Below are 57,671 nucleotides of genomic sequence, written 5' to 3' on the forward strand. Positions count from 1 at the left end.
CCACGCTCGACGCCGGTTTGTTCGACAGTGACGTCCCGGTCTTCGGCATCTGCTACGGCTTCCAGGCGATGGCCCAGGCGCTCGGCGGCACGGTGGCCCACACCGGCTCCCGGGAGTATGGCCGGACCGTGCTCTCGGTCGAGGGCGGCACGCTTCTCCGCGAGCTCCCCGCCGACCTGCCGGTCTGGATGAGCCACGGCGACAGCGTCGCGGTCGCCCCGTCCGGGTTCGCGGTCACCGCCTCCACCCCCGGCGCTCCGGTCGCGGCCTTCGAGGATCTTGCGTCGAAGCGGGCCGGTGTGCAGTTCCACCCCGAGGTGGCGCACACCGAGCAAGGCCAGGAGATGCTGAAGCGCTTCCTGTACGACATCGCCGGCATCGAGCCCACCTGGACGCCCGGCAACATCATCGAGGACCAGGTCGCTGCCATCCGTGCCCAGGTCGGCGACAAGCAGGTGCTCTGCGCGCTCTCCGGCGGTGTCGACTCGGCGGTCGCCGCGGCCCTGGTCCAGAAGGCGATCGGTGACCAGCTCACCTGCGTTTTCGTCGACCACGGTCTGCTGCGGTCGGGCGAGGCTGAGCAGGTCGAGAAGGACTACGTCGCCGTGACCGGCGTCCGGCTCGTCGTGAAGAGCGTCGAGGAGCAGTTCCTGGGTCACCTGGCCGGAGTGACCGACCCGGAGCAGAAACGCAAGATCATCGGCCGGGAGTTCATCCGCACCTTCGAGGCGGCCGCCCGTGAGCTCGACGCCGAGCGCCACATCGAGTTCCTCGTGCAGGGCACGCTCTACCCCGACGTGGTGGAGTCCGGCGGTGGCACCGGCACGGCCAACATCAAGTCGCACCACAACGTCGGCGGTCTTCCCGACGATCTCCAGTTCTCGCTGATCGAGCCGCTGCGGACCCTGTTCAAGGACGAGGTCCGGGCGATCGGCAAGGAGCTCGGCCTGCCCGACGAGATCGTGCAGCGGCACCCGTTCCCCGGCCCGGGTCTTGCGATCCGGATCATCGGCGCGGTGGACCGGGAGCGGCTGGACATTCTTCGCCAGGCCGACCTGATCGCCCGCGAGGAGCTCACCGCGGCCGGCCTCGACCGCAGCGTCTGGCAGTTCCCGGTGGTGCTGCTGGCCGACGTGCGCAGCGTGGGTGTGCAGGGTGACGGCCGGACCTACGGGCACCCGGTGGTGCTGCGGCCGGTGTCGTCCGAGGACGCCATGACCGCTGACTGGTCGCGTCTGCCGTATGACCTGATCGCCAAGATCTCGAACCGGATCACCAACGAGGTCCGGGAGATCAACCGGGTCGTGCTGGACGTCACGAGCAAGCCCCCGGGCACCATCGAGTGGGAGTGACGGTCAGTAGTGGATCAATCGCCCAGTGCGGCGTAACCTGCCCTGAGCTGCGATTACTCACCGCTATCCCACTGTCAGGAATTTGACAGTAGTTCTTGAGAGGTAACAAATCGCGGGCAGAATTGCGGCCCGTGACCCCCGCACTTGAACCGCTCCGCCGGATCGCCGCCTACGCCGTCGCCCGCGACGGCGAAGGCCGCGTGCTCCTGGTCCGGGCATCGTCCAAATCCGGCACCCCCGGAGTCTGGTCGCTGCCCGGCGGCGCCGTCGACCACGGCGAAGACCCCAACCACACCGTCGTCCGCGAGACCGCGGCGGAGACCGGCCTCTCCGTCGCCGTCTCGGGGCTGCACGACGTGCTCGCCGACATGCGCTCGATGCCGCACCGCGGCGTCACCATCCACACCGACCGGCTGATCTACTCGGTGTCGGTGCGCGGCGGCAACCTGATCGACCGGGTCGGCCACAACACCGACCTGGCCCGCTGGCACACCCTCGAAGAGGCCGAGAGGCTGAAACTCCGGCCGTTCACCGCGGCCGCGCTCGGGCTCTCCGCCGACGCCGGCGACCTGCGGCCCGAGGAAGCGCCGGTCTTCCCGTCCTTCTACGCCTACGAAGGACCGGACGGCCTGCACCGGGCACAGCGCTTCGCGGCCTACGCGATCGCCACCGACCCGCACGAGAACCTGCTGCTCACCCGGATCTCCGACGGCTACCCCGGCGCCGGCTGCTGGCACCTGCCCGGCGGCGGCACCGACTACGGCGAACAGCCCGGCACCGCGCTGATCCGTGAGCTCGTCGAAGAGACCGGCCAGGAAGGCCACCTCGTCGAACTGCTCGGCGTGGCCAGCCACCGCGACGCCGCCTCGCTCGGCCCCGAGGGCTACCCGATCGACTGGCACGGCGTCCGGGCCTTCTACCGGGTCGTAGTGGACAAGCCGACCGAGGTCACCATCCACGACGTCGGCGGCTCCACCTCCGAGGCGCGATGGATGCCGCTCACCGAGGTCGCGGCGCTCGGCCCCGACCAGATCACCGAGGTGACGGCCGATGCTCTCCGGGCGGCGAAGCTAATCTAGAGCAGGTGAAGATCAAGAGACGGGCTGCGGCGTACGGGGTGAGCCGCTCCGCCGACGGCGGTGTGCTGCTCACCCGCGGATCGGACGCCAGCGCGTTCCCAGGCGTCTGGTCCCTGCCCGGCGGCGGCATCGACCACGGCGAGCACCCGGATGACACGGTCGTCCGGGAGTTCGCCGAGGAGACCGGCCTCACCGTCCGGATCGCCGGAGTGCGGACCGTCCTCGCCGACCTGGCCCGCCTGCCGGACGGCACGATCGAGCACACCGACCGGATCATCTACGACGTAGAGGTGACCGGCGGCGAGCTGACCCCCGAGACAGCCGGCACCAGCGACCTCGTCGCCTGGGTCGCCCCGGCCGACGTGGCCGCCCAGCCCCTGCTGCCGTTCACCGCCGGGGTGCTCGGCGTCAGCTTCGAACCCGCCGACCTGGGCGACGGCCCCTTCGGCGAGCCCGAGCGGTCCGGCCCGGTGCAGCGCTTCGGAGCCTACGGCCTGGCCACCGACCCGAGTGGGCGAATCCTGCTGACCCGCATCGCGGACGGCTACCCCGGCGGCGGCTTCTGGCACCTGGCCGGCGGCGGCACCGACTTCGGCGAGACCCCCGAGCGTGCCCTCGCCCGCGAACTCTACGAAGAGACGTCCCAGCGGGGACTGATCACCGGGCTGGTCGGGGTCTCCCATCGGTACGACCCGGCCGCTGTCGGACCCGAGGGAGTGCCCCTCCAATGGCACGTGATCCGGGTCGTCTACCAGGTCACGGTGCCCGAACCGACCGACGCCGCGGTCACCGAGGCGGCCGGCGGATCGACCGCGGAAGCCGCCTGGTTCACCCCTGAGCAGGCCCGCAACCTTTCCCTCACCGAGCTGACCCGGGATGCGCTGGGCCGGACGGGCTAAAATCGAAACTCGGAAGGTTGAGGACGTGTCCGTCGATCCGCTCGGGGAATGAAACCGTCAGGTCTCGCGGTTGAACCTCTGGATCGTTCGACCTCTCGCCAAGGCCGTCCGGCTGTGCGATGGTGTAACCCGCAATTTCGCCGGGCTCGCGAGTCCCCGGCGGAACAACCGAACTCCATGGAGGAAGCACGTGCCGAGTACCCCTTGGCGCCGGCGTCGATCGACGGATAGTCCCCGTCCCGCCGGGCGTCGTTGGGCAGGCCGGCTGCGCCGGGGCGGAAGTCTCGCCCGGCAAGCCCTGATGGTTCGGGTGGGCCGCCGCTCCGCCGAAACCGGGCGGGCCGCAACCGCGACCCGGGCCGAGGTGCTGCACATCGGTTCCGACCCGGTGCGGACTCTCTCCATTCCCGCGCCGGGGGTTCCTGTGGACGTTTCCGTCGCCGGGCCAGACCCGGCGCCGGCTTCCATTCCCCTGCTTCCCGGTGAGCGCACCATGTCCCGCCGTGCGAGCTTCGCGCTCGTCAACGCCTGCACCCTGTCCAGCCTCGGCCTGGGCCTCCTGGCGATCTTCCTGGCCATGGACGGTCAGGTGCAGATCGCCGCGGCCTGCCTGGTCGCCTGCGTCGTCTTTGACGGCCTGGACGGCGCGCTCGCCCGCAAGCTCGGCGTGGCCAGCCCGTTCGGCGCACAGATGGACTCGCTGGCCGACATGTGCTCGTTCGGCCTCGCCGCGCCCGTCGTGGTCTACGCCTCGCTGGCCGACCAGGTCCCGCAGGCTGCCGCCGCCATCGCGACCGCCCTGGTCGCCGGTTGCGCCGCGATCCGGCTCGCCCGGTTCAACGTCTCACCCAAGGACGGCCGGTTCTTCTGCGGCGTCCCCACCACGATGGCGGCCGCGGTCCTCGCCCTCACCGTGCTGATCGGCCTGCCGCTGCCCGGCATGGTCCAGCTCGCCGGCGTGACGCTGCTCGCCTTCGCGATGGTGTCCAGCTTCCCGTATGCGAAGCTCGCCCGCCTGCTGAAACTCCCGCCGTGGCTGTGGCTGCTCCCGATCGTCGGCGCGCTGCTCCAGCCCCGCATGACGTTCGTGCTGATCGTCGCGGCCTACCTGGTCAGCGGCCCGATCCTGTGGATGCGCACCCGCCGCACCGCCTGATCCCAGCGCCCGTCAGAAGGCCGTCTCCCGTTGGGGAGGCGGCCTTCCGCTTTCCCCTGCCGCCGCGCACGCCAGACCTTGCACGGCAACAACACCCAGGACGCTTCTTCGCGGCTTTCGCCGCCTCCGGGGTCAAACCCTCAGCTGTGCGATGTCCTACCGCTGAGCCTTCGGGCAATCGCACCGGTCACGCAGGCGGCTGCATCATCGCCCCGAGGTTCGGAATTTCGTATTTGCGGAGAAATCGCCCTCGTTCGGCTTTGTGGATCTTGCACGCTTCTCCACGCTCGACTTTCGTACTTTCTGGTTCCCCTTCGCCGCACGCGGTGTTCCGGCGTCGGCGAGGCCCGTCATCCCGCATCTCCTCCACCGGCTGGGCAGGTCTGAACCGTGCACCGCAAGATCTACTTTCGCGTGGGTGCCGTACCGGGTGCGGTCTCCTTGGGGTTGCGCGGCCGGGCTCGTGGAGGTTGCTGCGACGACGGGAGCACACGTTGGCGTTACGTGTGCCGACGTCTTCGCTGGGGCGTGGATGAACGCACGCGATCGGCCCAGTGCGTGCGCCTACCTTTGTCGGGGCGACGATGAGCGATCACGATCGGCCAACGTGTGCGCTGACCACCGCCACCGCCACCGCCGCCGCCATCGCCGGAACAGGGAACGCGGACGAGTCCTCGCCGGCGGATCCTGCCGCAGCGATGGATCTTGCGTCACTGTTGGCCGGCATGCAGTCGCAATACTGCCGGGGCTGAAGTCCGCGACCGGTGTGATCTGCGGAGGCGGGGCCGGGCAGCGGTTCACAAAGTGCGAAAGTCGAGTCCACGCTGGCCGCAATCTTGCACGATTTTTCACGTCTGGGTGTGGTTTATCGTGCAAGATCCACTGCGCCGGGGAGACCTTGCAACGTTCTTCTCGTTGGGGTGTGGAAAAGGCTGCAAGATCGGCGCGGGTCTGAAAAGTCGTGCAAGATCCACGGGCGGCGAGCCGTAGGCGCCCGAGTCGTTGCCGCCCGAACCGTTGCCGCCCGAACCGTTGCCGCCTGAACCGTTGCCGCCCGAGCCGCTGCCGTCTGAGCCGTTGGTGCCCGAGCCGCTGTCGGCCGAGCCGCTGTCGGCCGAATCGTTGTCGGCCGAATCGTTGCCGGCCGAATCGTTGCCGGCCGAATCGTTGGCGACCGAATCGTTGCCGGTGGAGGCGTTGTGGCCGCGGAGACGTCATCTGTCTGAGGACTGTCCTTCTCGAAGTGAGGTGGCCTCGCAGAAGGCTCCCAGGCGTGAAGAGCTGCGCAAGATCGCTGCCGAGGTGGGGAACCGTGCAAGATCTACGAGAGATCGCCGCTCGGCGGAAACCTGCAAGATTCACATGGCTGCGGGTTGCGCTGGGGCCTCGCGGGATCACTCGCAGCCTTGAACGTTTGGGCGTTGAGACGCTGAAGCGGCCGTGGGGTGGCCACGGCCGCTTCGCAATTCGTGCCGAATGTCAGTTTTTGAAGCGGGCAATCACCGTGGAGCCGCCCACCACGCGCTCGCCGACGGAGACCAGGGATTCCGCGCGGTCGGCGGGCAGGTAGACGTCGGTGCGGGAGCCGAAACGGATCAGGCCGTAGCGCTCGCCCTTCGCCAAGAGGGTGCCGACCGGCGCCCGCTGGACGATGCGGCGGGCGATCAGGCCGGTCCGCTGGGCGATCGCGACCGTGCCGTGCTCGGTGTCGAGGACCGTGTAGGCCGCCACGTTGTGCTCGGCCGCCGCGGTCGCCGCGTTGGCGTAGCCGCCCTCCTCGACGAAGTAGTCGGCGACCCGGCCGGCCACCGGCGCCCGGTTGACGTGGACGTCGAAGACGGAGAGGAAGACCGCGATCCGGAGGAACTCGTCAGGACCGAAGCGCTCGTCGCGCATCCGCTCGACCGAGAGGACCTTGCCGTCGGCGGCCGAGGTGATCGCCGTCGGGTCGCTGGGGACATCCCGCTCCGGGTCGCGGAAGAATGCCGCGACCGGGCCCGCGAGCAGGGCCGGGACCAGCCAGAGCTTCGACTGCGGCCGGGCGCGGCGGGTCAGGGCGGCCAGGCCGAGCGCGATGCCGGCGGCGGCGACGCCGTTGGAGTCGATGTGCATGGTGCGGGTCACCGGCACGCTCGACGTGCGGAAGGCGGGGGCCAGTTTCGCCGCGGTGGACACCTCGGCCGGGCTGAACCGCAGCTTGTGCACCCGCAGCGGCGGCTGGTTGCGGACCACCAGGTCGGAGCCGACACCGAACAGGGCGCCCTGCCGGAACAGCTCGGCGGCGGCGCCCTGGGTGCGGCCCGGGCCGGCCGGGGCGGCCAGCGACAGGACGGCACCGTCGGCCAGGTACTTGCCGAGCTGGTCGATCAGGCTGCGGGCCTCCTCGGCGGTGCCGGTCAGCGGCTCGCCGACGATCACCACATCGGCGGGCTGGGCCTCGTCGAGGGATTCCACGACTTTCACCCGGTCGGCGACCCAGCTGCCGAGGCCGGTGATGTGGCCACGGAGCAGATCGGTGCTGCTGTTGGCGCCGGGAACAAGGACGAGGGTGTCACTCGGAAGCAGAGCCTCGACGGCTGCGGCCACCACGGCCGAAGCGTGGTCGGCGCCGACCAGCAGTGCGGACGTGGCCGCGTTCTGCCGGGCGAACTCGGCGGTCAGGACACGGGCGGCCCGGTCACCCACGCCGGGGACGGGCGCCACGGAAACGGTCGGAAACGCGGTCATTAACCGAGCATATTGCCCCGCCCACGGGTGGTCGTCCCGTGGGCGGGGTCGCGAGAGTCTCACCGAATCTTTTCGACCCGGCATCATGTTGAAGAACCTCAATCCCGGCGCGGGCGGTCGGTGGACTGCTGCTCCCGGGCGAACCTGTCGGCCGGGTCGTCGAGCAGCTCCTGCACGATCTCGGCGTGCATCTCGGGTGGCAGGTCACCGTGCGTCTCGACGGTCGCGGTGGCCGGGACCGGGGTGGGCGGCAGGTCGCGGCGGCCCGAGCGGATCGCCCCGAGCAGGCCGACCACCCCGAAGAAGATGAGCCCGCCGGCCACGATCCAGCCGACCGCCGGCAGCTCGAGTGTGATCACCTGGGAGACCGCCCACCAGAGCGGGATCAGCAGGAAGATCAGGCCGAAGGTCAGCGACACCCCGTCCATCCGGTGCGGCTTCATCGGATCACCTCCACGTTTCCGGCTTCGAGACGGATGTCCAGGTTCAGCGTGCCGCCGCCGGCGCCGTCCGAGCCGAGGTCGGTGGCCTGGCGGTACGAACTGTCGGCGAACTCCTCGTTGAAGAGCACCAGCCGGCCGCCCTCGACGCCCGCTTCGACAGTGGCGTCGACCTTGCCCGGCAGCAGCACCTTGAGCTGGCCCAGCTTCATGTCGATCGCGATGGTCTGGGTCTGCCCGGTGAAGTCGATCTGGCGCAGGTCGAGGGTGACGTTGCCGACGTCGAACTGGTAGCTGTCGGCGACCGCGGTCAGCGTGGTCGGCCGGTAGACGCTGGGCGCCCAGTCACGGCCGAACCGCTCCAGCCCGGACGACACCCCCAGCGCGAAGCTCAGCACGATGGCCAGCGCGATCAGCCCGCGGGCCCGGCCGAACCAGGCGCCGACGATCAGACCGAGCGCGGTGGTGGCAAGAGCCGCCGCGAAGTAGGCGGGGATGTCCACATCCACACCGCTCATGTCGACGGCGCCGATCAGGCCGGTGACCATGACGACGGCGAAGAACGTGAGCCGGCCCAGGATCGGCCGCTCCTTAGGCGGTTTCGGCGGGCGGGGCGGCGCCGGCGGAGCGGGCGGCGGCGGGGTCGGCCCGGCGAACGGCCCGTGCGGCGCGAACGGCGGCCGGAAACCGCCGGCCGGCGGGGGCGGCGGAGCGGGCGGGGTGTACGCCGGAGGCGCACTCACCTGTTCGCCGGACGGTGCGGCCGCGGGCGCCGCCACGAACGCCACCGTCGGCTCCTCGGTGCCCGGCGCCGGCGCGGCAGGTGGTGCGCCGGGCGGCGGCGGGGTGGCCGGGGAGTAGGGTAGACCGCCTCTTTTGACCAGCAGGAACGCGCCCAGGATCACCGCCGCGGCGAGCACGACGGCCTGCGCGCCGGTGTTGACGATGAAGGCGAAGGTGATCAGCGCGGCCCCGCCGAGCAGCACCACCGAGAGCGGCTGCATGCCGGACCGGCCCTTGCCGAGCAGCGACTCGACGGGCGACGCGGTGTCGCCCTCGGACGGCATGATCAGCCAGCCGATCAGATAGAGCAGGACACCGCTGCCGCCGAGGACGGCCAGCACGCCGAGCAGGACCCGCCACAGGATCGGGTCGGTGTTGGTCGCCCGGGCCACTGCGCCGCAGACGCCCGCCACGTATCGCCCCTGCCGGGGACGGATCAGCTGCTGACGGGCCCAGGCCGCGGAGGCCGTGGCGACCCAGGGTGGAACGTTGGATCCGGGCGGGAAGCCGCCGCCGGGCTGGTCGGAAGGCGCCTGGTCATCCTTCTTGGGACCGGCACCGGACGGTTCGTCGTTCATGCTCTCGATCCTGCTCGCCCGGCGACCCCAGCCGCTTCCGGCGCCGACCCTGAGGCCACCCTGAGATATCCGGCCCGAGTACCCGGGATGTTCCCCGTGGCCCGGTCTTGCGCCACGTGTGACGATCGGAGGGTGAGTACCGCTGCCGCACCACCGCCGCGCCGGCTGTACCGGCCACGCGATCACCGCATCGTGGCCGGGGTCGCCGCCGGTCTGGCGCGCCACCTCGGCGTGCCGGTGCTGGCTGTCCGGATCACGCTGGTCGTCCTGCTCGGTTTCAACGCCCTCGGCCTGCTGCTCTACGCGGCCTACTGGGCGGTCCTGCCGCAGGAGGCGCGCAACCAGGAGGAGCCGGCCCGCCGTGATCTGGGCAAGCTGATGCCGTTCGCGGCGATCGGCATGGGCGTGATCCTGTTGCAGGCCCAGCTCTTCGAGGACCAGGGGGCCACCACGGCCGGCTGGATGATCGCGGTGATCGCGGTCGGCGCCGGGGTGATCTGGCACCAGTCGGACCCGAGCCGTCGTGACGCGCAGTCGGAGAATCTCGCGTCCACCCCGTGGTTCACGGCGATGGTGTCGGAGACCGACAGGCGCTCGTTCGTCTTCCGGTTCATCGGCGGCGGCATCCTGGTCGCCGTCGGCATCATCGGCGTGGTGGCGGTCTATTCGCCGACCGACTCGTTCTCCGCCGTGATCAACGGTGTGATCTTCGCCTTCGTCGGTCTGCTCGGCGTCGGTGTGGTGGTCGCGCCACTGGTCTGGCGCACGTTCGGCCAGCTGCGCGCCGAGCGTGAGGGCCGCATCCGCGAGCAGGAGCGGGCCGAGCTGGCCGCCATGATCCATGACCAGGTGCTGCACACGCTCGCCCTGATCCAGCGCAACTCCACCGACATCAAGGAGGTGCAGCGCCTGGCCCGGGGGCAGGAGCGCAGCCTCCGCAACTGGCTCTACAAGCCGACCGCCTCGCCGACCGAGCGGTTCGCCGCCGCGCTGGAGCAGGCCGCCGCCGAGGTGGAGGACACCTACGCGATCACCGTGGAGACGGTCGTGGTCGGTGACACCCAGTGCGACGAGCGGGTGGCGGCACTCGTCGCGGCGGGGCGGGAGGCGCTCGTCAACGCGGCCCGGCACGCGGGCGTGCAGACGGTTTCGCTCTACGCCGAGGTGGAGGAGGATGAGTTGAGCGTCTTCGTCCGGGACCGCGGCGCCGGCTTCGATCTCAGCGGCGTGGCGGACACCCGGCACGGGGTGCGGGGGTCGATCATCGGGCGCATGCAGCGTCACGGTGGGCGGGCCGAGATCCGCAGCGCCCCCGGAGACGGTACGGAGGTGCGGCTGATGCTTCCCGTGTCGCGGGAGAGTGTGACCGCTGGTAAGGAGTCTGTGCGATGAGCGAGCCCGTGACCGAGCCGGAGGCCCGTCGGCTCAATGTCTTCCTGGTCGACGACCACGCGATGTTCCGCGCCGGGGTGCGCGCCGAGCTGGGCGTGCACGTCGACGTGGTGGGGGAGGCGAGCACGGTGAGCGAGGCGATCAGCCGGATCGCCGCGGTCCAGCCGGATGTGGTGCTGCTCGACGTGCACATGCCGGATGGCGGCGGCCGGGCGGTGCTGGAGTCGGTGCGCCGTTCCCACCCGCAGGTCAAGTTCCTGGCCCTGTCGGTGTCCGACGCGGCGGAGGATGTGATCGGTCTCATCCGGGCCGGCGCCCGTGGCTATGTGACCAAGACGATCTCGCCGGACGAGCTGGCCGCCGCGGTGCGCCGGGTGGCCGACGGCGACGCGGTGTTCAGCCCGCGGCTGGCCGGGTTCGTGCTCGACGCGTTCGCCTCCCGGCCCGACGTGCCGGTGGCCGACCCCGAGCTGGACCAGCTGACCAACCGCGAGCGTGAGGTTCTGCGGCTGCTCGCGCGGGGGTATGCGTACAAGGAGATCGCCAAGGAGTTGTTCATCTCCATCAAGACCGTCGAGACGCACGTTTCGAACGTTCTGCGTAAATTGCAGATGAGCAACCGTTACGAACTGTCACGATGGGCAGCCGATCGGCGTCTGGTCTGACCCTTCCGGGCAGGTTTCTTGAGAGTTTTTCAGATAGGCTGCGCTCCGTGCTGCGCTGGAAGCCGCATGGAGTTATCCCAGTTCAGGGTGGGTAAACCCTCCTAAACGGTCGCTCATGAGGCTTTCTGCGGACGTAGACGCCCAATATCGGCTTGGTAACGGCGCTCCGGGTTTTGATGCCTCTGTGTCACAGTGGCTGCTACTCACACACCCCTCGTGAGCGCCCCTGAAGGAGGCTCTCCCATGCTTGGGAAACGCCCGTGGAAGATGGCGGCCGTAGCGGCCGCCATCTCCTTGTTGGTCGCAGGTTGTGGCGGTGGTGACTCGGAGGATCCGACGAACACCGCCAACACGGTCGTGATCGGCATCGCAGAGCCGCAACACCTTCTCCCCACCAACGCCACCGACAGCAGCAGCGCCCAGGTGCTCAACTCCCTCTTCTACCCACTGGTCAGCTTCGACGCGCAGAAGAACCCGGTCGAGGTTGCGGCCGAGAAGATCACGGTGTCGAAGAACAACCGGTTGTGGACCATCAAGCTCAAGCCGGGCTACACCTTCCACAACGGCGAGCCGGTCACCGCGCAGAACTACATCGACGCGTGGAACTACGGCGCCTACAAGCCCAACGCCCAGGGCGGTGGTTACTTCTTCGAGCGGATCGCCGGCTACGCCGACCTGAACCCGCTCGACCCCGACGGCGACGGCCCGGAGAAGGCACCGGAGCCGGCGACCAACAAGATGTCCGGGTTGAAGAAGGTCGACGACCTGACGTTCACGGTGCAGCTCACCGCCCCGTTCGCCAGCTTCAAGTCGGTCATCGCCTACTCGGTGTTCTACCCGCTGCCCAAGGCGGCGTTCTCCGCGGACGGCGTGATCGCCAAGGGGTTCGAGGACAACATCATCGGCAACGGCCCCTTCAAGATGAAGGGCAGCTGGGAGCACGACGACAAGATCGTCGTGGAGAAGTACGCCGACTTCAAAGGCGTGGTCCCGAAGATCGACGGCGTGACCTGGAAGATCTACGGCGACCAGATGGCGGCGTACGCCGACCTGGTCAGCAACAACCTCGACGTGCAGACCACGATCCCGACGGACGCCCTGGCCAACGCGCCGGCCGACCTCGGTGAGCGGTTCCAGAAGAGCGAGAACTCGGTCTTCGAGTTCATCGGCTTCCCGACCTTCCTCCCGCAGTACAAGAACGCCAACGTGCGTAAGGCGATCTCGATGGCGATCAACCGGGAGGAGATCGCGTCCCAGATCTTCCTCGGGTCCCGTACCGCCGCGAAGTCGTTCGTCTCGCCGGTGGTGGCCGGCTTCCGCGAGAACAGCTGTGGCGAGGCCTGCAACTACAACCCGACGAAGGCCCGCGACCTGTACCGGAACAACGGCGGCCCGGAAGAAATCAAGATCACCTACAACGTCGACGGTGGCCACAAGTCGTGGGTCGACGCGACCTGCAACCAGATCCGCGCGTCGTTGCAGGTCAAGTGTGTCGGCGAGCAGGAGCCGAAGTTCGCGGTCATGCAGGAGAAGCTGCAGAACCACCAGGACATCGGCCTGATCCGCCTCGGCTGGATCATGGACTACCCGCTGATGGAGAACTACCTCAACCCGCTCTACGGCACCAACGGCGGCTCGAACTACTACGGCTGGTCCAGCGCCGCGTTCGACACCCTGGTCAAGCAGGGCTCGGCGGCCGCCACCCCGGAGGCGTCGATCAAGAAGTGGCAGGCGGCCGAGGACATCCTCGCCGAGGAGATGCCGGTCATCCCGCTGCGGTACGGCCAGAACGTGTTCGGCTACTCCGAGCGGGTCGCAAACGTAGAGATGGACCTGTTCAGCAAGGTCGACCTGTACGAGATCGAAACGGTCGCCTGATCTGACCGATTGCACACTGGTGGCGTCACGGAGCGTATGCGACCGTGACGCCACTATTGTGTGACCCGACCTTTCCCGTCGCCGGCTCACGAGGCCGGCGCTCCCTTCGCGGAAGAAGTTCGAATCCGTATGTTCCGCTACATCGTGCGGCGCCTACTGCAGATGATCCTGACGTTCTTCGGGGCCACCTTCGTGGTATTCGCGCTGATGTTCGCCAATCAGGACGACCCCGTCCAGGCGTTGGCGGGCGAGAAGCCGGTCAGCGCCTCCCTGCGAGAAGCCCTTACTGAGCGTTACCACCTCGATGAGGGGTTCTTCGGTCAGTACTGGTACTACATGACGAACCTGCTCACCGGTGATCTCGGCGAGTCGATCTCCGGGCGGGAGATCTCCGCCCTGCTCGAAACCGCCTGGCCGGTGACCGTCCGGCTGGCGCTGATGGCCCTCGTCATCGCGGGAGTGTTCGCCCTCGCCGCCGGTGTCTGGTCGGCCATCCGCCGGGGCGGCATCTTCGACAACGGCACCCTGGCCTTCACACTCCTGCTGCTGGCCCTGCCGATCGTCGTCCTCGCCCCGGTCGCCCAGTGGATCTTCGCCATGGAGCTGGACTGGTTCCCCGCCACCGCCTCCCGCAACGCCTCCTTCTACGCGCTGCTGCTGCCGGCCATCGTGCTGGCCACCACAGTGGTGGCCACCCAGCTCCGGGTCACCCGTACCTCGGTGGTGGAGAACCTGGGCGCCGACTACGTCCGGACCGCCCGGGCCAAAGGCCTGCTGCCACGCCGGATCATCTGGGTGCACGTGCTGCGCAACTCGCTGATCCCGTTCATCACCCTGATCGGCGTCGACCTGGGTGTGCTGATGTCCGGCGCGCTCGTCACCGAGGAGGTCTTCAACATCCCGGGCGTCGGTTCCAAACTCGCCCAGGGGATCCGGACCGAGGACGGGCCGATGGTGGTCGGCTTCGTCAGCATCCTGGTGATCGTCTTCCTGGTGATGAACCTCGTCGTCGACCTGCTCTACGCCGCCCTCGACCCCAGGATCCGCTATGAGTGACCCGACCACGCTCGACAGCCGTCCGCGTAGCCTCGCCGGCGACGCGTGGAACGATCTGCGCCACAACAAGATCTTCTGGGCCTCCGCCGCGCTGGTCCTGCTGTTGCTGCTGATGGCGCTGTTCCCGACGCTGTTCACCTCGGCCGATCCCACCGACTGTGTGCTGTCGCGGCAGCACGACGGCCCGTCCGGGGGCGCCCTGTTCGGTTACGACTTCCAGGGCTGTGACGTGTTCGCCCGTACCGTGCACGGCACCGGCAGCTCGATCCAGGTCGGACTGCTCTCCACGCTGCTGGCCGGCCTGATCGGCCTGTCCTTCGGGATGGCCGCGGGCTACTTCGGCGGCGCCATCGACGCCGTCCTGTCCCGGGGCATCGACATCGTCCTCGGCATCCCGGTCCTGCTCGGCGCCGTGGTCCTCTCCGGCCGGCTCTCCGGCTCCGGCGACGACGGCGTCACCGCGGTGACCCTCACCCTCGGTCTGCTGACGTGGACGTCGGCGGCCCGGGTGATGCGCTCGTCGGTGGTCGCGGCGAAGAGCCAGGACTACGTGGCGGCGGCGCGGATGCTCGGCGCCGGCCCGGCCCGGCTGATGTTCCGGCACATCCTGCCGAACGCGATCGCCCCGTTCATCGTGGTGTCGACCGTGCTGCTGGGCGCCAACATCGCGGCCGAGGCGACGCTCTCCTACCTCGGGGTGGGGCTGAAGGGCGACGCGCTCAGCTGGGGGTTGCAGATCTCCGACGCGCAGAAACACGCCCGGGTGGCGGCCGCCCCGCTGGTCTGGCCGTCCGTCTTCCTCGCCGCCACCGTGCTGGCCTTCATCATGCTGGGCGACGCGATCCGCGACGCCTTCGACCCGAAGCTGCGGTGAACCCGTGACCGATATCAAGGCGCACATGGACGTCCTACCCGGACTGGACCCGCGCGCACCCCTGCTCCAGGTCAACGATCTGCACGTGGAGTTCCGCACCCGCGACGGCGTGGCGAAGGCGGTGAACGGGGCGAGCTTCTGGCTGAACCCCGGCGAGACGCTGGCCATCCTCGGTGAGTCGGGCTGCGGCAAGTCGGTGACCGCCCAGGCGATCATGGGCATTCTGGAGACGCCGCCCGGCCACATCACCCGCGGCGAGGTCCGGTACCGCGGCGTCGACCTGCTGAAACTGCGCGAGGACGAGCGCCGCCGGGTCCGGGCCAACAAGATCGCGATGATCTTCCAGGACGCGTTGTCGGCGCTGAATCCGGTCTACTCGGTCGGCTTCCAGCTGGCCGAGCTGTTCCGGGCGCATCGCGGCACCTCCCGTGCGGACGCCAAGAACAAGGCAATCGAACTTCTTGATCAGGTACGGATACCCGCCGCCCGATCGCGGTTCAGCGACTACCCGCACCAGTTCTCCGGCGGTATGCGCCAGCGCGTCATGATCGCCATGGCGCTGGCCCTCGACCCCGAGGTGCTGATCGCCGACGAGCCCACCACGGCGCTCGACGTCACCGTGCAGGCGCAGATCATGGGCCTGCTCGCCGAGTTGCAGCGGCAGCGCAACATGGGCCTCGTCCTGATCACCCACGACATGGGTGTGGTCGCGGACGTGGCCGACCGGATCTCGGTGATGTACGCGGGCCGGGTCGTCGAGGAGGCGCCGGTCTACGACATCTACGAGCGGCCCGGCCACCCGTACACGCGGGCGCTTCTCGAGTCGATTCCCCGCCTCGACCGCAAGGGACAGCCGCTCACCGCGATCCGTGGCCTGCCACCGGCGCTGACCGACATCCCGGCCGGCTGCGCGTTCAACCCGCGATGCGGTTACGCCAAGGAGCCGTGCCGGCAGGATCCGACGCCACCGGCGTACGCGATCGCGCCGCGCCGCACCGCCCGCTGCCACTTCTTCCGGGAGGTCCTCGGTGAGTGACGTCGTTCTCGAGACCCGCGACCTGGTCAAACACTTCAAGGACGTCCGGGCGGTCGACGGGGTGGACCTTCAACTGCGCCGGGGCGAGACGCTCGGTGTGGTCGGGGAGTCCGGCTGCGGCAAGTCGACCCTGGCCAAGCTGCTGGTCGGGCTGGAGAAACCGACCTCCGGGACGGTTGCGGTACGCGGCCAGGACATCACCCGGCTCCGAGGCGGTGACCTGCGCCGGGCCCGTCGCAACATCCAGATGGTGTTGCAGGACCCGTACACCTCGCTCAACCCGCGGATGACCGTCGGCGACATCATCGGTGAGCCGTTCGAGATCCACTCCGAGGTGGTGCCGAAGGGCAAGCGGCAGCAGGCGGTGCAGGACCTGCTCGACACGGTCGGCCTGAACCCGGACCACATCAACCGCTACCCGCACCAGTTCTCCGGTGGCCAGCGGCAACGCATCGGGATCGCCCGGGCGCTGGCGCTCAAGCCGGAGATCATCGTCTGCGACGAGCCGGTGTCGGCGCTGGACGTGTCCATCCAGGCTCAGGTGATCAACCTGCTGGAGCGGCTGCAGGACGACTTCGGGCTGTCCTACATCTTCATCGCCCACGACCTCTCGGTGGTGCGGCACATCTCCGACCGGGTCGCCGTCATGTACCTCGGCAAGATCGTCGAGCAGGGACACGACGTGGCCATCTACGACCAGCCGACTCACCCGTACACCCAGGCTCTGCTCTCGGCCGTGCCCGTCCCGGACCCGCGCCTGCGTGGTCACCGCAAGCAGATCATTCTGGACGGCGACGTTCCGTCGCCGGCCGATCCGCCGTCTGGATGCCGGTTCCGTACGCGCTGCTGGAAGGCGCAGCATGTCTGCTCCGAACAGGAGCCGGTGCTGCAGATCCGGGAGCGGTCGCCGCACCCGAGTGCTTGTCACTTCGCTGAGATCGGCGGTGTCCTCCGAGGACTCTGAGGTAGAAAATGTGAAAATTCGGGCCGGGAGTTCGCTGAACTCCCGGCCCGAAGTCTTTCCACAACGATGTCGGGGCGTTGATCGACTCTACGTTCAGGGTCGAGTGAAAGGCGATAATTTGCTAGACGAAAGCGCTACTTCAGGGTCTTTGACTAGTTAGTCCGATATGGCACCGTCTGTTTACCGAGTTACCTACCTGAGAGGAAAACGGTAAACAGCATGAACAGGACTATGCGTTCGGTGACGATGGCCGGGCTCGGCCTCCTTGCCGGTGCCACTGTCGCGACCGCGCCGGCGCTGGCCACCGGCAGCACCACCAACACTGTGGCGAAGCCGGAGAAGACCGGGGTCCAGCAGTACATCCCCTACGGCAACACCGTCGTCGGGTACTACGGCACGCGCGCCGGCTGCAACCAGGCCGCCGTGTTCGGTGCGCGCCGTAGCTTCTGGGCCACCTCGGCCTACAGCTGCAACACCGTTTCGGTCGTTCCGGTCGGGGTTGTCGGGGTTCGCGTGGGCTCGTATGCCCTCGCGGTCGACCCGGACGACTGCAACTGGGGTGCGGCGGGCTTCCAGAGCTACTACACCACCCAGTCGTTCCGCTTCGCCAACGACAGCTTCCTGGCGTACGGCCCGGTGTGGCGTTCGTGGGTCGCGAGCCCGATCGGGATCAGCCCGTTCGGCTACCGCGTCGGTGGGTTCAACCACTGGTGGCGTTTCGGTAACCGCGGCCACGGCTGGGGCAACCGCTGGGGCTACCCGGGCGGCTGGGGTCACGGCGGCGGCTTCGGCGGCGGCTGGGGCGGCGGCTTCGGCGGCAACCGTGGCGGCGGCTTCGGCGGCGGCCACAGTGGCGGCCACGGCGGCGGCAACGGCGGTGGCCGTGGCGGTGCGATCGCCGGCGCCATCGGCGGGCACGGCGGCGTGATCGCCGGTGCGATCGGCGGCGGCCGTGGCGGCGGCAACGGCCACGGTGGCGGCAACGGCTTCGGTGGCGGCCGTGGTGGCGCCAACTAAGGAGGTAGCAACTGGTTAGAAGTCACGGAGATGGCGTCAAAGCCGGAAACCTCGGCCTGACGCCTCTTCCGTGAGTACACCTTTAACGGTGGTTGCTTGCTACAGCCGGGTCCTCAGGGCCCGGCTGTAGTCGTCTCCGGCGCTCAGAGCGGGCCGCGGCCGGAACGCAGCAGAAGCAGCGCGACCTGGGTGCCGTCCGGCCCCAGCGCCTCGCGGAAGTGCTCGATGATCTCCCGCTCCCGGGCCAGCACGAGGCGGGTGCCGCCGCTGGCCATCCGGGTCTTGCCGACCTCCTGGGAGAGGGCGGCACGTTCCTGCCACAGCTCGATGATCGTTTTGTCGATCTCGTTGATGCGCTCGCGAATGGCGAGGATCTTCGTGGCGGCCTCGTCCTCGCCCGCGCCTGTGGTCTGGTCCATCACGTCGGCGGTCATGTCCTGCTCCTCGGGTGCTGGGGTCCCGGCCACCCCGGCCCGGACAGCATCAAGCCCCGGGCTGGGAGGCCCGGGGCTTGATGTAGGTCTGGGGTTCAGGAGCGACCTACGGCTGCCGGGCGTCCGGTGCCATAGGTAAAAAATCGCGCCTGCTGGATCACGAGCCGAGTATGCCCCCGGCTCGGACGGTCCCGCAAGGAAACCGCCCGAGTGTTGGGACGAAAGTCTGCGCTGATCAGGAGGTCGTCGAAATCCGGTTGGCCGGCCCCGGCGCGATCGGGCCGGTGGCCAGCAGCGCCACGAGCGCGTCCACGTCGAAGCCCGGCGCGGTGACCCGCCCGGCCGATCCCTGGTTCAGGTTGGTGAACCCGTCACCGCCGTTGGCCAGGAAGTCGTTCGTGGTGATCAGGTAGTTCGCGGCCGGGTCGATCGGCGTCCCGTTCAGGGACAGGTTGCTGACCTTCGAGCCGGGGGCGGCCGACGCGCTCCACGTGTAGGTCAGGCCGGCCGACACCTGGAGGATCCGCTGGGCGGTCTGCCCGGCGAAACCGACGAACTGCTGCTCCAGCACCTCCTTGAGCTCGGCGCCGGTGAAGGACTGGGTGACGACCAGGTTGTTGAACGGCTGGACGGTGAACGCCTCGCCGTACGTCACCTGGCCGTAGGCCTCGCCGCCGCTGGACTGGTCGGCGTCCAGGTCGGCCCGGATGCCACCCGGGTTCATCAGGGCGATCTGCGCTCCGGCCGACTGCGTGTAGGCGAGCTGCGCGTCGGCGATCACGTCACCGAGCGGGCTCTCACCGGCTGCCGTCGTGGTACGGACGATGTCCGCGCTGATGCTGCCGACCAGCTTGTTCGCGATCGGGGCGACCGCGGTCCGGTACTTGTCGGCCACCTTCTTGGCGGCGGCGTCGACGGTGTCCGGGTTCTTCAGGAACGCCCCGGCGGCGTCCCGCTTCCAGCCGCCGGTGCCGTCCGGCACCCCGTTCTCGACGATCACGTTCTTCGCGGTGATCTCGGTGAACTTCCCGGTCCGCCGGTCCAGTGTGTAGTCGATGTCGGTGATCAGCTGCCCGTTGCTGCCGGCACTGGTGACGACGGTGTCGACGCCCTTGCTGTTCGGCAGCTTGCACGAGTAGAAGCGGTGCGTGTGACCGGAGATCACCACGCTGATCTCCGGGTTGAGCCCGGCCACGATCGGCACCAGCGGCCCGGTGAAGTTGGTGCAGTCCGACACGCCGGGCGTCGGCGTGGCCGAACCCTGCGAGCCGCCCTCGTGCAGCAGCAGCACCTGCGCCTTCACCCCGAAGAGCTTCAGCACGGAACTCCACTTGTTGGCGGTCTCCACCTCGTCGGTGAAGGTGACGTCCTTGATCCCGGCCGGGTTGACGATGCCCGGCGTGCCCTCCAGCGTCATGCCGATGAACCCGACCGGCACGCCGTTCACGTACCTGATGTCGATCGGCGGCAGGATCGGCAGCTTCGTCTTCTTGCTGATCGTGTTGGCGGCCAGGTAGGTGAACTTCGCGCCGCGGTACGGGTCGCCGTCCTGGCAGCCGTCGACCGGGTGACAGCCGCCACGCTGGATCCGCAGCAGCTCGGTCACACCCTCGTCGAACTCGTGGTTGCCGACCGAGCTCACCTGGAGCCCGACCTGGTTCATCAGCTCGATCGTCGGCTCGTCGTGGAAGGCGGCGCTGACCAGCGGCGTGGCGCCGATCAGGTCACCGGCGCCGGCGGTGATCGTCTGCCGGCCCTCGGCCTGTGCCTCGGCGCGCAGCTTCTTCAGGTACGTGGCCAGGTACTCGACGCCACCGGCGGGGGTGCTGGTGCCGCCGGCGTTGACCACCGCGCCACTTCCGGTCGGTGGGTCGATGGCGCCGTGGAAGTCGTTGTAGCTGAGGAACTGACCCTTCACCGTCGCGCCCTTGGGCGTGCCGTAGGACGCCGAGACCGGGGCGAACTCGGGCGGCGGCGCGGCGGCCGCGGTCTGCGCCGGAACGGCGGTGGTGAGCAGGCCGGCCGCGGCCAGCAGGGCTATCGGAGCGGCGAGTTGCCGGCGTTTCAGAAGAGGCATGGGATCGATCCCCCGATCGGAGAGACTTCTTCACCAACCGGGTCAGCCTAAAGGTGTGACATCCATAGTTCACCGCTGATGTAGGGGCCGGTCGGTGACGAATTCGTGTCGGGGGTGCGGCATACACTGTTCCCCGCCATGCGACCTTCCTCAGAACCTTCCGACGCCCTGTTCCCCCTGCCCGCGGTGCGGACTCCGGAGGCACCCCGGCCGGCGCCGCGCCCGGTGGCGCCCCGGCTCGATCCGGAAGCACTGCTGACCGGCCTGAACGGCCCTCAGCGGGATGCGGTCACCCACTCCGGGGGGCCGCTGCTCATCGTGGCCGGCGCCGGTTCGGGCAAGACCCGGGTGCTGACCCACCGGATCGCGTATCTGCTGGCCGAGCGCAACGTGCACCCCGGCGAGATCATGGCGATCACGTTCACCAACAAGGCCGCCGGTGAGATGAAGGAGCGGGTCGCCCATCTGGTCGGGCCACGGGCCCGGATGATGTGGGTGTCGACCTTCCACTCGGCGTGCGTGCGCATCCTGCGCGCCGAGCACGAGCACGCCGGGCTGAAGAGCACGTTCTCCATCTACGACGCCGACGACTCACGCCGCCTGATGACGCTGGTGGCCCGCGAGCTCGACCTGGATCCGAAGCGGTACACCGCCCGGGGCCTGGCCGCCCAGGTGTCGAACCTGAAGAACGAGCTGGTCGAGCCGGAGGAGTTCAAGGCGAAGGCGAAGGGGCCCAACGAGCGGGCCGTCGCCGAGGCGTACGAGTTGTATCAGCGGCGGCTGCGTGAGGCGCACGCGCTGGACTTCGACGACATCATCATGACCGTGGTGCACCTGTTCCAGTCGCACCCGCACGTCGCCGAGGCCTACCGCCGCCGGTTCCGGCACGTCATGGTCGACGAGTATCAGGACACCAACCACGCGCAGTACACCCTGATCCGCGAGCTGGTCGGCCTGGACAATCCGTCCGAGCTGTGTGTGGTCGGTGACGCCGACCAGTCGATCTACGCGTTCCGGGGCGCCACGATCCGCAACATCCTGGAGTTCGAGCGCGACTACCCGGCCGCCCGGACCATCCTGCTGGAGCAGAACTACCGGTCCACCCAGACCATCCTGACCGCGGCCAACGCGGTGATCGACCGCAACACGTCACGCAAGCCCAAGCGGCTCTGGAGCGACCAGGGCCAGGGCGAGCAGATCGTCGGGTACGTGGCCGACACCGAGCACTCCGAGGCCGACTGGGTGGCCCGCGAGATCGACCGGCTCACCGACAACCACGACGTGCGCCCCGGCGACGTGGCCGTCTTCTACCGGACCAACGCGCAGTCCCGGGTGTTCGAGGAGGTGTTCATCCGGGTCGGCCTGCCCTACAAGGTGGTCGGCGGGGTGCGCTTCTACGAGCGCAAGGAGGTCCGCGACGCGCTGGGCTACCTGCGCGCGATCGTCAACGACGACGACACCGTCAGCATCCGCCGGGTGCTGAACACCCCGAAACGTGGCATCGGCGACCGGGCCGAGGCGTGCATCGAGGCGCTGTCCTCCCGCGACCGGGTGTCGTTCGGCCAGGCGCTGCGCCGGGCCAAGGACGCGCCGGGCATCTCCACCCGCGCGGTGAACAGCATCAACGACTTCGTGCAGCTCCTCGACGATCTGCGGGCCCTCGCGCTGTCCGCCCCGCCGGAGGAGGTGCTGGAGGCGGTGTTGCAGCGCTCCGGCCTGCTCAGCGAGCTCGAGGAGAGCCTCGACCCGCAGGACCAGGGCCGCGTGGAGAACCTGCAGGAGCTGGTCAGCGTCGCCCGGGAGTACACCGAGCGGGTCGAGTCGCTGGCCGACGAGGAGCAGGAGCAGGTCGCCACGCTGGCCGGGTTCCTGGAGCAGGTGGCGCTGGTGGCCGACGCCGACCAGATCCCCGACGACGACCCCGACCACCAGGGCGTGGTCACGCTGATGACCCTGCACACGGCCAAGGGCCTGGAATTCCCGGTGGTGTTCCTGACCGGCCTGGAGGACGGCGTGTTCCCCCACATGCGGGCGCTCGGCGACAACTCCGAGCTGGAGGAGGAGCGCCGGCTGGCCTACGTCGGGATCACCCGGGCCCGGCAGCGGCTCTACCTGTCCCGGGCGGTCACCCGGTCGGCGTGGGGCCAGCCGCAGTACAACCCGCCGTCCCGGTTCACCGACGAGTTGCCGGCCGAGCTGGTGCGGTGGGAGCGGACCGGTGGGTCGTACACGTCGTGGTCGGGGACCGGCGGCGGCGTGGGCGGCCGCGGCGGCGGTTACGGCGCCGGCGACCGTCAGCGCGGCGGCGGGTTCTCCGGCGGCACACCGAAGGCGCAGCGGATCGCCGAACGGCTCGGCATCGACGCCAGCAAGCTGGCCACCGCCAGCGATCTGAAGCAGGCGCCGAAGGTCGACCCCGGAGACAGAGTCAACCATCAGCGGTACGGTCTGGGCCGCGTCCTGGCCGTCGAAGGGCAGGGCCCGGGCACCCGGGTCCAGATCGATTTCGGTGACCAGGTGATGTGGCTGATCCTGCGGCACGCCCCGATCGAGAAGCTCTAGCTCTCTGGGGCTGTGCAGCCGGGGATCTCCACTCCGTGCCCGCGCATCCACGCGGTCGGCTCTACCGGGTTCGGGAAGTGTCCCTGGTGCACCTCGAAATGCAGGTGCGGCCCGGTCGAGTGCCCGGTCGAGCCCTCGTCGCCGAGGTGCTCACCGGCCTTGACCCGCTGACCGACCTGGACGCCGATCACCGATAGGTGCCCGTAATGGGTGAGCCAGCCGTTGCCGTGGTCGATCAGGATCGCGTTGCCGTACCCACCGTGCGGCCCGGCCGCGACGACCACCCCGGCGCCGGCCGCGACGATCGCCGTCCCGTGCGGGGCGGCCAGGTCGACCCCGGCGTGCAGGCGGCCCCAGCGCGGCCCGAAACAGGACGTCACCTGGGCGGACGGGTTCGGGTGGGTCCACTGGACCGGGGGGATCGGCCGGGTCTTGCGGAGTGCGGGGGCGGCGTTCGGGCCGGCGTCCGCCGGAATCGTGGCCAGGCGGTCGTGGGTCTTGCCGGGCGCCTCGTCGCCCGGTGGCGGCACGATCGGCAGGGTTCCCGGGGCGTGTGCGGCGGTCGGCAGGCCGTCACCGGCGACACCGATCGGGGCGGCGGAGGCGGCCATGCCCGCGGCGCCGATCCCGGCGGCCAGCGTGGCGCTCAGGGCGGTCACCGACAGGGCGGTACGGCCACGGGTGGCGAACAGCGCGGGGAAGGCGGGGGCGCGGTGCCGGCGCAGGTTCTCCTGCCGATGACGTCCACCCCGGCCGGATGACGAATGCTGCCCCACGCGGTTGTTCCCCCCCCGACTGCCGTGACGTTGTGCTGTCACGTACCTGTCGGGTCGGGTACCGGGAACACTGATGGCTGAAGCGGTAGTTCAACCAGGCTGCAACCGGGTAAGAGGGAAAGTCAGGAAGCCTCGGCGTCCAGGGCGGCGTACACCGACTCCATCTGGAGCTTGATGCTGACGCCGTGCTGCTCGAGGTAGGTGATCGGGTCGACCGGGGTGCCGTTGACGTGCACTTCGAGGTGCAGGTGCGTCCCGTACGAATACCCGGTGTTGCCCACCTCGCCGATCACCTGACCGGCCTTGACCACGTCACCCTTGTTCACCAGCACGCGGCGGGAGTGGGCGTAGATCATCTCGGTGCCGTCGTCCTGCCGGATGGTGATCATGTAGCCGTAACCGCCGGAGTAGCCGGCCGCGGTCACCGTGCCGCCGTGCACCGCCTTGTAGGGCGTGCCGTCCGGGGCGGCCAGGTCGATGCCGGCGTGCAGCTTGCCGAACCGGACACCGTAGGCCGAGGTGAACTCGTAGTCGTCGAGCGGCAGGAGGTAGATGTCCCGCGCGGCGTCCTCGGCGCTGAGCTGAGTGTTGGCCTCACGGTTCTCACCACGGGAGGCGGCGTTGTCGCCGCGGTTCTCCAGAGCGTCGGTGGTGATCGACGAGCCCTTGGACAGACTCGACAGGACATCGGGGTCGACTGCCTTGTTGTCCGGAAGGTTGGAGGCCGCGCCGAGAGCGACGACACCGGCTCCGACGAATGCTGATGTGACAACGACTGCGTAGCGGCTGCGCGGAGGTGTCGGCACTCGGCGCCGACCGCGATAGCGATCGGGCTCAGACGACAAGCGCTGGCGCACGAAGAATCCTCCGTCAGTGGCATTGCGGCGACGGATCCGCAGTTCGAAGCCCGGGAAATTGGGTTGACCCGGTTCGAAACAGTGGTCCGCCGGACTGTCGTTGTGGGGGGATCCTGTGCGACAGCCGTGGCCACGGTAACGAAACGGCAGCCGGGTCACAAGTCGCAGCGCCAATTTCGTGACAGTTCCTGGTCAGCATTGATCAGCTATTGTCCGAATTGATGGGCTTTCCGGATCCCCCATGCGGCGACACTCTGTAATTGCCTTAGAAGCGCTCGGTAATGTGGCCGATTGAACAATTCTCGGCGGCGGCCGGCCGTCACCTCCGGGTACCGAGGCCCGGCGCGGCGGGTTAACCTTCGTTAAGGAGACCGCGGACGGTGGCCCGCAGCGGCGGCTTACACCGGGGTCGGACAGCCCGAAGGGGTCAGCATGCAAGCACGGATCAGGGTCGTCGTCGCCAAGCCCGGGCTGGACGGGCATGACCGCGGGGCGAAGGTGATCGCGCGGGCGCTGCGCGACGCCGGCATGGAGGTGATCTACACCGGGCTGCACCAGACGCCCGAGCAGATCGTCGAGACCGCGATTCAGGAGGACGCCGACGGCATCGGCCTGTCGGTTCTCTCCGGGGCGCACATGACACTCTTTCGGAGGGTGCTGGAACTGTTGGCGGAGCGTGACGCCTCGGACATCGTGGTATTCGGCGGCGGCATCATTCCCGACGACGACATCACCGAATTGCAATCACTCGGGGTAGCCGGTCTATTTACGCCGGGTGCGTCACTGGAATCCATCGTCGAATGGGTCCGCGCCAATGTGGCGACGCCGGTCGCCTGATTCCCGAGAGTCTTTCGGCTGGTCGTCAGCGCTGTTCGAGCTCCGCTGAGACGACCGCGGCACAAGGGGAGAGGCCGGACGCACCCCTCACACGTCCGGCCCCTCTATGCGCGATGCCCCGCCGCCACCCCTCGACCGACAGGGCATCGGCCGTCTTCCTTGCGAGCGCCGCAGCGCTCCGACACCACACTCAACGACCCCCTCCCGAGCCGGTTACGCGCGCCCACGTGATTTTTCCGACGGTCCCGCGACCGGGGTGAGCACGGACGCGAGATGCGCCACCACATTGCCGTCCACCGCTGAAGTGAGTTCTCTGTGTGCACACTGTGCGCGGTCGCCCCAACCGTCCCGGACCTGCGCATTCGTCACTCCAGTGTGTGGTCTTGCACACCGCGCACCCGCGCGCTCACCGGGGTCGTTCCGGTCGCTAGTCTGCGGATGAAGGCCGTTTCGCACATGTGAAAGGCCTGACGATCCTCACGCTGGCGGCGCGGCCGCGCTGCCCCGCGCACACAGGTCGGGACGCAATGGTGCGGCTTGCCGGCGCTTGGCGTCGCGAGCGAAAGGAGACACGTGGACCTGTTCGAGTATCAGGGGCGCGACCTGTTCGAACGGCACGGGCTGCCCGTGCTGGGCGGCGGCGTCGCCGAGACCCCGCAGGAGGCCCGGGCGATCGCCGAGCGCCTCGGTGGCAAGGTCGTCGTCAAGGCGCAGGTCAAGGTCGGCGGTCGCGGCAAGGCCGGCGGTGTGAAGCTGGCCGACGGCGCCGACGAGGCCGAGGCCCGCGCGACCGACATCCTGGGTATGGACATCAAGGGCCACACGGTCCACAAGGTGATGCTGGCCGAGACGGCCGACATCGTGGAGGAGTACTACTTCTCCTACCTGCTGGACCGGGCCAACCGGACCTTCCTCTGCATCGCCAGCGTCGCCGGCGGCATGGAGATCGAGACGGTCGCCGAGGAGGACCCGGACCGGGTCGCCAAGATCGCGATCGACGCGAGCAAGGGCGTGGACGAGGCCAAGGCGCGTGAGATCGTCGCCGCCGCCAAGTTCCCGGCCGAGGTCGCCGAGCAGGTCGTCGACATCGCGGTGAAGCTGTGGGCCGCGTTCGTCGCCGAGGACGCCACCCTCGTCGAGGTCAACCCGCTCGCCAAGGTCGGCGACGGCCGGGTGCTCGCCCTCGACGCCAAGGTCACCCTGGACGAGAACGCCGGCTTCCGGCACCCCGACCACGAGGCCCTCGAGGACAAGTCCGCGGTCGACCCGCTGGAGCAGGCCGCCAAGGCCAAGAACCTCAACTACGTCAAGCTGGACGGCGAGGTCGGCATCATCGGCAACGGCGCCGGCCTGGTCATGTCGACCCTCGACGTGGTCGCCTACGCGGGCGAGCAGCACGGCGGCGTCAAGCCGGCCAACTTCCTCGACATCGGCGGCGGCGCCAGCGCCCAGGTGATGGCGAACGGCCTGGAGATCGTCCTCGGCGACCCGGCCGTCAAGTCCGTCTTCGTCAACGTCTTCGGCGGCATCACCGCCTGCGACGCGGTGGCCAACGGCATCATCCAGGCCCTCGAGCTGCTCGCTCAGCGCGGCGAGACCGTCACCAAGCCGCTCGTGGTCCGCCTCGACGGCAACAACGCCGAGGCCGGCCGTGCCATCCTCGACGGAGCGAACAACCCGCTGGTCGAGCGGGTGGACACGATGGACGGAGCGGCCGCTCGCGCCGCCGAGCTCGCGGCTGCGGGGAAGTGAACTAATGGCGATCTGGCTCACCAAGGACTCCAAGGTCATCGTCCAGGGCATCACCGGTGGTGAGGGCTCCAAGCACACCAAGCGGATGCTCGCCGCGGGCACCCAGGTAGTAGGCGGTGTCAACCCGCGCAAGGCCGGCACCAAGGTGGACTTCGACGGCACCGAGCTGCCCGTCTTCGCCACCGTCGCCGAAGCGATCGCGGAGACCGGCGCCGACGTGTCGGTCATCTTCGTCCCGCCGGCGTTCACCAAGGCCGCGGTCATCGAGGCGATCGACGCCGAGATCCCGCTCGCCATCGTGATCACCGAGGGCGTGCCGGTGCAGGACTCGGCGGCGTTCTGGTCGTACAACGTGGCCAAGGGCGAGAAGACCCGCATCATCGGGCCGAACTGCCCCGGCATCGCGTCGCCCGGCGCCTCCAACGCCGGCATCATCCCGGCCGACATCACCCCGCAGGGCCGGATCGGCCTGGTCAGCAAGAGCGGCACGCTGACCTACCAGCTCATGTACGAGCTACGCGAGTTCGGCTTCTCCACCGCGGTCGGCATCGGCGGCGACCCGATCATCGGCACCACCCACATCGACGCGCTGCGGGCGTTCCAGGACGACCCGGAAACCGACGCGATCGTGATGATCGGTGAGATCGGCGGCGACGCCGAAGAGCGTGCGGCCGAGTTCATCAAGGCCAACGTCACCAAGCCGGTCGTCGGCTACATCGCCGGCTTCACCGCGCCGCCCGGAAAGACGATGGGCCACGCCGGCGCCATCATCTCCGGCTCGGCCGGCACCGCCGACGCCAAGAAGGTCGCCCTCGAAGCGGCCGGCGTCAAGGTCGGCAAGACGCCGTCCGAAACCGCCCAGCTCATGCGCGACATCTTGAGCTGATCACAGCTGTGGAAACGGCGCGCTGTCGATCGGGAACCGACCCGATCGGCGGCGCGCCGTCGTTTCTGCATCGCCGCACCGGCCACGGCATGGAAAAGTAGGCGCCGATGTCCAGCACAACCGACCGGCCAGGCGGCTCGGAGGACCCGTTCGCGGTCGCCGAGGCGCTCCAGTCCGTGGTGCGCGACACCGCAGCCATCGACCGTCAGCGACCCGGCAACCCGCCCGAGGACCGGCCCACCGAGGCCATCCCCGCCGGTGTCCGCCCAGGCGGCGAAGACCCGGACGAGGGCGGCCGGCAGGACACCGTCATCGTGGACGACGCGATGCTCGGCCGCCGCGAAACCGTCCGCGTGCCCACCCAGCGCCGCCCGCCACCCGGCCGGGGCGCCCCACTACCGGTGGCGGCGCTCTTCGCGACCATGTGGGCGGCCCTGATCACCTACCTCCCGGTGGCCGCAGTGATCGGCCTGGCCCGCACCCTCGAAGGCTCCGGCGGACTCGCCGCCGCCGCCCACGCCGGACTCGCCGGCTGGCTGCTCGGGCACGGCGTCCCGATCGGCACCTCGATCGGGCCGCTCGCACTCGCGCCACTGCTGCTCACCGTGCTGATCCTCTGGCGGCTCAACCGCGCCGGGCTACACGTCACCCGCGCCATCGGGGCCCGGCGGACCGGCTCGCTCGGGCGGGCGCTCCTCGTCGCGGTCGCCGTCGGTACGGCGTACACCCTGATCGGGGTTCTGGCGGCCCAGCTCACCGACGGCCGCGGCACCGAGATCTCCACCGGACGCGCCGCGTCGCACTTCCTCGCCATCGGCGTGCTCGGGGCCCTGCTCGGCGCCCTGCGCGGCACCGGCGCGGTCAGCACCCTCGCCCGCCGGCTGCCCCCGGCGCTGCGCCACGGCATCCGGACCGGGCTGGTCGCCGCCTTCCTCGTCGTCGGCGCCGGCGCGGTCGTCGGCGGCCTCGCCGTCGCGCTCGGCGGCGCCCAGGCCGCCGAGATCATCGCCAACTACCGGACCGGCGTCGCCGGCCAGGCCGGCATCACCCTGATCAGCATCGGGTACGCGGTGAACGCCGCCATCTGGGTGGCCGCCTACCTGCTCGGCCCCGGATTCGCCATCGGCACCGACACAGCCGTGCAGTTGACCGAAGTCACCCTCGGCCCGCCCCCGATGGTGCCGCTCATCGCCGGACTGCCCGAAGGCCCGATCGGCGCCGCCGGAACCGTCCTGCTCGCGCTTCCGGTGATCGCCGGCGCCGTCGCCGGCTGGACCCTCACCCAGCGGCTACGGTTCGGCCGGGAAAGCGCGTGGCGGCACACCCGGCGCAAATCCAAAGGCAAAGTGACGGTCGCCGACGTCGAACCGCCGTGGCTGCTCGTGATCACGTCGAGCCTGCTCGCCGGACCCGTCGCCGGACTCGTGCTGGCCGGGCTCGCCTGGGCCTCCGGCGGCGCGCTCGGCTCCGGCCGGCTGTCCCAGATCGGCCCCGACCCGATACAGACAGGCATCGTCGCCGCGATCGTGGTCGCCGTCGCGGTCACCGTCGGCGCCACCGCCACCCGGGCGTTCCGCCGAGGCTGAAGCTTCGGCCGCGGCCTCCTCCGGGCGTCGGCTTTCCTTCGGGCGTCGGCTTTCCTTCGGGCGTCGGCTTTCCTTCGGGCGCGGCGGAAATGCCCCGGTTGGCGGGCGCCCGCCGGTGCGAGGATAGGGTGCACAGGTGACTGACCCCGCGCCCGCCCGCCTGGTCGTTCTCATCTCCGGGTCGGGCAGCAACCTGCAGGCTCTTCTCGAAGCGACAGCCGATCCGGCATACGGGGCGACAGTCGTCGCCGTCGGCGCCGACCGGGACGGGATCGCCGGACTCGGCCACGCCACGGCCGCCGGGATCCCCACCTTCGTCGACTCGGTGAAGTCCTACCCCACCCGAGACGACTGGGACGCCGCACTCACCGAGCACGTCGCCGCCCACCGGCCCGACCTGGTGATCTCGGCCGGCTTCCTCAAACTCGTCGGCAAACAGTTCCTCGACGCATTCGGCGACCGCTACATCAACACGCACAACGCGCTGCTCCCCGCCTTCCCCGGCATCCACGGGCCGCGGGACGCGCTGGCGTACGGCGTGAAGGTCGCCGGAGCGACACTCTTCTTCGTGGACGCCGGTGTCGACACCGGGCCGATCATCGCGCAGACCGTGGTCCCCGTGCTCGACGACGACACGGAGGAGACGCTCACCGAGCGCATCAAGGTGGCCGAGCGGGCCCAACTCGTCGACCACGTCGGCAAGCTGGTCCGCGACGGCTGGACCATCGAGGACAGGAAGGTACGGATCCCGTGAGCACCTCAACAGAGGGGCGTCGTCCGATCAAGCGGGCGCTGCTGAGCGTCTGGTACAAGGACGGCATCGTCGAACTGGCGCAGGCGTTGCACGCCGCCGGAGTGCAGATCGTCTCCACCGGCTCGACCGCGTCGACCGTGGAGAAAGCCGGCGTGCCGGTGACCCGGGTGGAGGAACTCACCGGATTCCCGGAGATCCTCAGCGACCGGGTCAAGACCCTGCACCCCAAGGTGCACGCCGGGCTCCTCGCCGACCTGCGGCTCGACGGCCACGTGCAGGAACTCGCCGAACTCGGCATCGAGCCGTTCGACCTGCTCGTCAGCAACCTCTACCCGTTCACCGAGACAGTCGCCTCCGGCGCGGGCGTCGAGGACTGCATCGCGAAGATCGACATCGGTGGGCCGGCCATGGTCCGCTCCGCGGCCAAGAACCACGCGTCGGTTGCGGTCGTCACGGCCGTTTCGGCGTACCCGCTGATCGTCTCCGCCCTCGCCGAAGGCGGATTCACCCTCGCCCAGCGACGCGCGCTGGCCGCCCAGGCCTTCGCCGACATCGCGGAGTACGACGTGGCCGTCGCCCGCTGGACCGCGTCGGCACTCGCCGAATCCGCCCCGGAATGGCCGGCCTTCGACGGACTCGCGCTGCGACTCGAGAACACCCTGCGGTACGGGGAGAACCCGCACCAGCGGGCCGCGCTCTACCTCGACCCGGCGGCGCCGGCCGGCCTCGCCCAGGCCGAGCAGCTGCACGGCAAAGAGATGTCCTACAACAACTACGTCGACGCGGATGCCGCCTGGCGCAGTGCCAACGACTTCACCGAGCCGTGCGTGGCGATCATCAAGCACGCCAACCCGTGCGGCATCGCCGTCGGCTCCGACGTGGCCGACGCGCACCGCAAAGCGCACGCCTGCGACCCGGTCTCGGCCTTCGGCGGCGTGATCGCGGTCAACCGTGAGGTCACCGCAGAACTCGCGCGGCAACTCGGCGAGATCTTCACCGAGGTCATTGTCGCGCCGTCCTACGAGGCCGAGGCGCTTGAGGTGTTCCGGGAGAAGAAGAACCTCCGGGTCCTGGTCGCCCCCGCCTGGAACCCGCCCGTCACCGAGATCAAGCAGGTCGGCGGCGGACTGCTGGTGCAGTCGGCGGACCGGATCGACGCGTCCGGCGACGACCCGGCGAACTGGACCCTGGCCACCGGAGAGGCGGCCTCGGCTGAGGTGCTGGCCGACCTGGCCTTCGCGTGGCGGGCGATCCGCAGCGTGAAGAGCAACGCGATTCTGCTGGCCAAGGGCGGGGCCACCGTCGGGGTCGGCATGGGCCAGGTCAACCGGGTGGACTCGGCGCACCTCGCGGTCAACCGGGCCGGGGCAGAGCGGGCGGGCGGGAGTGTGGCGGCGTCGGACGCGTTCTTCCCGTTCCCGGATGGGCTCGAGGTGCTGATCGCGGCCGGGATCAAGGCGGTGGTGCAGCCTGGCGGGTCGATCCGGGACGAGCTGGTGATCGAGGCGGCGGCCAAGGCCGGCCTGACCGTCTACCTGACCGGAACACGCCACTTCTACCACTGACAAACCCGTCTGACGTCCGGCTAGCCGTAGCCCAGACAGGTTGTCCGGCTAGCCGGACGCCAGGCCGGTTATGCGTATGTCATAACCGGCCTGATGTCCGGCTCGGCTCGCCCAGCCGGACGTCAGACAGGTTATGCACCCGCCAGAACGTGTCTGAGGTCCGGCTAGCCGGAACCCCGGGGTGGGTCCGGCTAGCCGGAACCCTGGGGGTGTTGGGCGGTGGGGTGGACCCGGGCCCCGGAGGTCGTGCCGGGGTCGGGTCCGGCGTTGAGGGGCTACCTGTGCCTGCGACCGTTGAAGGACTGAGCCTGGGCGAACGCCGCAACGATCGTCCGGGCAGTCTCGTCCGGCCAGCGCATGACGTCATCTGCCGTGAACCGGAGAACAGTCCAACCGGCCATCCGGAGCGCGTTCAGCCGCCCGACATCACGCCGGAACTGCCCGCGCTCACGATGGTGATCCCCGTCGTACTCGATTGCGAGCCGTAGCTCTGGCCAGGCGAGGTCCACGCGCCCGAGGAATTCGCCGTCTGCGGTGTGCACCTGGTGCTGGACGGCCGCCGGCGGCAGCCCCGCATCGATGATCACCAGCCGTAGGCGGCTCTCCATCGGCGATTCGGCTCGTGGGTCGGCGAGTGTCACCAGTTCTGCCAGCCGTCCGGCGCCTGGCCAGGTCCGGCGGTCGGCCAGCATGGTGTGCAACTCGGGTTCGATGAGCAGGTGGCGGTGCAGCATCGCGTCGAGAGCGGCCAGCGCGTCGGCACGTCCGTGGCGTCGGCCGAGGTCGAAGACGGTTCGGGCGGGTGTGGTGAGGCGGATGCCGTTGTGAACTGTCACATCGGTTTCGGCGAGGTTGGTGTAGTGCACCGAGAGCCGCCGAGCTCGACGCAGCCGGGTTTGGCGTGGCGCGACCAGGGTGACCGGCATGTGCGGTGGGATCGTGGTGACGCCCCACAGGACGGCGGCGCTTGGCCCTCCGATCGCGATGTTGTCGGGGAGCGCCAGCATGGCGGCCCGGCACCAGGCCGCATGGTCGAGGTTGGTGTCCCGGTGTGCGTAGACGTCGGGGAAGAGCCGTCGCCAGTTGGGTCCGGCGAGCATCGCTTTGGTGAGCTGGCCGGCGGCGACGGCCTGGGATCCTCGGAAGGGCCGGGCGCGGAGTCGTGATGGGGTCGTGGGCAGACGGGTCACGCGCCCAGGTTGCCGCGATGTTGATTCGGCTGCCGGTTGCCCCTGTGGATGACACGCTGATGTGGACAACCGCGACGGCAGTGGCTTAGGTCCCGTTCAGCGGACCGGCTCGTAACGGCACGTTAACCGGCTGATACGGTCGCGAAAAGTCGCCCGGACACTGGGAGTGCAGAGCTATGGGCAAGAAGGTAACCGTCGTAGGCGCCGGTTTCTACGGGTCCACGACCGCGCAGCGTCTCGCCGAGTACGACATCTTCGAGACGGTGGTTCTCACCGACATCATCGACGGCAAGCCGGCCGGTCTCGCGCTCGACATCAACCAGTCCCGGTCGATCGAGGGCTTCGAGACCAAGGTCGTCGGTGTCTCCACCGGCCCGAACGGCGAGGGTTACGAGGCCATTGAGGGCTCCGACGTCGTCGTGGTCACCGCTGGCCTGCCGCGTAAGCCGGGCATGAGCCGGATGGACCTGCTCGAGGTCAACGCGAAGATCGTGCGCCAGGTCGCGGAGAACATCGCGAAGTACGCGCCGAACGCCGTCGTCATCGTGGTCTCCAACCCGGTCGACGAGATGACCGCGCTGGCCCAGCTGGCGACCCAGTTCCCGAAGAACCGGGTGTTCGGTCAGGCGGGCGTGCTCGACACCGCCCGGTTCACCAACTTCATCGCCGAGGAGCTCAACGTCCCGGTGAAGAGCGTGAAGGCGCTGACCCTGGGTTCGCACGGCGACACCATGGTTCCAGTTCCGTCGCGCTGCACGGTCGACGGCAAGCCGCTGTCCGACCTGCTCCCGGCCGAGAAGATCGAGGAGCTGGTCGTCCGGACCCGTAACGGTGGCGCCGAGGTGGTCGCGCTGCTGAAGACCGGTTCGGCGTACTACGCCCCGTCGGCTGCCGCGGCCCGCATGGCCAAGGCTGTCGCCGAGGACTCCGGCGAGGTCGTGCCGGTCTGCGCGTGGGTCGACGGGGAGTACGGCATCTCCGGCGTCTACCTGGGTGTCGAGGCCGAGCTGGGCGCCACCGGCATCCGTAAGGTCGTCGAGGACAAGCTCACCGACAGCGAGCTGGCCGGCCTGAAGGAGGCCGCCGAGGCGGTCCGCGCCAAGCAGGCGGACGTCGCCGACCTCTGAGTCGCATCGTGAAGGCCGGGGCCGCTACGGTCCCGGCCTTCACGTTGTCAGTGGGGCGGCGACCAGCGTGAGGAGCACGCAGGCCACGGTGATCATCGTGACCGGGGCGCGCGCGGTGTCTTTGGCCAGGGCGAACGGCGTCAGCAGGACTGCGACGATCCCGGCCGGGGCGGCCAGGCGCATGCCGTGCACGAAGGCGCCGCCGCCGGGTCCGCTGATCAGGTGGACGATCGGGAGACCCTCCATCGGGAAGAGCGCCAGCGCGGTCGGCGACACGGCGACGGCTACCGCACCGATCGCGTAGAGCCACCCCCGGTGTACCCGTTTCCGCAGCAGCATCAGGGCCCAGACCAGCCCGAACGCGGCAAAGATGATCACCCAGCCGGCGATCGCCATGCCCCGGGGGCCGCCGCCGGTCAGGCTGCGCGCCCCGTCGACCCAGGCTCGCGCGGTGGTCTCCCGGACGGCGAAGAGCAGGAGGTACGCGACACTGCCGACCAGCCAGACGAGGGCGCCGAGCGTGATCCGGCCGAGCGACGGCCCGGGTGATGGCGGGGGCGGTGGCGGCGGGGCGAAGGTGGCGCGACGCTGTCGCCGGAGTTTCTGGCGCCGGGTGCGCCGGCTCACGACGCGGCCAGGGTGATCGCGGCGAACAGGGTGGCGATGAGGAGCGCGCCGATCGGGGCGGCCAGCATCCAGCCGAGGGTCCGCTCGCCGAAGTGGTTGCGCAGCCGGTCGTTGGCGAGCACGAACGGAACCGTGAACGAGGTGACGATCCCGGCCAGCGCGCCGTTGCGCATGCCGACCACGAACGCGTTGCCGCCGGGTCCGCTGACCGCCTCGCCGAGCCAGTGGTTGGTGTCGCCGGGGAAGACGCTCAGCGTGACGGGTGTGAGGAGCAGCAGGGCCACGAGACAGTTCTTCGCCCGCCCGGCGGTCACGATGACCGCCCACAGCAGGGCGAACGGCGCGATGTAGAGCACCCAGCCACCGACCGCCATGACGGCCGTGGCGCCGCCGCCGATCAGGCGGAACAGCTCGACATACGCCATCACCGTCCACCGCCCGGTGAAGAACAGCCCGATCAGCAGCACGGTCAGGGGATATGGCGCCCAGGTGTGGTTCCGCTCCCACCAGGCATAGATCATCGCCCGATGTTAATGGGCGAGCGCCGCTGCTGTGATGACGGACACGATCGATACGACGGCGATCGCGAGGGCGCCCCAGATGCGCAGGTGGCGCGGCACCTCAAAGACTATCATGAATCCGGCCACGAGCACCGCGAGCCATGCGGTCTGACCGCCGGTGACGAAGGCGGAGTCGCCGCCCGGGAACGGGTCCTTGTCCTGGCGGGTGGGGAGGAACCAGAGCACCACGGGGGCGGTTAGCGCGGCGGCGGTGAGCAGAGTGACTCGAGTGGCTGGGCTGGAGGCGCGCGCGGCGGCCGACAGGCAGCCGGCCGCGACGCCGGCGAGCACGGCCACGAAGGCCCATCCGGCGAGGACGAGATGTGCCGGGTGATCGGTGAGAACCCGGTGTGCGGTCCGGATGACGTCGTCGCGGAAAAGGGCGCCCGTGACGAGCGACACGACGATTCCGGTTGCGATGGGTACGGCAGAGCCGGCGCGGGCCGCTGTTTCGCGCAGATTGTCCGTGCGCGTACCGCCGTGACGAGGTTCGTAGTGCTTATCGCCGCGCCGGTTCTTCATTCCCTGGGATGGTAGAGGGGGTCGGACAGGGCGAGGCCGCCCGGCGATCTTCGACGGGCGGGCAGTACGCTCGTACTGCTAAGCATGTGTTTCGGGAGAGGAGCGCCGGCCGATGGCGAAAATCAAGGTCAAGAACCCGGTCGTTGAGATCGACGGCGACGAGATGACCCGGATCATCTGGAAGCAGATTCGTGAGCAGCTGATCCTGCCGTATCTCGATGTGAACCTCGAGTACTACGACCTGTCGATCCAGTACCGGGACCAGACCGACGACCAGGTGACGATCGACTCGGCCAACGCCATCAAGCGGCACGGTGTGGGCGTCAAGTGCGCCACCATCACGCCCGACGAGGCGCGGGTCGACGAGTTCGGCCTGAAGAAGATGTGGCGTTCGCCGAACGGGACGATCCGTAACATTCTCGGCGGCGTCGTGTTCCGTGAGCCGATCATCATGAAGAACGTTCCCCGGCTGGTACCGGGCTGGACCAAGCCGATCATCATCGGCCGTCACGCCCACGGCGACCAGTACAAGGCGACCGACTTCGTCGCGCCGAAGGCCGGCAAGTTCACCGTCACCTTCACGCCGGAGGACGGCACCGAGCCGATCGAGCTGGTCGTGGCCGACTTCCCGGCCGGTGGTGTCGGCCTGGCGATGTACAACTACGACGAGTCGATCCGTGACTTCGCGCGCGCCTCGTTCCGCTACGGTCTGGCCCGCAACTACCCGGTCTACCTCTCGACCAAGAACACGATCCTGAAGGCCTACGACGGGCGTTTCAAGGACCTGTTCGCGGAGATCTTCGAGACCGAGTTCGCGGACAAGTTCAAGGAAGCCGGCATCACGTACGAACACCGGCTGATCGACGACATGGTCGCCGCCGCGCTCAAGTGGGAGGGCGGCTACGTCTGGGCCTGCAAGAACTACGACGGTGACGTGCAGTCCGACACCGTGGCCCAGGGCTTCGGCTCGCTCGGCCTGATGACCTCGGTCCTGATGACCCCGGACGGCCAGACCGTCGAGGCCGAGGCCGCCCACGGCACGGTCACCCGGCACTACCGGCAGTGGCAGAAGGGCGAGAAGACCTCGACGAACCCGATCGCCTCGATCTTCGCCTGGACCGGCGGCCTCAAGCACCGCGGCAAGCTCGACAGCACCCCCGAGGTGACCGAGTTCGCCGAGAAGCTGGAGCGGGTCTGCATCGAGACCGTCGAGGGTGGTCAGATGACCAAGGACCTCGCGCTGCTCATCGGCCGGGACGCCCCGTGGCTCTCGACCGACGAGTTCATGAACGCTCTCGACGAGAACCTGGCGCGCAAGCTCGGCGCCTGATCCGACACGCACCACCGAAGCCCGCCGGCCTGTGCCGGCGGGCTTTGTGCTTTCCGCCCGCTTCGGGACCTTGGTCCCTTCGGGTCGTGCCTTTGCGCAGCGTGCTGAGGACGGAGCGATGCCGAAGATGGAGGTGACGAAGGGGAGCGAGATGAACGAGATCGACGGCCTGGTCGGCAACGCCGCGAAGGCGCTGATCGCCTACGCGGACTTCACCCAGGAGCAGGTCGACTACATCGTCGGCAAGGCCTCGGTGGCGGCGCTGGACAAGCACGGCGAGCTGGCCCGGCTGGCGGTCGACGAGACCGGCCGGGGCGTGTTCGAGGACAAGGCCGTCAAGAACATCTTCGCCTGCGAGCACGTCACGAACAGCATGGCCGGGATGAAGACGGTGGGCATCATCCACCGTGACGACATCAACGGCATCACCGAGATCGCCGACCCGGTCGGTGTGGTCTGCGCGGTCACCCCGGTCACCAACCCGACCTCGACGACGATCTTCAAGGCCCTGCTGGCGCTGAAGACCCGCAACCCGATCGTCTTCGCCTTCCACCCGAACGCGCAGCAGTGCAGCGCCGAGGCGGCCCGGGTGGTCCGGGACGCGGCGATCGCCGCGGGCGCCCCGGAGGACTGCATCCAGTGGGTCGAGCAGCCGTCGATCCAGGCCACGTCGGCCCTGATGAACCACCCGGGTGTCGCGACGATCCTGGCCACCGGCGGCAACGCGATGGTCCGGGCCGCGTATTCGACAGGCAAACCGGCCCTCGGCGTCGGCGCCGGCAACGTGCCCGCGTATGTCCACCCGTCGGCTGACGTGGTCCGCGCCGCCCACGACATCGTGCTGTCGAAAACCTTCGACAACGGCATGATCTGTGCCTCCGAGCAGGCCGTCATCCTGGACAAGACGATCGCCGCGCAGGCGATCAAGGAGTTCAAGCGGCTGCACGCTCATGTGGTGAGCGCCAAGGAGAAGAAGCTCCTCCAAAACTTCATCTTCCCGCCGGACGGCGAGGGCAAGGATTGCGTCGGGGAGAAGCTCAACGCCGCAGTCGTCGGCCAGTCGCCGGTCTGGATCGCTGAGCAGGCCGGATTCAGCGTTCCCGAGGACACCTCGATCCTGCTCGCCGAGATCACCGAGGTCGGCCCGGCCGAGCCGCTGAGCCGGGAGAAGCTGTGCCCCGTGCTGGCGCTGCTCAAGGCCGAGGACGAAGAGCAGGGCATCCGGTACGCCGAGCAGATGGTGGAATTCCACGGCCTCGGTCACAGCGCGGTCGTGCACGCCAAGGAAGCCGGCCTGGCCGAACGGTTCGGGCAGCGGATGAAGGCGGTCCGGATCATCTGGAACGCGCCCGCCTCCCAGGGCGGCATCGGCGACATCTACAACGGCTTCCGCCCGTCGCTGACCCTCGGTTGCGGCAGTTACGGCCACACCTCGGTGTCCGACAACGTCTCCGCTCTCAACCTGCTCAACATCAAGCGAATCGGCCGTAGGACGAACAACATGCAGTGGTTCAAGGTGCCCGCGAAGATGTACTTCGAGCCGCACGCCATCCGCTACTTCCGGGACATGCCCGAGGTCAGCCGGGTCACCATCGTCACCGACCACACCATGACCAAGCTGGGGTACGTGGACCGGATCAGCAACGTCCTGCGGGAGCGCCCGGAGCCGGTGACCATCCAGATCATCGACGGGGTCGAGCCGGAGCCCAGCATCGAGACCGTCCGGTCCGGCGCCGCGTTGATGCGCTCGTTCCGCCCGGACACCATCATCGCGCTCGGCGGTGGCTCGCCGATGGACGCGGCGAAGGTGATGTGGCTGCTCTACGAACACCCGGACGTCGACTTCGCGGACATGAAGGAGAAGTTCTTCGACGTACGGAAGCGGGCCTTCAAGTTCCCGACCCTGGGCAACCTGGCCCAGCTGGTCTGCGTGCCGACCACGTCCGGCACCGGCGCCGAGGTCACCCCGTTCGCGGTGATCACCGACACCGCCACCGGGCAGAAGTACCCGCTGGCCGACTACGCGCTCACCCCGAGCGTGGCGATCATCGACCCGCACCTGACCAAGGACCTGCCGCCGGTGGTGACCGCGGACAGCGGCTTCGACGCGCTGACCCACGCCACCGAGGCGTACGTGTCGGTCTACGCCAGCGACTTCACCGACGGCCTGGCCCTGCACGCGATCAAGCTGATCTTCCAGAATCTGGAACGTGCCGTGAAGCAGGGCGGGGACGACCCGCTGGCCCGGGAGAAGATGCACAACGCCGGAACCATCGCCGGCATGTCGTTCGGCAACGCGTTCCTCGGCATCGTGCACGCCATGGCGCACACCTTGGGCGCCAGCTTCCACGTCGCGCACGGCCGGACCAACGCGATCCTGCTGCCCCACGTGATCAGGCACAACGGCACCGTGCCGGCGAAACTCAACAGCTGGCCGAAGTACGAGCGCTACATCGCCCCGGAGCGGTTCCAGGACATCGCCCGGCACCTCGGCCTGCCCGCCGACACTCCCGAGCAGGGCGTCGAATCGTACGCCCGCGCCGTGGAGAAGTTGCGGGACGCCGTCGGGATCCCGCCGTCGTTCAAGGGCGCCGGCGTCGACGAGGAGGAGTTCCTGGCCGCGCTGCCGCAGCAGGCGATGAACGCCTACCTCGACCAGTGCGCGCCGGCCAACCCGCGGATGCCGATGCTGGAGGACATGAAGCGGATCATGCGGAACGCCTACTACGGGGAGTGACCCCGAGGTGACATGAGTCGTTGAAACGATGGGGAGGCCTTGTCCCGGGCCTCCCCATCGTCGTGCCGGGTGGGGTCAGATGTCGCGCAGCCGCTGGGCCGCGGCCTCCGGGACGATGTCGTTGACGAACGCGCCCATCGCCGACTCCGACCCGGCCAGGTACTTCAGCTTGTCGGCGGCGCGCCTGATGCTGAACAGCTGGAGATGCAGGTAGCCCAGCTCACGGCCCTCGCCGGTGACCGCCTGGTGCCACGCCGAGATGTACGGCATCGGCTTGCCGAACAGCCCGTCGAAGCGGCGCAGCACGTCCAGGTAGAGCGGGGCGAACGCGTCGCGCTCGTCGTCGGTGAGCGCGGGCAGGTCGGGGACCTGCCGGTGCGGGGCCACGTGCACCTCGAACGGCCAGCGCGCGGCGGCCGGCACGTAGGCGGTCCAGTGGTCGTTGGCGGCGATCACCCGTACCTTCGCCTCCTGCTCGGCGGCGAGGACGTCGGCGTACAGATTGCGCCCGGTCTTCTCGAAGTGCCGCCGCGCGGCCCGGAGGTAGGCGGCGGTCTTCGGCGTCACCGTCGGGTAGGCGTAGATCTGGCCGTGCGGGTGGTGCAGCGTCACACCGATCTCGACACCCCGATTCTCGAACGGGAAGACCTGCGCGACCTCCGGCAGTCCGGAGAGTTCCGCGGTCCGGTCGGCAAGTGCATCGATGACGGTACGGACACGCGACACCGGCAACGAGCCGAAGGCGCTGTCGTGATCGCTGGTGAAGCAGACCACCTCGCACCGGCCGTGTCCGGGCCGCACCGGCACCAGATCGGTGACCTGGGTGATCTCGTCCGGCACGATCCGGTCGGAGAACGACGGGAACTGGTTCTCGAAGACCACCACGTCGTAGTCGGGCGCCGGGATCTCGCTGGCGAACCGCTCGCTGGTCGGGCACAGCGGGCACGCGTCCGACGGCGGCAGGAACGTCCTGGTGTTGCGGTGCGCGGCGACCGCGATCCACTCGTCGGTCAGCGGGTCGTAGCGCAGCTGTGAGGCCGGCGGAGGCGGCGGAAGCTGGCGGGTGTCCTGGTACGACGAACGGCTGCCGCCGGGGGATTCGTCGAAGTAGATCAGCTCACGACCGTCGGAGAGACGGACGCTCGAGCGGGTCGGGGTCACTGGGGGTTCACCACCACGAGTTCAGGGACGGTTTCCGACAGCAGGGCGCGGGCGTCGTCGTCCAGCCCGTCGTCGGTGATCAGGACGTGCGCGCGGGACAGTGGCACGATCGAGGAGATGCCGACGGTGCCCCACTTGGTGTGGTCGGCCAGCACGACGAGGCGCTCAGCCGCCTCCACCAGCGCTCGGTTGACATCCGCCTCCATCAGGTTGGGCGTGGTGTAGCCGGCCCGCTCGCTCATCCCGTGCACGCCGAGGAAGAGCACGTCCAGATGCAGGGTCCCGACGGCGGCGACCGCGACCGGACCGACAAGAGCATCCGAGGGGGTACGGGTGCCGCCGGTCAGCACCACCGTCTGGTCGGGCCGGCCGGCCCGGTAGAACACGTCGGCGACCGGGATCGAATTGGTCACCACGGTCAGCGCCGGGACGTCGACCAGGCGCTGGGCCAGCTCCGCGGTCGTGGTGCCGGCCGACAGCGCGATGGCGTCGCCGGGGGAGACCAGGGCGGCGGCCCGCTGGGCGATCGCCGCCTTCTCCCCGCGCTCACGCACCGATTTCGCGGTGAAGCCGGGCTCGTGTGCCGAACCGGGACTGACTGTGGTCGCGCCACCATGTACCTTCGCCAGCAACCCGCGCTCGGCGAGTGCCTCCAGGTCGCGCCGGATCGTCATGTCGGAGACGCTGAACTCGTTGGCCAGCTCGGTCACCCGCACGCCGCCTGAGGCGCGCACCCGGTCGAGGATCGCCGCCTGGCGCTGCTGTGCCAGCATCAGCTGGACCGCACTATTTCGAACACACTCGAACAGTACCGCGTGGCCGGGTGTGTGCGAAAGGGTGAGTTCAGATACCCCGTCCTCGCTTGTGCAGCGCTGAAAGGACGTTCTCCACCTTGACTGCTCCGGTCATCGCCGCCAAGGCGATAGCCGCACGAGGTTCCCGCCAATTCGCCCGCACCGCCTCCCGGGTGTACCGCCAGGCGGCGCCCCGGTTGCCGGACGCCGCCGACCAGCACGCCAGCTGACCGTAGACCCGGGCCGCGCCCGGCCGACAGCCGCTGATCTCCGGGTGCCGCTGCATCATCCAGCGCAGCGACGAGATCTTGGTGGCGTACTCGTACGCGTAGTGCGAAGTGCGGCCCCACAACACCCGGACCAGCGGCTCGTCCAAATGCACGATCGGCGCGCGGCGGGCCGCCCTGAGCAGAAGATCCCAATCCTCGTTCTGACTACCCGGCGCGTCCTCGGCGACCAGCCCGACCCGATCGTGCTCCAGCGCCTCCCGCCGGATCAGGAACGACGACGAATGCAGCATCGACATACGCGAACGGGCCAGATCGGCCACCGTCACCCGGGGGCGGCCGGCCAGCCGCGCGGTGCACCGGCCCTCGTACTCCACCTCGATCGCACACGTGGCGAACTCGGCCTCCGGCTCGGCCAGCAGTGCGGCCACCTGACGGCGCAACTTGTCCGGCAGCCACTGGTCGTCGTCGTCGCAGAACGCCATCAGCTCGGTGTCCAGTGCCAGCAGACCGGTGTTCCGGGCGCCGGCCAGCCCGGCGGCCCGCCAATTCGTCAACACCAGCACGGGTACGCCGTCCGTCGACGCCAGCAGGTAGTCGGGTTCGGTCTGGTCGTACACCACCACGACCTTCAGCTCGCCCGGATAGCGCTGGGCGCGTACCGCGGCGATCGAACGGCGCACCAGCTCGGGACGGTTCCGGGTGGGGATCACGACGCCTACCGACGGCCAGTTCATCACGCCTCCGATGCGATGTTGAGCGGGTAGCCGTACGCCCGGAGAAGGGGTCCGCAGACCGCGCCCACCAGCCTGCGCTGCGCCCGCGGCAGGGCGGCGACCCACGCATCGTCCTGGCGCAGCGGCAGCCGGCCCACCGTGAACCGCATCGGATTGCCCGCCGCGCTGTGGCCGGCCCGCAGGTCGGCGTGGCCGCGCCGGAGGAATTCCAGGTCCTCCGGGTGCAGCGGGACGCCGGCGAAGTCGGCCAGCCGGATCAGGCCGGCCCGCGGATCGGCCAGGAACTCCTCGTAACGGATCCGGCGAACCGGCACGCCACGCCGGGCGAGCAGGCCGAACGCGGCGTTGTGGGCGTTCCAGAGCAGCGCCGACCGGCCGGGGGAGTAGCGGGTCATCTCGTCCGTGCCGTCGGTCTCCGGCCGGGTCACCGTCTTGGTCCACGAGTAGGCCACCCCGCGGGCGTCCCGGACCACGTGCACCACCTTCAGGTCGACGTCGTCCGCCCAGCGCAGCACGTGGGCCAGCGCCGAGTGCTTGGAGGAGTCGATCACCACCCGGGCGCCGGCGGCCTCAGCGGCGGCGGCGTAGATCCGGGCGTAGTAGGAGGCGTACTCGCGCACCTCGTCGGAGGCGGTGTTCGCCGAGGCCAGCCGGGGGATGTGCCGGGTCCGCTCGACCGCGTCGCGGAGCGCGTGCACCCGGTCCACGTCGACGTTCGACCAGCCGTTGAAGGCCAGTTCACCGACCTGTCGCCAGAAGTCGCAACCGGAGAACCGGGTGCCGCAGCCGCAGCGTTCGTCGTCCCGGACGTCGCGTTGCCACAGGTGGACGACCTCCCCCAGAGCGCAGATCCCGGGCAGCTCACCGAGCAGCCGTTCAACGAGGGTCGTGCCACTTCGTCCGAATCCACCTAGAAACAGAACTTGTGCCACTTTGCCCCGCCTTTGCTCGTTTCGCTGTGGTAACGAGTGAATCAGGCAAAAGGAGGCGCTAGGTGGCTATCGAGGCTTTCGAGCGTGTGCACCTTGATGGCACCGGCATCGACCGCATCACCGAGGACGAGGTCGTCGCCGTGGTCCGCGAGTCACTGGCCCACGGACGGGGCGGCCGGATCATCACCCCGAACGTCGACATCCTCCGCCGGGCCGCCGCCGACCCGGGCGTCCGCCGCCACCTGGACGACGCCGACCTGATCGTCGCCGACGGGATGCCCCTGGTCTGGGCGAGCCGTCTCGGCGGGGTGCCCCTCCCGGAACGGGTCGCCGGCAGCAGCCTGATCTGGTCCCTCTCCGAGGGCCTGGGCCGAGACGCCCGCTCCGTCTTCGTGATCGGCGGCACACCCGCCGCTGGTCGGCCCCGGGCCGCCTTGTCAGCCGCCGGTCGGCCCCAGGCCGCCTTGTCCGCCGCCGGTCGGGCCGCGGACGCCAGGCCGGAGCGGCGTTCCGCCGAAGAGGCCCCGGCTGCGGCCACCGACGCCACCCGAAGCCGCCCCGGCGCGATCTTGCGGAGTTCAGGCACACCTGTCTCGCGGAACTCCACAAGATCGCGGCGGGGTGACCGGCCGGTCGTCACCTCGGCCGCGGTCAAGGCGGCGATCAGTGCCGCGGCCGTCGCGAAGGCGGCCCGTATCGCCGGAAAGGACGGCGCGGCCCGTGCCGCGGCCCGGCTCGTCGACGCCTACCCCGCCCTGCGGATCGCCGGAACGCTCAGCCCCGATTTCGGCTTCGAGGAGGACGAGGCCACCTACGCCGACTTCTGTGCAGCAGTCGTCGCGGCCCGCCCCGACCTGGTCTTCGTCGGACTGGGTTTCCCCAAGCAGGAACTCGTCATCGAACGTCTCCGCCCCGAACTGCCCGGCACCTGGTTCGTCGGTTGCGGCGCCGCGGTCAACTTCGTGGCCGGCGACATCGGACGTGCCCCCCGCTGGATGCAGCGAACCGGCCTCGAATGGGCCCACCGCCTCGGCACCGAACCCCGCCGCCTGGCCGGCCGATACCTACGTCACGACGCCCCCTACACCCTCCGTCTCCTGGCCCGAGCCCCCCGCCGCCGCCCTCTCCGCCCTGACGCCGGCCTCGCGGGGAGGCGCCTCTGACGCCGGCCTGGTGGGGAGACGCTTCTGGTGCTGGCCTGGTGGGGAGGCATCTCTGCCGTCGGCCCGGTGGGGAGGCGTCCCTGCCGTCGGCCCGGTGGGGAGGCGTCCCTGACGTCGGCCCGGTGGGGAGGCACTCACAACCAGCTGGCCTCTGGGTCGTGTGGAAGGTCGGCGAGAAAGCGGAGGGCAGGGATCGGCGGCCGGGCGGCGGGTCGGGCGGGCTCCTCCCTCGCCTCGAGGCAGGCGGCGCGAAAGCGAAGTGCCGGAAGCAGTGGCCGGCGACCGCCCGCAGAGGCCGCCGGACCAGCCTCGATGCCGGTGTCGAGACCGGCCGGTGCGGCGGCGGGCGGGGCGGCGGCGGGCGGGGCGGTGAACAGAAGGGTGGTGGGCATCTCAGTCCTCACGGTTGCTTCCCTCGCCGCCGGGCGACGAGGGTGGGGTGAACGGGAATCGGGCACGGCCGGTGCGGGCCGCCCGGTGGCGCTGGGCCCGCCGCTCCTGGGCGCCGGGCAGCCCGCGGAACCGGCCGCAGCGACGGCCCGCCCGGGTCAGTGGGACGCCTATCGTCGGTTGTGGGTAGTCGAGCGTGTCGTAGCCGCTCTGCCAGGGGAAACGGTCGGCCGGATCGGGCCAGGCCAATTGGAGGAGCCGGACCCGGTCGTCGCCGTAGCGCATCAGCGCAGCCCCCGGGAACAGGGTCTCCGAGATCTCGCCGGACACCACCCGCACCTCCTGCCCGTTGAGCAGGCCGCGCAGCCGATGCCCGTGACGCAACAGCAGGCCCTCGTCGCAGACCCGGCCGGCCACCTCGTTGAGCAGCACGTGGCCGGTCTCCGGTGGCAGGCCGGCGATGGTCAGCTCGGGAAACCCGTAACCGGTGAGGCCCACGGTGTACGCGAAAGCCACCGTGTCGGGAGGGTCGTCGTCGGTGGGCACGACGTGCACGACGGCCCAGCCGAATCTCTCGATGATCTCGCTCTGCTCGTCGAAGAAGTCGTCGAGGTAGGACACCGCGGACACCCCCGTTGGGCTCGGCCTGGCTGACTGAGCTCACTATGGAACACACGTACGACATTTTTCGGCGGCTGGTTAACCGTACGCCCGTACTGTTAAAGTTTGGTCATGGGGTTTCGAATCGACGACCTGCATCATGTGCAACTGCTGATCCCGCCGGGTGGCGAGGGTGAAGCCCGAGCGTTCTACAGCGGGGTCCTCGGCATGGCGGAGATCATCAAGCCGCCGGTGCTGGCCGCCCGGGGTGGCTGCTGGTTCCGCGGCGGCGGCTGGGAGGTGCACCTGTCCCCGGTCCCGGATTTCGCGGCGGCCCGCAAGTCGCACCCGGGTGTGCTGATCACCGGCCTGGACGCGCTGGCCGCGACGCTGGAGGCCGCCGGCCACCCGGTCGCGTGGGATCCACATTTCCCGGGTCACCGGCGGCTCTACTCGGCAGACGGTCACGGAAACCGGCTGGAGTTCCTCGAGAGGATCAGGGATTGAAGTACGGGTCCCGGCTCAGCGATTTGAGCGCCCGGAAGGCTCGCTTGTCCCCGCTGAGCTGGAACTGCTGGTTGGGCCCGTTCCCCTCCGGGTCGGACTCGAAGTAGGCGATGGCCTTGATCTGCCGGTTCACCTTGAAGGTCCGTTCGGCGTCCTTGAGCCAGGCGACCCGTGACTCCGTGCCCCACGCCTTCGCCACCCCGAACTCGCCGATGATGATCGGTTTCGGTCGCTGGGCGGCCCAGTCGAGGAACGGGCCCATCAGCTCCCCGATCGGCTTGAACTCGAAGCCGGCGTAGACGTCGACGCACGTCCAGTCGACCTGGTCGTCGCCCGGGTAGAAGTCCGGCGCGTCACCGCGGATGAAGCCCTCGGCGGTCGGGCACCACACCCAGGACACGTTGTCGGCCCGCTGCTCGCGGAACTTCTTCCGCACGTACCGCCAGGCCGCGATGTAGTCCTCGCCGGACCACATGGTGGCCTGGAGGTTGGGCCGGTCCATCTCCCAGCGCATCCGCAGCAGCACCGGCTTCTTGATCTTCCGGATCGCGACCGCCTGTCTCCGGATCAGGTCGTCGTGCTCACCGGCCAGGATGGACCGGTTGTCGCCGGTCGCCCAGCTGATCATCAGCGACGCGCCGTCGGCGAGGAAAGCCTGGTCCGACGGGGTGCCCATGAGCTGGTCGAAGCGGCGGTACGTGTTGATGAAGTCGAGCCGCCGGCCCATCGACTCCTCCAGCCAGCCGACCGCGGTGAGCCGCCCCACATGGGTCAGCTCGTCCGGCTTGATCCACGCGCCGAAGTAGGCGCCCTTCGCGGGCGGCTCGTACGGCCCGGCCTCGAACGGCCCGGGGTTGACCGCGACGGCGCGCGGCGGGGTGGACAGATCGGGCGACGGGGGCGCCGGCGGAGGCGCCGGGGAGGAGCAGGCGGCCAGCATCATCGCCGCCGCGAACAGCGAGCACCACCTACGCATGGACACGCCGGGCCGTGTAGAGGACGTTCACCGCGTACCCGTCGCTGCCGGGCACCCGCCGGGCCGCCGCGTCCGCGAGCCGCGCCACCCGGTTGTCGTGCAGCGACGGAGTGAGCATGGAGAACCCGCGCCGCTCGACGATCTCGAACCCGTGCCGGGCCAGCAGCTTCTCCACCTGGGTGTGCGACAGTTCGGCGAACCAGCGTTCGCCGCTGTGCCGCCGGGCGCGCAGATGCCGTAGCGATCCGGCGTTGCCGTGGTTCTCCACCACCAGCATCCCGGATCCACGGTGCGGCAGAACCTTCGCGGCGAAAGCCAGCGCCCGGTCCCGGATGCCCTCGTCCACGTTGAGCAGCAGCCGGAAGATCGTCACGATGGCCGGGAAACCGGCCGCCACCGGCAGCGGCACGGGCCCCTCGCCCGGCACCCGGTGCCAGTAGGCGCGCGATCCGACCTCGGCTGCCTTGGTCATCATCTCGGCCGACGTGTCGTAGCCGTGCGCCTCCCGGACCAGGCCGTGCAGCGCGCGGATCGCCCGCCCGGTGCCGCAGGCGAAGTCGTGGTGCACGGGCGGATGTTCGACGAACTCGCGGCGTACGAGAGCCCGCAGGTAGTCGCGTTGCCGGTCGTTGATCCGCGACGCGTAGCTGTCCGGGGCGTACGTCACGGTCTCGTACTTCTCGACCGCCTCGGTGTCCTGGAACACCTCGGTGTAGTCGCCTGTCAACTCTTCCTCCTGCAATTCCTCATCGTGAACGCGCCGAGCATCAACGGGCCGCGGAGCAGCCACGCGCCCGCGGCGTAGGCCGGGACGGCGGCGACGACAGCCGCCGGAACGAGAACGACGAAGCCGAAGCACCCGATCGCCAGCGCGGCCGCGCTGAGGGTGCCGGTTCCGAACGGGTGCAGCCGGGTGCCCCGGTAGACCTGCGCGAGCGGCAGCAGGTTGTTGACCAGCATCGCCCCGGCCAGGCCGATCGCGGCGCCGAGCGCGCCCCAGCGCGGGATCAGCAGCACGTCGAGGCCGATCGTGACGGCCAGGGCGATCAGCACGTTGCCGAGGTTGGCCGAGGTGCGGCCGGCCATCGCGAGCACCATGTCGACCATGCCGCAGCCGGTCGCCACCAGCATCGCGGTGGCCAGCACCAGCACCACCGGCGCGCCGGCGGTGTACCCGTCGCCGAACAGCCGCAGATACCAGGGCGCGAACGCGATCACCAGCAGGCAGATCGGCCAGGTGACGAGCACCAACCAGCCGGTCGCGATCTGGTAGAGCCGCCGGGCCGCGGCCTGGTCCCCGGTGCTCAGCGCCTCGGCCAGCCGCGGCTGCACCGACTGCGACAGACCCTGGTTGGCGAACTGGATCAGCACCACGAAACGGCCGGCCACCGCGTAGATCGCGGCCGGCGCCAGCCCGCCCAGCGCCGCGACCAGCAGCACGTCCACCCGTTGCAGGGCGAGCTGCGCGACCGCGGCCAGCGCCCGCGGAGCGGTGAAGATCCAGAAATCCCGGCGCAGCCGCCGTCGATCGGTTCCGGTCACCGCACCGGCGACAAAGCCTTTCCGGTACGCCGTACGCGCCGACAATCCAGCCAGGACGACGACCGGCAGATAGGGGGCGGCCCAGGCGAACGCGAAGACCGGCAGCGAGGCGGCGGCCCACAACGCGGCCACACCGGCTGCGGACACGGCGACCAGTTGCAGCACGCTGCGCAGGATCCGGTCCAGCAGCACGGTCGGTCGCATGGTGCGGTAGCCACGGGTCACGGTCAGCAGCACATCGGTGAGCGCCTGAAACGGCACGAAGACCGCGAGCACCCGCAGTCCGGTGGTGTGATCCGCGATCAGCTGCGGCGACTCCCCGGCGGTGAGGTGCGCGATCCACGGCGCGGCCAGCCACATCGCCACCGCCAGGACCAGCGAGCACACGATCACCGGAGGCAGGCCGGCCCGCAGGCAGGGGCCCAGCAGATGATCCTGGCCGGTGGCCCGCAGCCGGGCCGGCCAGTAGACCAGGCCGGTGCCGGTGCCCAGTTTGGACAGCCCGCCGACGAGCACGAACGCGGCGGTAGCGGCGAAGAACGCGCCCGCCTGTTCAGGGCCGAGCGCGCGCGCCACGATCCACGTGACCAGCACCCCGGCGCCACCGGCGAGCGCCGAACCGGCCATGTTGGCCAGACCGCCCCGGGCCGCGCCGCGGGCGGCCGGCTCCGGATCCGCCGTGGTGGTGGCCGCCGTCACGTGCGGCGCCACACCGGGGTGTGCCCCAGCCACCCGGCCAGCGCCTCGTCGTGCGACTTGTAGTAGTCCCGCAGGTCACGGCGTAGCCCGGGATCCATGTCGGACTCCCGGGGCCGGGCGTTGTGCTGCTCGAACTTCGGGCGCGGGAGCCCGGACGGCAGCCCGAGGAACCGGCACACCTCGTCGTAGACGTCCTCCGGCTCGGTGAAGAACCGTTCGCTCTCCACCACGTGGATGCGTTCCCGCCCGACGTGCTGGGCCATCACGCTCAGGTAGCGGGCGTACTCGCCACGGGCCCGGTAGGCGTGATGCTGGTGGGCGAAGCTGTAGTAGGTGGGGTCGAGGGCGAGCCGGACCTCCTGGCGGTGCAGCCGGGCCGGCTCCAGGGTGAGCGCCGACCCGAAATCGGGTTCGGTCTCGTAACCCCGGGCCACCTCGTGGTGGTGCTGCGAGTAGGCCCGTTCCACCGGGTCCCGGACCAGGACCACCAGCTTGGCGTACGGCAGGTCGCTCGCGATCCGGGCGGCCGCCTGCGGGTGGTACATGTAGTACGGGCTGGACTCGAAGGTCTGCGCGCGTACCCCGTGCTTCTCGGCGATCCGTTCCGCGCTGCGCAGGGTCGGGAAGTGCCCGCGGTACCAGTCGGGTCCCCGCCGGTAGGACGTGTCGAAGTAGTGCACGCCCTTGTGCAGGACCGCCTTGAGCACCACCGGGTGCCCGGCCATCGCCCGGTACAGCGACGTGGTCCCACAGCGCTGCCCGCCGCAGATCAGGAACGACGGCAGCATCCGGCTCTCCGCGGTGAGCCGCCCGTACGAGCGGGAGCCCAGGTGCACGACGCGCTTCACCGGCGCCGGCAGGTTGCGAACATGCATGGTCTAGAGCTCCTCAACGCGCCGGATCAGCACCGGCAACAGCCAGGTCCCGAGCACGCCCAGCCGGGCGCCCGCCTCGGCCTGCTTGTCGGTCAGATAACGAACTGCGAGGTCGACCAGGTAGAGCAGGGCGGTGATCTCGCGGGCCACCGGCGCCACCCCGAACGGGGCGAGCAGCTCGTCGGCCCGGTGCACAGTCGCCTCCACGGCGGCCCGGGCGTCGCCGGTGGACTGGATGCGCTTCTGTAGCTCGTGGTGGACGGCGTCGAAGCCGAGCGGCACTCCGACGGCGAACCGTTCCCAGTCCCAGACGAGCAGCGTGTCGGTGAGGTTCGCCATGTTCCACGGGGCCCAGTCGCCGTGCCAGGCGCCGTACCGCAGCGCGGTCTCCCCGCTGTGCGCGGCCAGCACGTCGACCGCGGCGGCCAGCCCGGAACCCTCCGGCCGGTCGGCGACCGTGGCCAGCCGGGCGCGCAGCTCGTGCCAGTACCCGCTGCCGGTCAGTGGGCCGGTGGTGATGCCGCAGCAGTTCGCGATGTCGACCATGGCCGCGGTCAGCCGGCGCGGGGCGAGCGGGGCCCGGGGCAGCCAGACCGGCAACGCCGACTGGACCAGCACCTGCATGCCCCGCCAGGTCCCGGCGTGCAGCACCCGCGGCACGGTCAGCTTGGTCAGCCCGCTGCCGGACAGCGCGGTCAGCGCCGCCGTCTCCGACTTGACCAGGCTGCGGGTCAGTGGCCCGGTGCCCAGTTTGCCGAAGGCGAAGGTGTCGCCGTCCGGGCTGAGCAGCTGGAGCACCGGCTTGCGGTTGGCCCGGGCCGGGCCGATGTGGATGCTCACCGCCAGGTCGCGGCGCAGCGCGTCGCTCAGGTACCCGTCGATGCCCGCCGACACCGGGCCGGTCACCCGGATCCGGTCCCGGAAGAGCAGCCCGGTGGCGCGAGCGTGAACGGCCGCGACGACGGCGTCCCGTTTCAGCCGGGCCATCCGGGACTGCGGTTCCGCGTAGCGGCGGACGGCGGCCGCGGCGACCTGGGGGGAGAGCGTCGGGACCAGCAGACGGGGCCGGCGCAGGTGCGGGACCACCAGATACTCGGCCACCAGCGGCCCGGGCGTTCCGTCCGTCCGGCACGGCTCCGGGTAGAGCTGGGCGAGCACCTCGGAGAGGTACTGGGCACGGAGGGCGGCGTCTCCAGCGGTCAGCGCCGCGGGCGCGGTCTTCACCGGGCTCATGTGTTCTCCCCATCTGTCGCGTTACGCCAGAGCAGCGCGTATGCCAGAACCATGAAGGCCAGAGGGGTGACCAGCGAGTTGTACCAGAGCATCGCCGAGAACGAGGTCACCAGCGCCGCGCTCCCGGCGATCCCGATCGGGCTCCGGTCACGGCGGAACCGCCACAGCCCGTACCCGAAGAATCCGAGATAGCCGATCGCGCCGGCCGCGCCGTGCGCATAGATCAGCTGCCAGAACTGCCCGTTGCCGCCGACCGTGAAGTTGCCGCAGCGTTCACAGCCGGCACTCTCGCCGACGGTGATCGAGTTGCGCCCGCCGAGGGTGTTGCGGGTGCCGCCGTAGCCGATCACCGGTGAACCGATGAAACCGTCGAGCGCCTTGTCGATCAGGAACGAGCGGACCCCGTTGGACTTGCCGTTGTCCAGCCGGGCCTGCACGGTGTCGCCGAGCGGGGTGGCGATCATGGCCATCGCCAGCGCGGCCGACGCCAGCGGCAGGGCGGCCAGGATCCACAGTCGACCGGCCAGCACGTACCGGACCGCCACGTAGCCGATCAGCAGGCCGATCCCGATCCACAGGCCCCGGTTCAGCGACGCCACCGCCGGGAGCACCGAGACCGCCAGGCAGAGCACGGCCAGCAGCTTCCGTCCGGAACCGCGACTCCACCAGGCGGCCACCACCAGCCACGGAGCGAGCAGGCAGAAGTTGTTGCCCCAGGTGTTGGTGTAGCCCCACGGCGCGGCCGGGCGTGGTTTCTCCCCGCCGACCAGGTCCATGATCTGCGCGGCGTACGGGTGCACCAGCGACCGCACGAAACCCTTGTCACGCACCCCGGACGGCAGCAGCCACTCCACCGGCGACGTGAACTCGAAGTTTCCGGCCACCATGCCGAGCAGCCCGCCCGCCACGGTCAGCACGAACATGCCGGCGAGCAACCGGACCAGGCGGCGACGGGAGAGTTCGGCCTCGGTCAGGTTGCCGGCGTAGATCAGCAGAACGGTCAGCGACCCGTACATCGAAAGCTTGTAGACGACCGCGACCAACCGCTCGGTGGCACGTTCCGGCACCGTGCCCGCCGGGTCCGCGCCCAGCGCGGCGATGCTCACCACCACCGCGGCCAGGAAGATCGCCCACCAGGCGAAGCCTGGTGGCATCCGCACCGGCCGGCCCGCCGCCCGCCGGCGGATCAGCAGGAACAGCATCGCCGCCGCGGTCATCGGGAAGATCAGCACACCCAGGCCGAGCGCCCACCACAGTGGATAGAGCAGCAGGGTGCCGGCCACCGGCCAGGACGGCAGCGAGCGGTTCTTGACGGTTCGCGGAGCGGGCCCGGCGTGCGCTGCCGCCGCGACCGCGGTCACTTGTCGTCGCCCTCCGTGGCGCCGGCGCCGGCGAGGTCGGTGACCGAGACGGGTTCGGCGTCGTCCTCGCCGCCCGGCCGCTGCCGCCCGGCGTAGGGCAGCGCCTGCGTCGGGCCGTCCGGCACCTCGGACGTCTCCGTCTCGTCGGGCACCGGGAGCGAGTCGTCCGGCACCGGCAACGCCACCGCGGGCGCCGCCAGGTCACCCGGCTGGATCGGGGCGAGCCGCGGCAGCACCACGGTACCGAGCAGTTTCGTGCCGACCCGGCTCAGCTGCTCGGCCGCGTCGATCAGGGCGGGCCGCTTGGACCGGCGCAGCTCGACCGCGAGGATCGCCGCGTCGGCCAGGCTGGCCAGGCTCTGCGCGTCGGCGCTGCTGCTCGTCGACGGCGCCTCGATGACCACGTACCCACCCTGTTCGCGCAGCGTCTGGAGGGTGTCCTTGAGCCGCTGCGACTGCATCAGCCCGGCCGCGGTGGCCGCGCCCCCGGTCGTGATCACCCGCAGCGACGGGATGCGCGGGGCGCGTTGCAGGGTCCCGGACAGACTCACCCGGCCGGCCAGCAGGTCGGAGAGGCCGGGCAGGGCGGAGACCCCGAACATCCGGGCCAGCGGCGCGGTGTCGATCACGCTGTCCGGCAGGTGCGCGCCGATCAGCGTCACATCACTGCCGGTACGGGCCAGCGCCGCCGCCAGGTTCGCCGCGACCAGCGTGCTCGCCGAGCCACGGCTGATCCCGGTGACCACGATGATCTGGTCGCCCTCGTGGAGGGAGGCCAGCACCTCGTTGCGCAGCCGGTTGAAGACCCGGCCACCCGGCCCGTACGGCTGGAGCACGTCGTCGAAGTGCGGGGTGCTGCGGTCGTCGAGGGCGGCCAGCACCGGCACCCGGCCCCGGTCGCGGACGTCGCTCGGGGTGACCAGCCGCCTGTCGAACCGTTCCCGCAGGTAGGCCAGCCCGAGCCCGAGCAGCAGCCCGAGCATGCCGCCGGTGCCGATGTTGAGCCACGCGTTGGGGCTGGTCGGCTCCTCGGGCAGGCGCGAGTCGCTGATGATGCTGCCGCCGCCGACCATCGTGGTGGTCAGCTCGTTGAGGCGCCCGGTCAGCGAGTTGAGCTGGTTCTGCGAGTTGTTGCGCAGGCTCTGCAGGTTGCCTTCCGCGGAGCTGCCCTTGGCCGCGGCGGCCAGTTTCGCGTTGATCCCGGCCAGCATCGTGGTCAGCTGCCGGACCTTGAGGTTGAGCGAGCGGATCCGTTTGTCCAACTGGGAGCGTGCGGTCTCCTCCCGGTTGCGCAGGTACGCCTCGGCGAACGCGTGCGATCCGGCCTGTGCGGCCCGCGGGTCGTCCGCCTTGAAGGTGATCACCAGCACCGTGGTGTTCGCCGGGACCTGCACCGAGACCGATTTGGCCAGTTCGACCGGCGGGAGGTCGCTGCGCAGGAGGGTGGTCGCCTTCACCGCGACCGCTCCGGACCCGACGAGTTGTGCCTCGGTGTCCAGGTTGACGGTGCCCTTGGTGCGCCCGCCCTCGGCGTTGGTGTCCTGGCTGACCGACTCCACCAGCACGGACGCGGACGACTCGTACACCTTGGGCATGGCCTGCGTCAGGACCGCGCCGCCGCCCAGGCCGGCACCCGTGGCCACCAGGGCGATCCACCAGTGACGGCGGAACGCACCGAGGTAGTGCGAGAGATCGGACGAGGGGCGAGACGGTTCCATCAGTCTTCGGCGGCCCTTCCGGGAAGAGAGTGTCGGTTTGGGCGTTTCGCCCCAAGGGCTAACGCCACACTCCCGCCGCAAGTGATGGGTTTATCCCATTTTGGGCTCCACCCAACCGTTCTCGACCAGGTGACTGAGCACCATCTCGACCGCCTCCGGAACCGTCATCGTGGTGGTGTCGATGGTCAGCTCGGCATCGGTCGGCTCCTCGTACGGATCGTCGATGCCCGTCATCCCGCGCAACTGGCCGGCTCGCGCCCGTGCGTACAGCCCCTTGCGGTCGCGGCTCTCGCACACCTCCAGCGGCGTGGCCACGTGCACCAGCACGAACCCCGCGCCGGCCTCGACCGCCATCCGCCGGGCCGCCGCACGGGCCGCCTCGTAGGGCGCGATCGGGCAGGCCACCGCCATGCCCCGGTGCCGGCCCACCTCGGCCGCCACCCAGGCGATCCGGCGCACGTTGCGATCCCGGTCGGACTTGCTGAAGCCCAGTCCGGCGGTCAGCTCCCGGCGCACCACGTCACCGTCGAGCAGGGTGATGGTGCGCTCCCCGTTCTCCCGCATGGCGTCGGCCAGGTTGCGGGCGATGGTCGACTTGCCGGAGCCGGACAGGCCGGTGAAGAAGACCACCAGACCCCGGTGCCGGCGCGGCGGCCGCACCCGGGACAGCTCCTTGGCCACCGCCGGCGGGGTGTGCCACTCGGGTAGCGGGAATCCCCGGTCCAGCAGATCGTCGATCTCGGCCGGGCTCATCGCCAGGCGGCGGTTGCGCGGCGGGATGTCGTCACGCCAGCGCCACTGCCCGTCGCGGTTGTCGTAGGCCAGCTCACGCGGCACCAGCACCCGCAGGCCGGCGCCGGAGAGCGTGTCCCCTGTGGACAGCACGTGGCTCACCCCGTAGGCGGCCGCCACCCGGGCGCGCAGCAGCGCGTCGCGCATCTCGTCGCCGCGGGTCAGCAGCGGCACGGCGACCACGGTCGCCGGCGGCATCCGGTCGCGCGCCGCGAAGATCGAGCGGACCAGCGACTCCGGCGGCAGGCCGTCCGGTCCCGGTCCGCTGACCGGGATCAAGATCAAGAGATGAGCCGCGAGGGTACGGGCGGCGTGCGCGATCTGTGCCAGTTGCGGCCGGTGCAGTGGCCGGTCGGCGATGACGCCCAGCACCCGGCCCGGCGGGATCAGCGCCCGGACCTCCTCCGGTGTGCGCCGCAGCCGCTGGAACGGGCCGTGCCCGCCGTCGCCCATGCGCCGCACCGGCCCGCCGATGCCGAACCTGTTCTCCCCGGTCGGCCACACGTCGGTGACCTCGATCGCGGCGACCGGCGCACCCTCCATGTCGGTCAGCACCAGGGTGCGGCGACCGGGGTCGGCCGGGTCCAGTGCGGACGCCACCTCACCGGGGATCTCGCACGTCACCGGGACCGGCCACGGCGTGCCGTCGGCGAGCCGGCCGCGCCGGGCCAGCGCCGCCAGGTCGGTGCGGCCCAGGAAGCCGGTCAGCGGAGCGTAGGCGCCGGAGAGCAGAAGCTCGAGGTCGGCCAGCTCATAGGGGCGCGGGGTGAAGGAGGGCGCGTCCCGGAGGACGTCCTCGGGCAGTACCGAACCATTCACTTCGAATCCCCCTGAAGCTGTTTGGGGGACAGTTTCCCAGGCGCTGTCGAACCGGTCGAGTCGGGATCTCAGTCCAATCCTGATCTTTCCCCGGTAAGGATGAAAGCCAGCAAACATCCTTTTCGGGTTTAAATCATGATGTTACTGGACATTGCGCCGTGATCCTTTGATACTCGGCGCTTGTGAGAAAGTCCCTGCAACTAGTCGCGCTGACCACGGCCTTCACCATGTCGACGACGGCGACGCTGACCTGGGCGTACGCCGGAGGACCGGACCAGCACGGCGCACCGCCCGAGTCACCCGCCCGCATCGAACCGGCCGTCTCCAGCCCGCCGGCACGGACCGCACCGAGGCGGCCCGCGCGTGCCGTCGTCACCCCGAGCGGGACCCCGGCCCCGCCGCCCGCCACCACCGCCGCCGTGCCACCGCCGCCGGTCCGGGCCACCGTCACGCCGAGCTGGACCCCGCCGCCCACGGCCACCGGCAACGGCGCCGCCCGGACCGTCGACCGCCCGGCCCCGCCCGCCGCCGCGCGGACCTGCCGCACCGCGTCGAGGCTGGTCCCGACCTGCGGCATCCTGTGGGGGGTGGCGCCCGGCGCGCGTACCGAGGCCCGTGGCGTGCAGGCGCTCGCCGAGTTCGAGCGCAAGACCGGCCGGCACCAGGCGATCTTCCACGCCTACCACCGCGGTGTCCGGCAGGTGTTCCCGACCAAGCAGGAGATCGCCATCTCCCGGGAACCCGGCCACAAGCGCATCCTGCTGCTCAACTGGAAGCCGGAGAGCGCCACCTGGGCCCAGATCGCCCGCGGCGACCGGGCCACCGACGAGTTCCTGGACCGGCTCGCCGCCCACATCCGGCAGAACTACCGGGAGAAGTTCTTCTTCGCGATCCACCACGAGGCCGAGGACCAGGTACGCGAGCAGGCCGGCTCGGGCTACACCGCGCGCGACTACGCGGCCATGTTCCGGCACGTGGTGAAGCGGCTGCGAGCCAAGGGCGCCTACAACGTGGTGACCGTTCTCGTACACATGGCGTACGTCCCGCACACCACCAAGAGCTGGTTCCAG

The 57,671-nt window shown here is 69.9% G+C and carries 49 protein-coding genes (2 of these 49 cut by a window edge); 25 read left to right on the forward strand and 24 right to left on the reverse strand.

The genetic code is table 11. From position 1 onward, the window contains the following. The 4 genes from guaA to AB0E94_RS20575 all read left to right on the forward strand — a co-directional run. Positions 1 to 1,352, forward strand: partial view of a glutamine-hydrolyzing GMP synthase gene (gene guaA, locus AB0E94_RS20560; protein WP_360328375.1) — the 3' portion only. Its footprint begins 196 nt before the window's first position; only the last 1,352 of its 1,548 coding nucleotides appear in the window; its start codon lies off the left edge, out of view; it ends in the stop codon at positions 1,350 to 1,352. Positions 1,353 to 1,483: 131 nt separating this feature from the next. After that, positions 1,484 to 2,431, forward strand: a complete 948-nt coding sequence (locus tag AB0E94_RS20565) for an NUDIX hydrolase (protein ID WP_360328377.1) — start codon at positions 1,484 to 1,486, stop codon at positions 2,429 to 2,431. 5 nt (positions 2,432 to 2,436) lie between these two features. Next, positions 2,437 to 3,330, forward strand: a complete 894-nt coding sequence (locus AB0E94_RS20570; protein ID WP_360328379.1) for an NUDIX domain-containing protein — start codon at positions 2,437 to 2,439, stop codon at positions 3,328 to 3,330. 265 nt (positions 3,331 to 3,595) lie between these two features. Then, positions 3,596 to 4,486, forward strand: coding sequence for a CDP-alcohol phosphatidyltransferase family protein (locus tag AB0E94_RS20575; protein WP_360328464.1), 891 nt, complete (start codon positions 3,596 to 3,598; stop codon positions 4,484 to 4,486). A gap of 1,479 nt (positions 4,487 to 5,965) precedes the next feature. Here AB0E94_RS20575 and AB0E94_RS20580 read toward each other — a convergent pair. The 3 genes from AB0E94_RS20580 to AB0E94_RS20590 all read right to left on the reverse strand — a co-directional run bounded on the left by AB0E94_RS20580 (position 5,966) and on the right by AB0E94_RS20590 (position 9,014). After that, positions 5,966 to 7,213, reverse strand: coding sequence for a phosphatidylserine decarboxylase (locus AB0E94_RS20580; RefSeq protein ID WP_360328381.1), 1,248 nt, complete (start codon positions 7,211 to 7,213; stop codon positions 5,966 to 5,968). Between the two features lie 98 nt (positions 7,214 to 7,311). Further along, positions 7,312 to 7,656 carry a phage holin family protein gene (locus tag AB0E94_RS20585; RefSeq protein WP_360328383.1) on the reverse strand — a complete coding sequence of 115 codons (345 nt, stop codon included), beginning with the start codon at positions 7,654 to 7,656 and terminating at the stop codon, positions 7,312 to 7,314. Continuing rightward, positions 7,653 to 9,014 carry a PspC domain-containing protein gene (locus AB0E94_RS20590; protein WP_360328385.1) on the reverse strand — a complete coding sequence of 454 codons (1,362 nt, stop codon included), beginning with the start codon at positions 9,012 to 9,014 and terminating at the stop codon, positions 7,653 to 7,655. The genes AB0E94_RS20585 and AB0E94_RS20590 overlap by 4 nt, the downstream gene beginning before the upstream one ends. A gap of 132 nt (positions 9,015 to 9,146) precedes the next feature. Between AB0E94_RS20590 and AB0E94_RS20595 the strand changes: the two genes are divergently transcribed. From AB0E94_RS20595 to AB0E94_RS20630, 8 genes are all read left to right on the forward strand, one after another. Beyond that, positions 9,147 to 10,406, forward strand: coding sequence for a PspC domain-containing protein (locus AB0E94_RS20595; RefSeq protein ID WP_360328387.1), 1,260 nt, complete (start codon positions 9,147 to 9,149; stop codon positions 10,404 to 10,406). Continuing rightward, complete coding sequence (locus tag AB0E94_RS20600) at positions 10,403 to 11,071, forward strand: response regulator transcription factor (protein ID WP_317788608.1); 669 nt, start codon at positions 10,403 to 10,405, stop codon at positions 11,069 to 11,071. Before AB0E94_RS20595 ends, AB0E94_RS20600 begins: the two co-directional genes overlap by 4 nt. A 243-nt stretch (positions 11,072 to 11,314) precedes the next feature. Beyond that, complete coding sequence (locus AB0E94_RS20605) at positions 11,315 to 12,949, forward strand: ABC transporter substrate-binding protein (RefSeq protein ID WP_360328389.1); 1,635 nt, start codon at positions 11,315 to 11,317, stop codon at positions 12,947 to 12,949. A 129-nt stretch (positions 12,950 to 13,078) separates the two neighbouring features. Continuing rightward, a complete protein-coding gene (locus AB0E94_RS20610) occupies positions 13,079 to 14,005 on the forward strand; it encodes an ABC transporter permease (RefSeq protein WP_360328391.1) in 927 nt (308 codons plus the stop codon). Next, positions 13,998 to 14,879 carry an ABC transporter permease gene (locus tag AB0E94_RS20615; RefSeq protein WP_360328393.1) on the forward strand — a complete coding sequence of 294 codons (882 nt, stop codon included), beginning with the start codon at positions 13,998 to 14,000 and terminating at the stop codon, positions 14,877 to 14,879. The genes AB0E94_RS20610 and AB0E94_RS20615 overlap by 8 nt, the downstream gene beginning before the upstream one ends. 25 nt (positions 14,880 to 14,904) lie before the next feature. Continuing rightward, complete coding sequence (locus AB0E94_RS20620; RefSeq protein WP_360328466.1) at positions 14,905 to 15,915, forward strand: ABC transporter ATP-binding protein; 1,011 nt, start codon at positions 14,905 to 14,907, stop codon at positions 15,913 to 15,915. Further along, the gene (locus AB0E94_RS20625; protein ID WP_360328395.1) at positions 15,908 to 16,879 is read left to right on the forward strand and encodes an oligopeptide/dipeptide ABC transporter ATP-binding protein; all 972 of its coding nucleotides are present in this window, start codon (positions 15,908 to 15,910) and stop codon (positions 16,877 to 16,879) included. Before AB0E94_RS20620 ends, AB0E94_RS20625 begins: the two co-directional genes overlap by 8 nt. Before the next feature lie 219 nt (positions 16,880 to 17,098). Continuing rightward, positions 17,099 to 17,896, forward strand: a complete 798-nt coding sequence (locus tag AB0E94_RS20630) for a hypothetical protein (protein ID WP_360328397.1) — start codon at positions 17,099 to 17,101, stop codon at positions 17,894 to 17,896. A 143-nt stretch (positions 17,897 to 18,039) separates the two neighbouring features. Here AB0E94_RS20630 and AB0E94_RS20635 read toward each other — a convergent pair whose 3' ends face one another. Together AB0E94_RS20635 and AB0E94_RS20640 are read right to left on the reverse strand one after the other, a co-directional pair. Beyond that, complete coding sequence (locus AB0E94_RS20635) at positions 18,040 to 18,330, reverse strand: chorismate mutase (RefSeq protein ID WP_317788600.1); 291 nt, start codon at positions 18,328 to 18,330, stop codon at positions 18,040 to 18,042. A gap of 235 nt (positions 18,331 to 18,565) precedes the next feature. Further along, positions 18,566 to 20,407, reverse strand: a complete 1,842-nt coding sequence (locus tag AB0E94_RS20640; RefSeq protein ID WP_360328399.1) for a bifunctional metallophosphatase/5'-nucleotidase — start codon at positions 20,405 to 20,407, stop codon at positions 18,566 to 18,568. 138 nt (positions 20,408 to 20,545) lie between these two features. On the opposite strand from AB0E94_RS20640, the gene pcrA reads away from it, so the two are divergent. Further along, positions 20,546 to 22,969 (forward strand): DNA helicase PcrA, encoded by a 2,424-nt coding sequence (gene pcrA / locus AB0E94_RS20645; RefSeq protein ID WP_360328400.1) that lies wholly within the window; start codon positions 20,546 to 20,548, stop codon positions 22,967 to 22,969. On the opposite strand, the gene AB0E94_RS20650 is transcribed toward pcrA, so the two are convergent. Both AB0E94_RS20650 and AB0E94_RS20655 read right to left on the reverse strand, forming a co-directional pair. Then, positions 22,966 to 23,745, reverse strand: coding sequence for a M23 family metallopeptidase (locus AB0E94_RS20650; protein WP_360328402.1), 780 nt, complete (start codon positions 23,743 to 23,745; stop codon positions 22,966 to 22,968). The genes pcrA and AB0E94_RS20650 overlap by 4 nt on opposite strands. 122 nt (positions 23,746 to 23,867) lie before the next feature. Beyond that, positions 23,868 to 24,602, reverse strand: coding sequence for a M23 family metallopeptidase (locus tag AB0E94_RS20655; protein ID WP_360328404.1), 735 nt, complete (start codon positions 24,600 to 24,602; stop codon positions 23,868 to 23,870). A 432-nt stretch (positions 24,603 to 25,034) separates the two neighbouring features. Between AB0E94_RS20655 and AB0E94_RS20660 the strand changes: the two genes are divergently transcribed. The 6 genes from AB0E94_RS20660 to purH all read left to right on the forward strand — a co-directional run bounded on the left by AB0E94_RS20660 (position 25,035) and on the right by purH (position 31,982). Then, positions 25,035 to 25,439 (forward strand): cobalamin B12-binding domain-containing protein, encoded by a 405-nt coding sequence (locus AB0E94_RS20660; RefSeq protein ID WP_317788592.1) that lies wholly within the window; start codon positions 25,035 to 25,037, stop codon positions 25,437 to 25,439. Positions 25,440 to 26,012: 573 nt separating this feature from the next. Further along, complete coding sequence (sucC, locus tag AB0E94_RS20665; RefSeq protein ID WP_360328406.1) at positions 26,013 to 27,191, forward strand: ADP-forming succinate--CoA ligase subunit beta; 1,179 nt, start codon at positions 26,013 to 26,015, stop codon at positions 27,189 to 27,191. Positions 27,192 to 27,195: 4 nt separating this feature from the next. Then, on the forward strand, positions 27,196 to 28,077 hold the full coding sequence (gene sucD, locus AB0E94_RS20670; RefSeq protein WP_360328408.1) for a succinate--CoA ligase subunit alpha: 882 nt from the start codon (positions 27,196 to 27,198) through the stop codon (positions 28,075 to 28,077). 107 nt (positions 28,078 to 28,184) lie between these two features. Continuing rightward, positions 28,185 to 29,663, forward strand: coding sequence for a DUF6350 family protein (locus AB0E94_RS20675; protein WP_360328410.1), 1,479 nt, complete (start codon positions 28,185 to 28,187; stop codon positions 29,661 to 29,663). A 136-nt stretch (positions 29,664 to 29,799) separates the two neighbouring features. Next, on the forward strand, positions 29,800 to 30,417 hold the full coding sequence (gene purN / locus AB0E94_RS20680) for a phosphoribosylglycinamide formyltransferase (RefSeq protein WP_360328412.1): 618 nt from the start codon (positions 29,800 to 29,802) through the stop codon (positions 30,415 to 30,417). After that, positions 30,414 to 31,982: a bifunctional phosphoribosylaminoimidazolecarboxamide formyltransferase/IMP cyclohydrolase gene (gene purH / locus AB0E94_RS20685; RefSeq protein ID WP_360328413.1), complete on the forward strand. Its 1,569-nt coding sequence runs from the start codon at positions 30,414 to 30,416 to the stop codon at positions 31,980 to 31,982. Before purN ends, purH begins: the two co-directional genes overlap by 4 nt. 275 nt (positions 31,983 to 32,257) lie before the next feature. Here purH and AB0E94_RS20690 read toward each other — a convergent pair whose 3' ends face one another. Further along, positions 32,258 to 33,172 (reverse strand): DUF559 domain-containing protein, encoded by a 915-nt coding sequence (locus AB0E94_RS20690; RefSeq protein ID WP_360328415.1) that lies wholly within the window; start codon positions 33,170 to 33,172, stop codon positions 32,258 to 32,260. Positions 33,173 to 33,348: 176 nt separating this feature from the next. On the opposite strand from AB0E94_RS20690, the gene mdh reads away from it, so the two are divergent. After that, positions 33,349 to 34,299 carry a malate dehydrogenase gene (gene mdh / locus AB0E94_RS20695; protein WP_360328416.1) on the forward strand — a complete coding sequence of 317 codons (951 nt, stop codon included), beginning with the start codon at positions 33,349 to 33,351 and terminating at the stop codon, positions 34,297 to 34,299. Between the two features lie 39 nt (positions 34,300 to 34,338). On the opposite strand, the gene AB0E94_RS20700 is transcribed toward mdh, so the two are convergent. From AB0E94_RS20700 to AB0E94_RS20710, 3 genes are read right to left on the reverse strand one after another with little or no spacing between them, the layout of a single operon-like run. Next, entirely contained in the window at positions 34,339 to 34,926 is a 588-nt protein-coding gene (locus AB0E94_RS20700) for a hypothetical protein (RefSeq protein ID WP_360328417.1), read from the reverse strand. Then, the gene (locus AB0E94_RS20705; RefSeq protein ID WP_360328418.1) at positions 34,923 to 35,447 is read right to left on the reverse strand and encodes a hypothetical protein; all 525 of its coding nucleotides are present in this window, start codon (positions 35,445 to 35,447) and stop codon (positions 34,923 to 34,925) included. The genes AB0E94_RS20700 and AB0E94_RS20705 overlap by 4 nt, the downstream gene beginning before the upstream one ends. Positions 35,448 to 35,456: 9 nt before the next feature. Further along, complete coding sequence (locus tag AB0E94_RS20710) at positions 35,457 to 36,008, reverse strand: hypothetical protein (protein WP_360328419.1); 552 nt, start codon at positions 36,006 to 36,008, stop codon at positions 35,457 to 35,459. Between the two features lie 112 nt (positions 36,009 to 36,120). On the opposite strand from AB0E94_RS20710, the gene AB0E94_RS20715 reads away from it, so the two are divergent. Together AB0E94_RS20715 and adhE are read left to right on the forward strand one after the other, a co-directional pair. Beyond that, complete coding sequence (locus AB0E94_RS20715) at positions 36,121 to 37,338, forward strand: NADP-dependent isocitrate dehydrogenase (protein WP_360328420.1); 1,218 nt, start codon at positions 36,121 to 36,123, stop codon at positions 37,336 to 37,338. Positions 37,339 to 37,456: 118 nt separating this feature from the next. After that, complete coding sequence (gene adhE, locus AB0E94_RS20720) at positions 37,457 to 40,075, forward strand: bifunctional acetaldehyde-CoA/alcohol dehydrogenase (RefSeq protein WP_360328422.1); 2,619 nt, start codon at positions 37,457 to 37,459, stop codon at positions 40,073 to 40,075. A 75-nt stretch (positions 40,076 to 40,150) separates the two neighbouring features. Here adhE and galT read toward each other — a convergent pair whose 3' ends face one another. The 4 genes from galT to AB0E94_RS20740 form a co-directional block, all read right to left on the reverse strand. After that, on the reverse strand, positions 40,151 to 41,236 hold the full coding sequence (galT, locus tag AB0E94_RS20725) for a galactose-1-phosphate uridylyltransferase (RefSeq protein WP_360328423.1): 1,086 nt from the start codon (positions 41,234 to 41,236) through the stop codon (positions 40,151 to 40,153). Next, a complete protein-coding gene (locus tag AB0E94_RS20730) occupies positions 41,233 to 42,009 on the reverse strand; it encodes a DeoR/GlpR family DNA-binding transcription regulator (RefSeq protein WP_317788578.1) in 777 nt (258 codons plus the stop codon). The genes galT and AB0E94_RS20730 overlap by 4 nt, the downstream gene beginning before the upstream one ends. 70 nt (positions 42,010 to 42,079) lie before the next feature. Continuing rightward, the gene (locus tag AB0E94_RS20735) at positions 42,080 to 42,994 is read right to left on the reverse strand and encodes a glycosyltransferase family A protein (RefSeq protein ID WP_360328424.1); all 915 of its coding nucleotides are present in this window, start codon (positions 42,992 to 42,994) and stop codon (positions 42,080 to 42,082) included. Next, positions 42,994 to 43,926 (reverse strand): sulfotransferase, encoded by a 933-nt coding sequence (locus tag AB0E94_RS20740; RefSeq protein WP_360328426.1) that lies wholly within the window; start codon positions 43,924 to 43,926, stop codon positions 42,994 to 42,996. The genes AB0E94_RS20735 and AB0E94_RS20740 overlap by 1 nt, the downstream gene beginning before the upstream one ends. Positions 43,927 to 43,988: 62 nt before the next feature. On the opposite strand from AB0E94_RS20740, the gene AB0E94_RS20745 reads away from it, so the two are divergent. Next, positions 43,989 to 45,089, forward strand: a complete 1,101-nt coding sequence (locus AB0E94_RS20745) for a WecB/TagA/CpsF family glycosyltransferase (protein ID WP_360328428.1) — start codon at positions 43,989 to 43,991, stop codon at positions 45,087 to 45,089. A 393-nt stretch (positions 45,090 to 45,482) separates the two neighbouring features. On the opposite strand, the gene AB0E94_RS20750 is transcribed toward AB0E94_RS20745, so the two are convergent. Then, positions 45,483 to 46,100 (reverse strand): DUF4262 domain-containing protein, encoded by a 618-nt coding sequence (locus tag AB0E94_RS20750; protein WP_360328429.1) that lies wholly within the window; start codon positions 46,098 to 46,100, stop codon positions 45,483 to 45,485. Positions 46,101 to 46,211: 111 nt separating this feature from the next. On the opposite strand from AB0E94_RS20750, the gene AB0E94_RS20755 reads away from it, so the two are divergent. Next, positions 46,212 to 46,586 (forward strand): glyoxalase, encoded by a 375-nt coding sequence (locus tag AB0E94_RS20755; RefSeq protein ID WP_360328431.1) that lies wholly within the window; start codon positions 46,212 to 46,214, stop codon positions 46,584 to 46,586. On the opposite strand, the gene AB0E94_RS20760 is transcribed toward AB0E94_RS20755, so the two are convergent. From AB0E94_RS20760 to cysC, 8 genes are all read right to left on the reverse strand, one after another. Further along, complete coding sequence (locus tag AB0E94_RS20760) at positions 46,576 to 47,562, reverse strand: glycosyl hydrolase (protein WP_360328468.1); 987 nt, start codon at positions 47,560 to 47,562, stop codon at positions 46,576 to 46,578. The two genes, AB0E94_RS20755 and AB0E94_RS20760, sit on opposite strands and share 11 nt — an antisense overlap. Next, positions 47,555 to 48,289, reverse strand: a complete 735-nt coding sequence (locus AB0E94_RS20765; RefSeq protein ID WP_360328433.1) for an SAM-dependent methyltransferase — start codon at positions 48,287 to 48,289, stop codon at positions 47,555 to 47,557. The genes AB0E94_RS20760 and AB0E94_RS20765 overlap by 8 nt, the downstream gene beginning before the upstream one ends. After that, the gene (locus tag AB0E94_RS20770) at positions 48,286 to 49,836 is read right to left on the reverse strand and encodes an MATE family efflux transporter (RefSeq protein ID WP_360328435.1); all 1,551 of its coding nucleotides are present in this window, start codon (positions 49,834 to 49,836) and stop codon (positions 48,286 to 48,288) included. The genes AB0E94_RS20765 and AB0E94_RS20770 overlap by 4 nt, the downstream gene beginning before the upstream one ends. Continuing rightward, complete coding sequence (locus AB0E94_RS20775; RefSeq protein ID WP_360328436.1) at positions 49,800 to 50,678, reverse strand: sulfotransferase domain-containing protein; 879 nt, start codon at positions 50,676 to 50,678, stop codon at positions 49,800 to 49,802. Before AB0E94_RS20775 ends, AB0E94_RS20770 begins: the two co-directional genes overlap by 37 nt. 3 nt (positions 50,679 to 50,681) lie before the next feature. Beyond that, positions 50,682 to 51,911, reverse strand: a complete 1,230-nt coding sequence (locus AB0E94_RS20780) for a hypothetical protein (protein ID WP_360328438.1) — start codon at positions 51,909 to 51,911, stop codon at positions 50,682 to 50,684. Beyond that, positions 51,908 to 53,272, reverse strand: a complete 1,365-nt coding sequence (locus tag AB0E94_RS20785) for a hypothetical protein (RefSeq protein WP_360328440.1) — start codon at positions 53,270 to 53,272, stop codon at positions 51,908 to 51,910. Before AB0E94_RS20785 ends, AB0E94_RS20780 begins: the two co-directional genes overlap by 4 nt. Further along, positions 53,269 to 54,990, reverse strand: coding sequence for a Wzz/FepE/Etk N-terminal domain-containing protein (locus AB0E94_RS20790; RefSeq protein WP_360328442.1), 1,722 nt, complete (start codon positions 54,988 to 54,990; stop codon positions 53,269 to 53,271). Before AB0E94_RS20790 ends, AB0E94_RS20785 begins: the two co-directional genes overlap by 4 nt. A 90-nt stretch (positions 54,991 to 55,080) precedes the next feature. Beyond that, on the reverse strand, positions 55,081 to 56,601 hold the full coding sequence (gene cysC / locus AB0E94_RS20795) for an adenylyl-sulfate kinase (protein WP_360328443.1): 1,521 nt from the start codon (positions 56,599 to 56,601) through the stop codon (positions 55,081 to 55,083). A 182-nt stretch (positions 56,602 to 56,783) separates the two neighbouring features. On the opposite strand from cysC, the gene AB0E94_RS20800 reads away from it, so the two are divergent. Then, a protein-coding gene (locus AB0E94_RS20800; protein ID WP_360328445.1) for a glycosyl hydrolase crosses the window boundary here: on the forward strand, positions 56,784 to 57,671 show its 5' portion. It continues 411 nt past the right edge of the window; only the first 888 of its 1,299 coding nucleotides appear in the window; it begins with the start codon at positions 56,784 to 56,786; its stop codon lies off the right edge, out of view.

Origin of the sequence: Actinoplanes sp. NPDC026670 (assembly GCF_040638175.1) — a bacterium.
Classification (GTDB): Bacteria; Actinomycetota; Actinomycetes; order Mycobacteriales; family Micromonosporaceae; genus Actinoplanes.

Excerpts from the sequence above, each read along its gene's own strand:
- AB0E94_RS20580 (WP_360328381.1), bottom strand. The coding sequence starts at position 7,213 with ATGACCGCGTTTCCGACCGTTTCCGTGGCGCCCGTCCCCGGCGTGGGT.
- AB0E94_RS20585 (WP_360328383.1), bottom strand. The coding sequence starts at position 7,656 with ATGAAGCCGCACCGGATGGACGGGGTGTCGCTGACCTTCGGCCTGATC.
- AB0E94_RS20590 (WP_360328385.1), bottom strand. The coding sequence starts at position 9,014 with ATGAACGACGAACCGTCCGGTGCCGGTCCCAAGAAGGATGACCAGGCG.
- AB0E94_RS20600 (WP_317788608.1), top strand. The coding sequence starts at position 10,403 with ATGAGCGAGCCCGTGACCGAGCCGGAGGCCCGTCGGCTCAATGTCTTC.
- AB0E94_RS20605 (WP_360328389.1), top strand. The coding sequence starts at position 11,315 with ATGCTTGGGAAACGCCCGTGGAAGATGGCGGCCGTAGCGGCCGCCATC.
- AB0E94_RS20610 (WP_360328391.1), top strand. The coding sequence starts at position 13,079 with ATGTTCCGCTACATCGTGCGGCGCCTACTGCAGATGATCCTGACGTTC.
- AB0E94_RS20615 (WP_360328393.1), top strand. The coding sequence starts at position 13,998 with ATGAGTGACCCGACCACGCTCGACAGCCGTCCGCGTAGCCTCGCCGGC.
- AB0E94_RS20620 (WP_360328466.1), top strand. The coding sequence starts at position 14,905 with ATGGACGTCCTACCCGGACTGGACCCGCGCGCACCCCTGCTCCAGGTC.
- AB0E94_RS20630 (WP_360328397.1), top strand. The coding sequence starts at position 17,099 with ATGAACAGGACTATGCGTTCGGTGACGATGGCCGGGCTCGGCCTCCTT.
- AB0E94_RS20635 (WP_317788600.1), bottom strand. The coding sequence starts at position 18,330 with ATGACCGCCGACGTGATGGACCAGACCACAGGCGCGGGCGAGGACGAG.
- AB0E94_RS20640 (WP_360328399.1), bottom strand. The coding sequence starts at position 20,407 with ATGCCTCTTCTGAAACGCCGGCAACTCGCCGCTCCGATAGCCCTGCTG.
- pcrA (WP_360328400.1), top strand. The coding sequence starts at position 20,546 with ATGCGACCTTCCTCAGAACCTTCCGACGCCCTGTTCCCCCTGCCCGCG.
- AB0E94_RS20660 (WP_317788592.1), top strand. The coding sequence starts at position 25,035 with ATGCAAGCACGGATCAGGGTCGTCGTCGCCAAGCCCGGGCTGGACGGG.
- sucD (WP_360328408.1), top strand. The coding sequence starts at position 27,196 with ATGGCGATCTGGCTCACCAAGGACTCCAAGGTCATCGTCCAGGGCATC.
- AB0E94_RS20675 (WP_360328410.1), top strand. The coding sequence starts at position 28,185 with ATGTCCAGCACAACCGACCGGCCAGGCGGCTCGGAGGACCCGTTCGCG.
- mdh (WP_360328416.1), top strand. The coding sequence starts at position 33,349 with ATGGGCAAGAAGGTAACCGTCGTAGGCGCCGGTTTCTACGGGTCCACG.
- AB0E94_RS20705 (WP_360328418.1), bottom strand. The coding sequence starts at position 35,447 with ATGATCTATGCCTGGTGGGAGCGGAACCACACCTGGGCGCCATATCCC.
- AB0E94_RS20710 (WP_360328419.1), bottom strand. The coding sequence starts at position 36,008 with ATGAAGAACCGGCGCGGCGATAAGCACTACGAACCTCGTCACGGCGGT.
- AB0E94_RS20715 (WP_360328420.1), top strand. The coding sequence starts at position 36,121 with ATGGCGAAAATCAAGGTCAAGAACCCGGTCGTTGAGATCGACGGCGAC.
- adhE (WP_360328422.1), top strand. The coding sequence starts at position 37,457 with ATGCCGAAGATGGAGGTGACGAAGGGGAGCGAGATGAACGAGATCGAC.
- AB0E94_RS20730 (WP_317788578.1), bottom strand. The coding sequence starts at position 42,009 with ATGCTGGCACAGCAGCGCCAGGCGGCGATCCTCGACCGGGTGCGCGCC.
- AB0E94_RS20735 (WP_360328424.1), bottom strand. The coding sequence starts at position 42,994 with ATGAACTGGCCGTCGGTAGGCGTCGTGATCCCCACCCGGAACCGTCCC.
- AB0E94_RS20755 (WP_360328431.1), top strand. The coding sequence starts at position 46,212 with ATGGGGTTTCGAATCGACGACCTGCATCATGTGCAACTGCTGATCCCG.
- AB0E94_RS20760 (WP_360328468.1), bottom strand. The coding sequence starts at position 47,562 with ATGCGTAGGTGGTGCTCGCTGTTCGCGGCGGCGATGATGCTGGCCGCC.
- AB0E94_RS20775 (WP_360328436.1), bottom strand. The coding sequence starts at position 50,678 with ATGCATGTTCGCAACCTGCCGGCGCCGGTGAAGCGCGTCGTGCACCTG.
- AB0E94_RS20780 (WP_360328438.1), bottom strand. The coding sequence starts at position 51,911 with ATGAGCCCGGTGAAGACCGCGCCCGCGGCGCTGACCGCTGGAGACGCC.
- AB0E94_RS20790 (WP_360328442.1), bottom strand. The coding sequence starts at position 54,990 with ATGGAACCGTCTCGCCCCTCGTCCGATCTCTCGCACTACCTCGGTGCG.